The organism is Holdemania sp. 1001302B_160321_E10, from assembly GCF_015552275.1.
Classification (GTDB): domain Bacteria; phylum Bacillota_I; class Bacilli_A; order Erysipelotrichales; family Erysipelotrichaceae; genus Holdemania.
In genome coordinates this window covers 57,672-98,396 of record NZ_JADNEM010000016.1, presented here as the reverse complement: position 1 = coordinate 98,396, position 40,725 = coordinate 57,672, and the positions used below count along the sequence as shown (strand labels likewise).

Genomic DNA, 40,725 nt, shown 5'->3' with positions numbered 1-40,725 from the left:
TTATATCGGAGGGTATTTGTTTTTTTAACACTTTAAGCTCTGGCACCACGCGCATAGCACGTGGTATCCACTTCGTATGAAATAAGACTGGAATTCAATATCCAGTCTTATTCACTTCCTATTTCTTAGCACTTCCTATTTCTTAGGCAAATTCAGTAAATTGTCATCCATGACAGCATCTGGTTCAGATGCTACAAATTTTTCACCATTTTTACTCATCTTTGGAATTAAACGAGGATATGGCGAAATGTTTACAGCAATAGAATTCGGATTTGATTTCAGGTAATCATATAAACATTCTTTATCCAGCCAATGTTCATTAACGTATAATTGTGATATTTCATTGTGGTTACTTGAATGAGGATTATTAATTCCTATTCTAATGGCTTTAACATAATGCATCCTTCATTCCCCCTTTCTAGTAAAGAAAAGGTGACCAGCAAAATCCCAATCTTGATCTGACTCTCATTTAATGCTAAAATGAGTTTGTTAAATTTGATCTAACATTAAATGTTAGGAGATGAGGACGGGCCTCTGGCCTGTTCTTTTCTTTACACATCCATAATATGACATTATTTTCTTATTGTCAATAAAATAATTCGGTTGAAGTATTAATGTTGATCAAATTTTCTTGTTTTCTTTTTTTATTCTCTGTATAATAACACTATCAACAATTTAGTTGATGATTTTTAAATTGAGAAACATATTGTCTGTGTCTTCTCAGTGTGTCAAGCTAATAGCTTGGGGATTGAATCTGCATTTTCTTAGCTTGTCAAGTTTATTAGCTTGTGGATTGAAATGGTTGCAGATTCATGTTGGCATCATTATCAACGAATAATAGCCGCGATGGTAAGATTCACATTACTGTCGCGGCCATTATTTTTTAGAATTCAAAATACCGAACGGCGTTGTCGTAACAAATATCTCTGACCATTTTCTCCAGCTGCGTCCAATCCTGCGGCGCTTCCCCATTTTCAACCCAGGTTCCTAACTTATTGCAGAGAATCCGTCGGAAATATTCATGCCGTGGAAAAGACAGGAAGCTGCGCGAATCCGTCAGCATCCCGACAAACCGGGATAACAAGCCGACCTCCGCCAGCGTATCCAGCTGCTTTTCCATTCCGCGCTTCTGGTCGCAGAACCACCAAGCCGAACCGAGCTGGATCTTGCCAGGAAGGCTTCCATCCTGAAAATTCCCGGCGGCGGTGGCCAACACTTCATAATCCTTGGAGTTCAGACTGTACAGAATCAGCTTCGGTACGCCTGCGTTTTGTTCCATCGCGTCCAACAGCGAATTCAGCTGACCCGCGATCATCGGATCATCCGTGCTGTCATATCCGGTATCCGCCCCCAGTTTGGCAAACATTCGTGAATTGTTATTGCGCAGCGCGCCGATATGCAGCTGCATCGCCCATCCCCGCTTCACATATTCACTGGCTAAAAAAACAAGCACTGCGCCGCGGTATTGACGCAGCTGTGAGATCGTAAGGGGCTGGCCGGCTTTCTTCTGGTCCAGCAGTTTTTGAATCTGAGCCTCATCCGCCGGCGCATAAAAATCTCCGTTTAACGCATGATCGCTCAATTTACAACCCTGTTCGGCAAAATGATCCATACGTTTTTTCAACGCAGCCTTCAGCCCTTCCCAGCTGCCGCAGTCTTCGCCTGTCAGCTCAGCTAACTTTCCAAGATACTCCAGATAACCCTCTTTCTCAATGTTTAAAACAGGATCCGGACGGAAGGCCGGCAGCACCCGGATTTCAAAGTCAGCCTTCAACAATTTATGCCAGCGCAGATCATCCAGCGGATCATCCGTTGTACACAGCGTCTTAACATTCATTTTCCGAAGCAGGTTCCGCACCGAATATTCCGGCGTGTTCAGCATCGCGTTGGTTTGTTCCCAAATCTGATCGGCATTCTCCGAACAGATAATCGTATCCATGCCGAAATACCGTTTTAATTCCAGATGTGTCCAATGATACAACGGGTTGCCGATCAAATCCGGCATCACCGCGCACCAGGCGTCAAATTTTTCCCGGCCGCTGGCCTTACCTGTGATCTTATCCTCGCCGATGCCGTCAGCCCGCATCGCCCGCCATTTATAATGGTCTCGGCCCAGCCAGACTTCCGCAATATCCGGATAACAGCGGTCTTCGTAAATAACCTGCGGTTCCAGATGATTGTGATAGTCCAGGATCGGCATCGTCTCCGCCGCCTGATGATATAATCGTTTCGCCGTATCATTTTGAAGCAGAAAATCTTCGTCCATAAATTTTTTCATCTTCTCGCCCTTCCCTCTTTTCATCAGTATACCGCGTTTTGCGAATCCGCGGATTCTGAAATCATTAGATTTCCCATTTTTAAGTCTCTTTTTTTATAAGTCTGCCGTCTAATCGCCTTTATTATCCAGTTGTCTTTTATACAGCTGCGCATCTTCGCTTTCATAGCAGCAGAAAATGACATCGATCTCCTTTTCAGCCTGCAGCTCGCTTAACGTGTCCCGCACCGTGTCCACAGCGATTGAACAGGCCAGCGCTTTAGGGAAATGATAGATGCCTGTGCTGATGCACGGAAAAACAATCGTCAGCGAGGACAGCCTGTGTTCCTTTTGCAGCTGACGAGCCAGGCGCAGCGACTGCCGGTAACAGCTTGCCAACAAATCCACTTCCTGATGTCGGCCTCCGCTCCACACTGGACCGACAGTATGGATAATCCAGCGGCATGACAGATCATAAGCTTTTGTCACTTTCGCCTGACCGGTTTCACAGCCATGCAGAGTCCGGCATTCCGCCAACAGCTGCGGACCCGCTTTCTGGTGGATTGCCCCGTCGACGCCTCCGCCGCCCAACAATGAGCGGTTCGCAGCATTGACGATGATCTCGGCCGGCACTGAAGTGATATCCCCCTGAATAAAAGTAATCATATTCTTGCCCTCTTTTCATTGACAGCGATCTGCTTCTTTTCTATTCTATAACTAAGAAGAAGTGGAAAGCAAGGTGAATCCGGTATGAAACGAAGTCAGATCCAGCTGATCAGCGCGATGTTGATTTTCGGCAGTCTGGGATTGTTTGTCCGCCAGCTCACTCTGTCCTCAGCGCTTATCGCTTTTTTCCGTGCCGCGATCGGCGGTTGTTTTTTATTCCTGTATCAATGCCTTCGCCGCAAACCGCCGCACCTTCCGCAAAGCCGCAAATCCCGGATCGCCTTGTTGATATCCGGCATTTTATTAGGCTCCAACTGGGTCTTCCTGTTTGAAGCTTACCGGCTGACGACGGTCTCGATCGCCACTTTATGTTATTATCTGGCGCCGATTCTCGTTGCTTTGTTTGTGCTGTTTCGTTCCCATCGTTTTTCCGGAAAAGCCGCGCTGCTTTTAGTTCTGGGACTGACGGGTCTTTGTCTGTTGATCAATCCCGGTTCCGCTCTGGGAATCCATCCAGGACTGGGCATCGGGCTTGGCCTCATCGCCGCGCTCATGTATGCTGGGATTATTTTGATCAACCCCTATTTCAAAGAGGTCGACGGCCTGGACAGCTCCTGCCTTCAGCTTTTGATCGCGGCCGCGGTTTTATTCAGTTATCTTTTAACTCAGCCGATGTTGTGGAACGGCCTTAAAATATCGCTTTTGCAATGGGGTCTTCTATTATTGCTTGGCATCGTGCACACCGGATTGGCTTACGCCTTGTACTTTAGCGCGCTGCCGCGTTTAGACAGCACCACGGCCGCATTTTCCAGTTATCTGGATCCCGTCAGTGCGATTTTCTTTTCTGTTATCTTCCTTCACGAACAGCTTAACGCCATTCAGCTTGTTGGCGCGGTCTTGATTCTGGGAACCTCCTGGCGCTTAAGCCGGCTGGAGAAAGAAGCGGGACTGCCTGAAAAGACTTCTTCATAAAGAAAGATTTTTCAAAGATAATGTTTTGTTTTTTCAATTTGTTCTTTTCATTTTTTCTTTCCTGCGGTACACTTAAAAGCAAATAGAAAGAAGGCATCAGCCATGACCCAAACAATTACTTTGATCGAAGGCGACGGGATCGGCCCGGAAATCACCGCTCAGGTTGTCCGCGTCTTACAAGCGCTCCAGCTCCCCCTGACCTTTGACCGCCAAACGCTCGGACAGACCGCGCTGGAACAAACCGGCAGTCTGATTCCGGAAGCCACGCTGCAGTCGATCCGCAAAAATCACATTGCGCTTAAAGCGCCATGCACGACGCCGGTTGGTCAGGGCTTCCGCAGCGTCAACGTCCAGCTGCGCCTGGCGTTTGACCTGTACGCGAACATCCGGCCAGCCCGTTCACTGGAAGGTGTGAAAACCCGGTATGAGAATGTCGATCTGATTATCTTCCGGGAAAATACCGAAGATCTGTATATCGGCGAGGAACGGAAGATCGACGAGGATACGATAGAAGCGATCAAGCGGATCACCCGTCCCGCTTCACAGCGAATCATCCAGGCGGCATTTGAATACGCGGCAGCTCATCAGCGGAAGAAAGTTACATGCGTGCATAAAGCGAACATCTTAAAACAAAGCGACGGCCTGTTTCTGCGGATCTTCCGGGAGATCGCCGCGCAGTATCCGCAGATCGAAGCCACTGATCTGATTGTCGACAACGCGTGTATGCAGATGGTCATGCATCCGGAGCAATTTGACGTCATGGTCATGCCGAATTTATACGGTGATATCCTTTCTGATCTGTCCAGCGGTTTGATCGGCGGACTGGGGCTGCTTCCCGGTGTGAATCGGAATGAGGAAATCGCAATCTTTGAAGCCGTGCATGGCTCTGCCCCGGATATCGCGGGAAAGAACCTGGCGAATCCAACTGCCCTGCTTCAATCCGCCTGCATGATGCTGGACTATTTAGGTTATGGAGACGCGGCTCAGCGGATTCACAAGGCGTTGGTTTCCGTTTTGTGCGACACTCCGGTCCGCACGCGCGATTTAGGCGGAACCGCGACGACCACCGCGTTTACCGACGCTTTGATCGCTCGGCTTTAAGCTGTCCGAGAAATTCTGATCTCAGCTTGCTTTCATTACAGTCAATTAAAAAGAGAAATTCCGCTTTCGGCTTCCAACGCCAAACTGGAATTTCTCTTTTTTTCTGGTTAAAACTCATCCGGTTTCTGATCAAGATCGATCCGCCGCTGCACCCGGCACGGATTTCCATAGGCGATGACATTCGCCGGCATGGACTTCGTGACGACGCTGCCGGCTCCGATCACCGTATTATCCCCGATGGTCACCCCCGGACAAACGATCGCCCCGCCGCCAATCCAGACATTTCGGCCGATTGTGATCGGTTTTCCGAATTCCACATCTTGTTCGCGCAGCTTGGGATCCAGCGAATGACAGGCCGTCAGCAGCTGAACGTTCGGACCGATCAGCGTTTTATCGCCGATTATGATCGGACAGACGTCCAACAGTACGCAGCCATAGTTCAACATCACATCGTTTCCCAATGTAATATTAAAACCGTAATCGCAATAGAACGGCGGCTTTACCCAGAAGTTGCCCTCAGTCCGCAGCAGCTTCCGCAACAGGCGGCTGCGCAGATTCACTTCATGAAAGGTTTTCTTGTTATAGCGATGACAGAGCCGGGAAGCCCGGTCACGAAGCAGAATCAGCTGCGGATCCAGCGGATTATAGTTCATGCCGGCAATCATTTTTTCTTTTTCATTCATTCCGGTCTATTTTCTCCCAGCTCGCCCATCATTCTTTCCAGCAGAGTCAGCGCCTGAAGCGCGGCCCAGGAAGAATTCTGATGATATGCTTTTGAACCGCTTTGATGCGGCGTGTCGGAAATTGCGCGCAATGCTAAAAACGGAATCTGGTTGACATAACAAACATGGGCTGCCGCGGCGCTCTCCATATCGACGCAATCCGGATTGAATTTTTCAATTATTGATGAGCGTCCCGCCTGATCAATGAACTGATCTCCGCTGACGCTCCGGCCTGTCCGGATTTTTCCTTCTCCGTTTCCCTGACCGGCAGCGCGTTCTGCCAGATGAACCAAGTCCGGATCGCTGAGAAACCACAGGTCTTTCATATAGGGGTGATAATGAATCAAAACACCCGAATGATCAACATCGTGATAGGTGCATCGCTCGATAATGATCACGTCCCCGATCCTTAAGTTCGGATCCAACGCCCCCGCCGTTCCGATCATGATCACAACGGATACCTGCTTATCGATCAGCAGCTGAGTTGCTAAAGCTGCATTCACTTTACCGACGCCGCAGCGTACCGCAGTGATGGATTGTCCCTGCCATGTCCCCTCGATGAGTTTCAGCATCGCGGCTGCTTCTGTTTTCTCGATTCGCATCTGCGCGATCAACGGTTGAATTTCATCGTCGGCCTCCGCGATAATTCCGATTTTTTGTTTCATAGGTTTCTCCTTTGTCACGGGTAAACACAAAATTATGATCATTCGAAAGTTTGGCTTGATAACGATAACCACGCCGATTGAACGTTTTCAGCTGTTCTGGATTGTCCGCTCGGATTTCCGCTAAATAGCGGATCATTTCACCCCGTGCGATCTTTACATAAACACCCTTCTCCCGCAGCCCCATCCCGGTTTCTTCATAGAACCAGCATTTAATATACCGGACAGGCGAAGCCGCATATCGGCTGACGCTGCGGGCATGCTGAGCGCTGGCTAAGTCGATTAAAACAGAATCTGACTGAGCCAGGTGCTGATATAAACGATCGCCCCAAAATTCATAAAGACTGCGAAACGCGGGTGTTCTTAATGGAGAATCCATTTCCAGGCGATGCGGATGGATACCATCCAGCGGCCGCAGCAGACCGTAAAATCCGGAGAGAATCCGGACGTGGCGTTCCACGTAGTCCAGCTGCTCATCCGTAAATACATGCGGCGCCATCGTCTGGTACTGAATACCGTCATAGCTCAGAATCGCGGGTGTCCCTTCCTTATTCAGATCCAGGATTTGATACTGCTTTCTTGCTTCTTCGGCAATCTGCGGACTGCATTTCAATAGTCTGCGCAGTTGTTCCTGATTGAGCGCTTTGAGGGTTGGCAGCAATTTCCGACTGTCTTCAAGAAAGAAAGGCTGATGTCTGGGCGATATAAAAACTTCGTCTGTTTTAATGCGCTTTGCCGGCGCGATGATACACAACATCGTTTAGCCTCCTTTTTCTTTGTTCACACTTCCAGCGCAACTTTTTGGGATATCGCTTCTCTATTTTTAGTTTTTTTCCTAGATTCTCTGTTTCGATGATATATTTCAGAGATAGAAAACAGGTAAACATAGGGCCAGAAATTCAAAAGTATTCTTCTACTTTTCTTAGCCTTAATTCTGAAAGTTTAATTATTTGCACTCTGCACAAACAGGCGGAATCTCCGCCGACGGCCGCCGCTGGCTTAACGGCGCCGAGGTTTTACTGCTCGGCCGGGTTTTGACTAACAAACAAATTGTCTCCACGTGTGATGTCATCGGAAAGAGATCGACCGGTACGATCGAACGCACCTGATACCCCTCATGCGTCAGATGCCGTAAATCCCGTGCCTGCGTCGACGGATTACACGAGATATACACGATCCGATCCGGATTTAACCGGCATAACGACTTCAGGAAACGCTCATCCGCACCGGCCCGCGGCGGATCCATAAACACAACATCGTAAGCCTGCCCTTCCCGCGCTGCCTGTTCCATAAACAAACCGGCATCCGCCTCCACAAACCAGGCGTTGCGCAGATGGTTCATGCGCGCGTTTTCAATCGCGTTTTTGACCGATACCGGATTGACTTCCACGCCGACGACCTCCTTCGCCGCCTTCGCGGCGACCAGGCTGATCGTCCCGATCCCGCAATACGCGTCCAGCACCCGTTCCTTGCCGGTCAGATTGGCCAGCTCCATCGCTTTCCCATAGAGAACCTCGGTCTGAACTGAGTTAATCTGATAAAACGACTTCGCGGCGATCGAAAACTTCAGTCCGCAAAGCTCGTCCTGGATTTTTCCGGTCCCCACGAGCACTCGCTCCTGCGATCCCAGAACGACGCTGGTATTGCGGGAATTCACGTTCATGACGATGGTCGTAATTTCCGGATGCCGCTGGCGCAGCCGCTGAATCAGCTGCTTGCGGGCCGGGAAGATCGGCGAAGCGCAGACCAGGCACACCAGCACCTCGCGGCTCACATGCCCAACGCGAATCAAACAATGCCGGACCAACCCTGTCCGCTGATCCTCATCATACGGTTCGATCCGCAATTCCGTCATCAGCTCGCATACCGTGGCGAGAATTTTCTCCGCGATCGGATCCTGGATCCAGCATGACGAATACGGTACCAGCTGATGGCTGTCCTCCTCGTAAATCCCGGCGATGACTTTTCCTTTTTTACTGAGTGAAAACGTCGCGATCACCTTGTTGCGATAAGCCCACGGTTCTGCCATGCCCAAAACATCATGCACCCGGCCATACCGTCCTAAAAGCTGCTGGACCTTTTCCTTCTTCCAATCCAGCTGGGCAGGATAATCGACATGCTGAAGCTGGCATCCACCGCAGCGATCAAACACCCGGCAGCGCGGCTTCACCCGCAGCGGACTGTCCGTCAGCCGGACCGCGGATACGACTCGAATGCCCCTTCCCCGTGTATATTCCAACTCAACTTCCTCGCCCTGAAGCAGATTCTCGATCAAAACCTTTTCGTCCTTTATTTTAACAAGCCCTTTGCCGGAAGCATCAAGCTGAATGCACTTTGTCCGAACTGATAATATCGGATCCTTTTTCTTTTCTTTCATTTCTATCACCGTTACCATCATATCATAAAATAACCGCGGGCGGCAGTGCTTTGTTTCTGACCGCCGCATTGCGGGCATGGTATTTTCACAAAGAAAGTGCTATCATGAACTTAGAGATGAACTGATTCATCCCGGGCAAGAGAAAAGGAGGGTTTCGCATGAATCAAGAACAACTGAACCGAATGCATTCCGCCAAAGGCTTTATCGCCGCTCTGGACCAAAGTGGAGGAAGTACGCCGAAAGCTCTTCGGCTGTATGGAATCGAGGAAGATCAGTACAACGGCGAGGAAGCGATGTTCGATCTGATCCATCAGATGCGCTCACGAATCATCACCAGTCCGGCTTTCACCAGCGAGCATATCCTGGCAGCCATCCTGTTTGAAATGACGATGGACCGTCAGATTGAAGGCCAGTACACCGCCGACTATCTGTGGGAAAAGAAAGGCATTCTTCCGATTCTCAAGGTTGACAAAGGCCTGGCCCCGTTAGAGAACGACGTTCAGCTGATGAAGCCGATCGGCAATCTGAAGGAATTGCTGGAGAGAGCAGGTCAGCGGCATATCTTCGGCACAAAGATGCGCTCCGTGATCAAAGGTGCAAATCCGGACGGCATCCGCGCGATTGTCGATCAACAATTTGAAATCGGTCTTGAAATCGCAAAAGCCGGCTTCGTTCCGATTTTGGAGCCGGAAGTCGACATCACCCTGCCGGACAAGGAAAAATGCGAAATCCTGCTGAAAGCGGAAATTGAACGTCATCTGAAAACGTTGAAGGACAATGTTCGTTTGATGTTTAAGCTTTCGATTCCGACAGTTGATGGTTTCTACAGTGATCTGATGAACGATCCGCATGTCGTCCGTGTCGTCGCGTTATCCGGCGGCTACTCCCGCAAGGAAGCCAACGAAAAACTGGCGCGCAATCCAGGCTTAATCGCCAGCTTCTCCCGCGCGTTGACCGAAGGGCTTAAGGCGCAGCAGACTGACGATGAATTCAATGCGCTGCTGCAGGAATCGATCCAGACTATTTACAACGCATCCATCCGATAAGCAAACGAAGTTTAACCCGTACAAACAGGACGAACTTGGGATATTCCCTGATTTCGCCCTGTTTTTTCAATTCTTCCCGCCGTTCTTTGCCTCTGTTTGTTTTATTTTCTAACGACAGGCCGGTCATTTTGATATTTTTTTCCAGTCTTCGCGTTTATAATTAAACCATTACATCAAGGAGAAAACTATGCGATTAAAAGACAAAGTAGTATTGGTTACCGCTTCGACGCGGGGCATCGGCTTAGCGACGGTACAGGCATGCGCAAAGGAAGGCGCAATCGTTTACATGGCCGCGCGGAATTTGGAACGGGCCAGCCAGCGGACTGAGGAATTGAATGCGATGGGTTACCGCGTCCGCACCGTTTATAACGACGCGACCGATTTAGAATCCTACCGCACGATGATCGAAGAAGTCGTCAAGCTGGAGGGCCGGATCGACGTGCTGGTCAACAATTTCGGCACCTCCGATCCCAAGACAGATTTAGACATTGAACACACGCGCTGGGAGGATTTCCAGGCCACGGTCGATATCAATCTGGCCAGCGTTTTCGTCAGCAGCCAGGCGGTCATTCCGCACATGAAGAAACAAGGCGGCGGCAGTATCGTCAACATCAGCTCCATCGGCGGACTGACGCCGGATATCGCGCGGATTGGTTATGCCGTCAGCAAGGATGCGATCATCTATTTATCAAAAAATATCGCCGTGCAGACCGCCCGCAGCAACATCCGCGTCAACGTCGTCTGCCCGGGCCAGACCGCAACCGATGCGGTGATGAACAACATGTCCAAGGAATTCCAGGATTTCTTCCTGCGGCACACACCGATCCAGCGCATGGGTAAACCGGAGGAAATCGCGGCCGCCGTGGTTTATTTCGCCAGCGACGATGCGGCCTACACGACCGGTCAGGTCATGGCGGTGCATGGCGGATTCGGCTTGCCGACACCGGTCTATGCCGACATGATCGATTTGAGCGCTGACCGGAAACACTGATCCGAACATACAATAACAAAAAACGCTGAAGCCGTACAGGAGTAATCCTGTTCACCTCAGCGTTTTCTTTTCAATTCGAGTATGCGCTTAATTCATTAACACGGCTTCGGCATGGCCAGAATCTGTTCACGCAGCTGACGGTAGCGTTTCGTTGCTTCCGGGCGCATCTGCGCCTCGCGCACATCGCTGCCAAACGCACCGCGGCTGATCAGAATCAGCGGCGGGAACTGGATCCGTTTGAACACCGCGCCCTGCATCGTGCGCAGCACCCATTCCAGATCCTGAATAAAAGCTTCCGGCTCGTCCAGCCCATAATACCGAAGCCAGCGTCCGATCTCGCTGGTCTGCAGCCGCCCTTGCAAATAGTCGTTCATGATTTCCTCAACCCGGCCGCCCGGATACTCCGTCAGCTGGTTAATCAGCCAGTCGTGATAAAACCACTTCATCGGATCCCGCTGATCATCTTTCAGCTCGGCTGACGGTGGGAATTCCCAGATCAGGCGGTCACCGTCCATTTCCGGAAGCAGGTTGGCCGGAATAATCTCGCGGCCAAACGCCGCGTTAATTTGCTTCGCCAGGTCAAACAGCTGGACCTTCGTGCAGTCGGCAATCGGTGACAGCGCGCCGATCGCATCGCCATACAGCGTGCAGTACCCCAGCGCCGCTTCCACCTTATTGCCATTGTTGACGATCACGCCGCCTTCCATTGAAGCAAAGCTTGACAACAAATGGCCGCGCAGCCGGGCCTGTATATTTTCCAGCGCCAGCCCTTCCGCCTGCGGATAGCCATAATCCTGAAGCGTATCGACCGTCGCGTCGACGATCTTTTCAATGCTGCCCTCACGGATCAAAATCCCCAGGCGTTCCGCCAGTGCCTTCGCATTGTTTTTCGTCGTCAGGCTGTTATACCGGCTGGCCATATTGTAGCCGACAACCCGCTGAGCGCCCAGCGCGTAAACCAGAAGCGCCGAAGTGATGCTGCTGTCAAGCCCGCCGGACAAACCGACGATCCATTTCATCTTCGGTGAAAACATCTGCTTGTCAAACTCCCGGATCGCGCTGACCAACGCGCGCATCAGCTTGGTTTCCGGCTGGCGCGTAAGAACTTCGCGCTCATGCAGGCTAACGATCCGGCACTCCGGCTCAAACTGATCGTTCAGCGAAAGCTGGCGTTCGCCCTGTTCATCATAAATCGTGCTGTCGCCGTCAAACACCATTACATTTTTGCCGTTGTTCTGCATCCCGCAGGCATTGACATAAACCAGCGGCACAAAGGCTCCCTGCGCCGAAGCGGCATGCTGGCGCACCCGTTTATCCCGCGAGCGTTCTTTATTCAGCGTCCAGGGGGAGCAGGACAGATTTACGATCAGATCGACGTCCTGCTTTAAATAGGCGTCCGTCACATCCAGCGCATAATCCTCGCTCCACAGATCCTCGCAAATCTCAACGCCGATCCGCCAGGTCTGACCGTCTTTCTCAAACAGAAACGGCCGCAGCCCTTCCTCGATCGGCGTTTGATTCCGCATTGCGATTTCCATTCCGGACAGGAAATATCGGGAATCGTCGAACACCCGGTAATCCGGATTGAGATGCTTGATATACATCCCATCCAAACTGCTGTTTTCCCGTTTCACCCACTGACCGTCAGCACAGAAATAAGCGGCGTTGTAGCGCACCGGGCGTCCGTCACGCCCGCGCTGGGCCTGACCAATCGGCCGGGTTCCCAGATTGCCATAGAGGATTCCGATCCCCTGCGACAACGCCAGAAGCTCGTCGTTCAGACTTTCCAGATACGCGCACCAATCCTGATCCAGCCATTTGTCCTGCAGACAGTAGCCGCTCAGCGCCATCTCCGGAAAGACGATCAAATCTGCCCTCTCCGCTTTCGCCTGTGCGATCATTTCACGCATGGCCGCCAGATTTTCCGTCGGCTGCCCCTGTTTAACGTTGATTTGTCCTAACGCGATTTTCATGTTTCTGCCCCCGCTGCTTCTTTTTTAACAGATCGTTCCGCCGGTAATCTTCACATCTTCCTGATGCTCAATCATCGCTTCGATCGCCACGGTCAGACCCTTCACAATCGTATCCAGCTCCATCGACGGCATGCCTTTTTTTGTCGACGCCTGCGATGGCAGATACGGAATGTGAATGAAACCGGAGCGTTTGCCCGGAAATTCCGTCTCGATCAGATAACGCACGCCATAGGTCACATGGTTGCAGACAAACGTCCCGGCGCTGTTGGATACGGAAGCCGGAATCCCAGCTTCCTGCATCGCCTTGACCATCGCCTTGATCGGCAGCGTAACAAAATACGCGTCCGGGCCCTCCGGATAAATCGGTTCGTCCACCGGCTGATTGCCCGCGTTATCCGCGATCCGGCAGTCGTCGACATTAATACCGACTCGCTCCACTGTGATATCCGGCCGGCCGCCGGCCTGACCGATCGAAAGAATCATATCCGGGTCTTCCTTCCGGATTGCTTCCCGGATCACGGCCAGCGATTGATGAACAACCGTTGGGATTTCCAGCTTGACGATCTGCGCACCGCCGATAACCTCCGGCAGCCGTTTTACCGACTCAATGGCCGGATTGATTTTCTCACCGCCAAACGGATCAAAACCTGTCACTAATATTTTCATCACAACGTCCTCCTTTTTATTTATCCGCGGACCAGGGGAATCCGCTTGCGCCCTTTCCCCTGATCTTAATTTATTAAGCTTAGAAAGCCAATACGAGCATCAGCACGACGTGAACGACGATCATGATCAGCGCCATCGGCAGCTGCGCCTTGATCACCGTGTATTTGTTTTTCGTTTCGAGTACCGCCGCCGGCACGATATTGAAGTTCGCCGCCATCGGCGTCATCAGGGTGCCGCAGAAACCCGCCGTCATCCCCAGCGCGCCGACGATTGCCGGATCTCCGCCCTGCAGGATCACAAACGGAACACCAATCCCCACGGTGATGACGGAGAACGCCGCAAACGCGTTGCCCATGACCATCGTAAACAGAACCATCCCGGCAACATAAACGATCACGCCCAATACCACGCTGCCCTGCGGCACAACGTTCGCCATAATACTGGAAATCACCGCTCCGACGCCAGCCTCCGTAAAGACGGATCCCAACGCGCCTAACAGCTGCGGCAGCAGGCTCGCCGCGCCGACCGTCATCAATAACCGCGCCGTATCGTCACGCGTTTCCGCAAACTTCGGCCGGGTGATCGCCACGCCGATCAAGTACGCCAGGATCGAAGCCAGACCGATTGCCAGCGCTGACGGGAAGGTCACGCCGCCCTCGGCCACTTTAAACTTCAGCTGCGCTAAAATCACCGTGATCACCACTAAGATACCACCCGCGATGGCCCATTGTACCGCTTGCCGCTGGGCCCGTTTCTTTTCCTCCGACGGCAGCTTTCTCGCCAGGATTCCTTTCACAGCTGCCAAGATCACACACACAGCCGCGGGAATCATCCCCCATAACATCGGAAAAGAAATTACCGGCGTCTTCTCTGAAAATTTCAGCATTGACAAAGCCAGGGCGACAACGCCGATCGTGATCGCCGGCAGGAAAATCTTATTGCCCAGCTTGTCCGCCTGCGCCTTGCGGAACGACGCCTCCGACGGCACAAACTTGCCCATCTGCACCTGCTTGGTCGCCGTCAGGCAGCCCAGCACCAGAAGCAGCGCACCGGTCAGCGCATACGGAATATACGGGCCTAAAATAAAGATCAATCCGAGAATCGTCCAGAACACAAACGTGCCGATCCGGCATTTTTCATTCTGAAGACCGCGCCAGGCCGCGTTGAAGCTGACCAGACCGCACAGGCAGAACACAATCTCGCTGCCCCAGTTTAACAGTGTTTTTAAATCCATTACGCCTGCGCCTCCTTTTTCAGCTTGCGGTCCGCTAACAGAACCTGAATGATCGTAAAGATCGTCACAATGATGCCGACCGGAATCGACGCCTGCGCGATCGAACCGAGCGTGACCTCATAACCGGCCGCCGCCAGCGTCCCCTGGATCAACAGCACGCCGCTGTTGCCTAAAAAGATATTCTGACCGAAGAAGTTGCCGTAGTTTTCAACCGCGGCCGCCAAGCCCTTGATCCGCTCGCTCTGCTTTTCGTTCAGCGGTTTTTTAATCGACGTTTCGCCGGCCGCCTCGCTCATCGGCAGGATCAGCGGACGCACAAACTGCACGTGGCCGCCCAGCCGGATCGACATCGCCGAAGCCAGAATCCGCACGACCATATAAATGGATAAGACCTTGCCCGCCGTCGCATTTTTGATCTTACCGATCAATTCCGCCGCGCGCTCTTTCATGCCGTAGCGCTCAATCAGCGCGATCGCTGGAAAGCTGATCAAAAAGATCGACATCAGGCGGTTATCGACAAACGCCTTGCCCATGATCTCCAGAATCTGAATAAAGTTCAGGCCGGACACCAGACCGGTGACCAGACCGGAAATCAGGACGACCGCAATGACGTCCCATTTTAAGGCAAATCCGACTACGATGATCAGAATGCCGATAAGTTTCAAATATTCCATAACTGAGTTCCTTTCCCTTTTTGAGTATTCCCATTATACCAGATTTTCACCAGGGCTTGAATGGAAAATTTTCAAGCCCTGTTCCCTCGATTTCCGCGTCCCTCTTTTTACAGACTACCGGAAAATCTGCTGGACCAGAACCATATAGAACAACGTGCCGCAGCCGATGCTGAGCAGACTGTTGCGCTTCCAGCCATGAATAACGCCGGTCACCGCCAGCGCCAAAAGCTCCGGCAGGCCGTGGTTGGATCCCAGCCAGTCCGTAGAACGCAGGCCGTACACCACCAGCATCGCCATCATCGCTAACGGCAGCACCTGCCCCAGGTATGCGATGGTCTTCGGGATCGGCTGTCCTGGCCGGAACGCCGCAAACGGCAGCCAGCGCGTAAGAAACGTCACCCCCGCCATCAACAGAATCGCTAAAAACATTGACGAATTCATGCCTTCAGCCCCCTTCTTTCCAAAACCGGGCGCAAGCCGAGCAGACCTGCGGCAATCATCACCAACGCCGGCAAAATCATCCCGTCCGCACCGAACAGGATCAGCGCCGCGACTGCGCTGATCAAACCCACCAGCGTCGGAATCGGAGTGACCGCTGATTTCAGCTGATCCAGACAGGTGACAAAAAACAGCGCCGTCATCGCAAAATCAATCCCGGTCGTATCAAAGGGAATGACGGCCCCGGCAGCCGCGCCGATCAGCGTGCCGAGAATCCACCACAGCTGATCCAGAAGCGTAATCCAGAAATACAGCCGCTGCGGCTCCGCTTTGTTCTCCAGCTTCTTCTGACATAACAAACCATACGTTTCATCCGTCAGTCCGAAGATCAGATACAAGCGGCGCACTCCCTGTTCGCCGAACTCCCGCAAAAACGAAAAACCGTAAAACAGATGCCGCAGATTCACCGCCAGCGTCATCAGGATGACCTGCAGCGGACTGGCCGCCTGCGCGAGCAGCTGAATTCCGACAAACTGCATCGAACCGGCATACACCAGTACGCTCATCATCAGCGCCCAGCCCCAGCCGATCTGATGCTGCTGAGCGAGCAGCCCGAACGCGATGCCGACGACCAGATAGCCGGGAAACACCGCCAGCGAAGATGTCAGCGCCTCTTTTTTTGTTTGATCCATACCTTGCTTCCCCCTTATCAAACTCTTGCATTCCGTCGTCTCCCTCTCCTTATCCAGATTCCTGTCGGGGGATACGATAGAGAAAAGCGGAAGTTCCGCATTGTCCTTCCGCTTCCTGATTCATTGTTAGCTTCTATTCCCGCCCGGGCTTTCACCGCGCAGCCTTTTATGAGCGACCTGATTGACTGTCCTTAACGATTAGAACATCAGGATGGTATTCAGGATCATCATCAGACAGATGAAGCTGACCAGGCCGATCACCAAGATTTTCTGAAATGTTTTCTTGGGTTTCGTCATGACACCCTCCTATCCGTATCGCTAGTTTACCGCAAAGAGCGGGCTCTGTCAACTAATCCGCCAGTCCCCGGGCGCCGATATCGTGACGATAAAACAGCGCGTCGCAGTCGATTTTTGCGATCTCGGCATACGCCGCAGCCTGTGCTTCCTTCAGCGTCGGCTTCTGGGCGGCGACAAACAAGACGCGGCCCCCGGCAGTAACCAGTTGACCGTCCTTTTCCGCGGTTCCCATGTGGAACACCGTTGCGTTTACCGTTTCCAGATTCCGGATCGGCGTGCCTTTGGTCGAGCTTTCCGGATAGCCCTGGCTGGCCAGAACGACGCCCAGGACTGGTTCCGATGACCAATGCAGCGGCATTTCCTGATGCTTCAGCACCTGCGTGCAGATTTCATACAGGTCGTCCTGCAGCGCGATCATCAGCACTTCCGTTTCCGGATCGCCGAAGCGCACATTGTATTCGATCGTCTTCACCCCGCGTGCGGTTGCCATGCAGCCGGCGTAGAGAATTCCGGTGAACGGACAGCCTTCCGCCACCATCGCCGCAGCCATCGGCCGGACGATCTTGTCGATCGCTTCCCTCACGACTTCCCGGGATAAATGCGACACCGGCGTGTAAGCGCCCATGCCGCCGGTATTGAGGCCTTCGTCATGGTCGAAAGCCCGCTTGTGATCCTGTGCGATCTCCATCGGGATCACGGTCGTCCCGTTGACAAACGCCAGCTGCGAGAACTCCTCGCCTTCTAAGTATTCCTCAATGACCACCGAAGATCCAGCCTGATCGAACAGACCCCCGCACATCATTTCTTTCAGCGCGGCCTGGGCCTGTTCCTGCGTCTGGGCAATGATGACGCCCTTGCCCGCGGCCAGGCCATCCGCCTTTAAAACGACCGGAACCGGCTGCTTTTCTAAATACACTTTCGCTTCTTCATAATCGGAAAAGCTGGCATACGCCGCGGTCGGGATGTTGTATTTATGCATCATCGCTTTGGAAAACACCTTGCTGCCTTCCAGCCGGGCCGCCGCCTTGCTTGGCCCAAACACAGCCAGCCCCGCGGCCGCAAACGCGTCCTGAATTCCTTCGCAGAGCGGAACTTCCGGGCCGACGAACGTCAGGTCGATCGCCTTTTCTTTAACAAACGCGATCAGCTTGTCAAATTCCAGCACGCCGATGGCTACGCATTCGGCTACCGCCGCCATGCCGGGATTTCCCGGCGCCGCATAGACTTTTTCCACCTGCGGGCTCTGCGCGAATTTCCAGGCCAGCGCATGTTCGCGCCCGCCGCCGCCAATCACCAATACTTTTGCCATAGCTTCTTTATTCCTCCACCAGCGTTTTTAACGTTTCCGGATACAGGACATGCTCGATCGCATGCACCTGCGCTTCAATTTCTTCCTTGCTCCACTGCGGCTGCACCGCGAAGGCGCGCTGAGCGATGATCCGTCCCCCGTCCATCGACGCGTCGACATAATGGATCGTCACGCCCATCACCTTAACGCCGTATTCAATCGCCTGCCCGATCGCGTCCTTGCCTTTAAACGCCGGCAAGAGCGAGGGGTGGATATTCACAATCCGCTGATCATACGCTTCCAGCATCACCGGCGACAACAGCCGCATATACCCCGCCAGCGCGATCCACTCCACGCCGTGAGCCTGACAGCGGGCGATGATCTCACGTTCGTAATCCGGCTTGGACGGATAGTCCTTCGGATTAAACGCGAACACGTCAATGCCTCGTTTCTGCGCTTTTTCAATGACCGGCGCGCCTGGCTTATCGACGACGACCAACGTGATTTCCGCGTTCAGCTGACCGGCTTCGATCGCGTCGGCAATCGCTTCAAAGTTCGTGCCGGTGCCGGAAGCGAAGACGGCGATGCGCTTCATTGAATGTCAATCCCTTCTTGATCGGTCACCACACCGATGACCGTGGCCTTTTCACCCTGAGCTTTTAAGATTTCCAACGCCGCGTCTGCATCGGCCGGATCGACGACCAGAATCATGCCGATCCCCATGTTGAAGACGTTGTACATCTCTTTTTCTTCCATGCCGGAAAGCTGCTGCAGAACATGGAAGATCGGCAGCACTTCCCATGTGCCGCGATGAATCTCTATGCCTAAGCCCGGGTTCAGGCAGCGCGGCATGTTCTCGTAAAATCCGCCGCCGGTGATGTGCGCGACGCCGTGGACATCGACCTGCTTCAGCACCTCCAGCACCGGACGGACATAAATCCGTGTCGGCGTCAGCAGCGTATTTCCCAGGGAGTCCTGCAATTCGTCAAACTTCGTGTTCAAATCAAGGTGGTTATCTTTCAGAACGATCTTGCGGACTAACGAGAAGCCGTTAGAGTGCACGCCGCTGGAAGCCAGACCGATCACCACATCGCCCGCTTTGGTTTTCTCTCCGGTGATCATTTTGGGTTTTTCCACCGCGCCGACCGTAAAGCCCGCGATATCGTAATCGTCTTCATCATACATATCCGGCATCTCCGCCGTTTCCCCGCCGACTAACGCGCAGTTGGCCAGCACGCAGCCGTCGGCTACGCCCTTGACGATCTGCTCGATTTTCTCCGGATGGTTTTTACCCACCGCGATGTAATCAAGGAAGAATAACGGTTCGGCGCCCTGCGCGATGATGTCGTTGACGCACATCGCGACGACGTCCTGTCCGACCGTGTCGTGTTTATCCATCATAAAGGCCAGCTTCAGCTTGGTGCCGACGCCGTCGGTACCGCTGACCAGCACCGGTTCCTTCATGTTCAGCGCGCTTAAATCAAACATGCCGCCGAAGCTGCCGATGCCGCCCATCATGCCGAAGCGGCGGGTTTTCTCAATGTGTTTCTTAATCAGCCGTACCGATTCATACCCTGCTTCCAGGGATACCCCGGCCTTTTCGTACTGTGTGCTCATGCTTTTCCTCCCTTGCCCCGGATGTAATTTACCCCGTTGGCGAAAATATTCTGTTTCTTTTCTCCGTCAATATTTTTAAAGACATCCGTGAAGTAACGCTCGGAATGACCCATTTTTCCCAAAACCTTGCCATCCGGGGAAACCAGACCCTCGATCGCCCAGTCGGAACCATTGAGGTTGGCTGTCGGATCCATCGTCGGCGTGCCGGTTTCATCGCAATACTGGAACGCAACCTGGCCGTTGGCAAACAGCTGCTCGATCATCGCCTCATCCGCGACCAGCCGGCCCTCGCCGTGGCTCACCGGTATCGAATAGACTTCGCCGCATTCCAAGCCCTGCAGCCATGGGGAGCAGGTGCTGGCGACGCGGGTTCTGACGACGCTGGAGATATGCCGGTTGATGTGGTTGCGGGTCAGCGTCGGACTGGTTTCGTCCAGGGTGCGGATTTCGCCATACGGCAGCAGTCCGGATTTGATCAGCGCCTGGAAGCCGTTGCAGATGCCTAAGATCAGACCATCGCGGTCCAGCAGGCGGGTTACCGCCGCTTTGATCTTTTCATTCTGCAGGATGTTGACGATAAACTTCGCCGAACCGTCCGGCTCGTCGCCGGCGGAGAAGCCGCCCGGAATCGCCAGGATGTGACTGTTGTCCAGCAGCGCGGCCATCTGATCAATGGAATCGAAGATCGCCTGTTCGTTCTGATTGCGGAACACGAAGATCGTAACCTTCGCGCCTTCTTCCTCAAACGCCCGGCGGGTGTCGTATTCGCAGTTGCTGCCCGGGAAAACCGGAATCAGGACGCGGACCTCCACGCTGGACTGACGGCAAAGGTAATCTTGCTTACGCTTTTGATCGCGGATCGGCAGCGTCTGTGCTTCGCCCTTGCTGTAAACCGGATAGAGCGAACCGAGCGTTCCCATCCAGGCGGCCAGCACTTCGTCCTGGCTCAGTTTCAGTTCATTGATGCGGTATTGCGGCTCGGCCTTCACTTCGCCGATCACCGCCGCGTGCTCATCCGCAAACTGCGGCGTAACTTCCGCGACGATCAATCCCGGCTGCAGCTGCAGAAGCTCCTGACCGCCCTCGATGGCAAAGCCCAGGCGGTTGCCGAAGCTCATCTTGAACAAGGCTGCCAGCGCGCCACCTTCTTCCCCGACATAGGCGGAAACGATCGTGCCCTGACGGATCCCTTCGCTGACCGCCTTAAACATCGTCTTATAGCTGGACAACTCCGGCAGTCCCTCCTCGCTGATCTGTGGTTTGAAAACAACCAGACGGTTGCCCGGAGTTTTCAGCTGCGGAGTAATGATATTGTTTGTCTTCGCGTCGCTGCAGGCAAAGGAAATCAACGTCGGCACGACGTGCTTGTCGTTAAACGTGCCGGACATGCTGTCCTTGCCGCCGATCGCGGCCTTCTGGAAATAGTCCTGCACCTGCATCGCGCCCAGCAGCGCTTCAGTCACCTTACCCCAGCGCTGCGGATCCTGATTCAGCCGTTCAAAATATTCCTGGAAAGAGAAATGGATTCGTTCCCAATCGCCGCCGCAGGCCACCGTTTTGGCCATGGATTCCAGCACGCTGTCCATCGCTCCGACATAGGTCGAGTATTCCATGATTCGCGGATTGAAGCCATAGGTCAGCACGCTGCAGGTCGTCGTCTTGCCGTCCAGAACCGGCAGCTTCTGAACAGACGCCTGAGCCGGCGTCAGCTGCGTCTTGCCGCCGTAAGGCATTAAGACCGTCGTCGAGCCGATCGACGCGTCAAACATTTCGCCCAAGCCCTTCTGACAGCAGACGTTCGGTTCCGCCATCGTCGCCAGGATTGCCTCTTTGGTTAACGGCTTATCACAGCCAAATGGATTGGCGCCTTCCAGCGTGGCAATCTCCACGTTGGCTTCCTGACGCACGCCGCTGGTGTCGATAAACCGGCGTGCCAGATCGACGACCGTCTGATCGTTCATTTTCATGACTAAGCGGGCGGTATCGGTGACTTCCGCCACACGGTAAGCTTCGAGATTTTCTTCCGCGGCCAGCTGAATGAACTTCGCTTCATCCGCCGCCCGGACGACAACGGCCATCCGTTCCTGACTTTCGCTGATCGCAATTTCCGTTGCGTTTAAGCCGGCATATTTCGTGCGGACCTGATCGAGATGGATTTCCAATCCGTCAGCCAGTTCGCCGATCGCAACACAGACGCCGCCGGCGCCGAAGTCGTTGCATTTCTTGATCAGACGGGTGCACTGCGGATTGCGGAACAGCCGCTGGATCTTGCGTTCTTCCGGAGCGTTGCCCTTCTGGACTTCGCTGGCGCAGACTTCCAAGGATTTTAAATTGTGTTCCTTCGAGGACCCGGTCGCGCCGCCGATGCCGTCGCGGCCGGTCTTGCCGCCTAACAGAATAACGACGTCGCCTGCTTCCGGAGACTGGCGCACGACGTTTTCCGCCTTCGCCGCCCCGACGACCGCGCCGACTTCCATGTGCTTGGCGACATAGCTCGGATGGATGATTTCGCGGACATGCGTCGTCGGCAGACCGATCTGGTTGCCGTATGAAGAATTGCCGTGCGTCGCTTTCTTGGAGATCACTTTCTGCGGCAGCTTGCCCGGAATCGTGTCTTCCAGTTTCTCTAAAATATTGCCGCAGCCGCTGACGCGCATCGCCTGATAGACGTAGCTGCGTCCGCTTAACGGATCGCGGATTGCCCCGCCGATGCAGGTGGAAGCACCGCCGAACGGTTCGATCTCGGTCGGATGGTTATGCGTTTCATTCTTGAACATCAGCAGCCATTTTTCAGTCTGACCGTCGTGATCGACGTCGATAAAAACGCTGCAGGCATTAATTTCCTCGCTGACCTCAACCTCCGGCGATTTTCCCTGACGGCGCAGGTCGCGCGCGTTGATCGTCGCCATGTCCATTAACGTCTGCGGCTTCTCATCCCGGTTGCACCCGTGCCGCAGCTGCAGATAACGGTCATAGGCCTGCTGGATCTGCTCGCCAAAGCGGTCGGTTGTGATCGTCACGTTCTTTAAGCAGGTTTCAAACGTCGTATGCCGGCAATGATCGGACCAATAGGTATCGAGCACGCGGATTTCCGTTTCCGTCGGATTGCGCTTTTCTTCTTCGCGGAAATAGCGCTGAACCAAAGCCAGATCAGCTTCGCTCATCGCTAAGCCGTGTTCTTTCACAAACGCCTGAATCTGTGCGGCGTCCATCTCAATGAAATGCGGGAATTGTTCCAACGGCTTGACGTCGACATTCTGATCGACCGCCAGGCGGGACAGATCCTTGACACGGGATTCGATCGGGTTGATGACGTAGGCTTCGATTTTCTTCAGCATTTCGCCGTCGACCTCCCCTTCCAGCATCATCAGCTTTCCGGTCGTAATCCGGCAGGCGGAAGCGGGATTGAGCAGCTTGACGCACTGCATCGCGCTGTCGGCGCGCTGATCATATTGACCCGGCAGAGTTTCCCAGACGATGACCGTCTTGCCCTGACAATCCAGTGTTTCGTAAAGCGTGTCGGTCATGACCTCGGTAAAGACGGTTTTCTTAGCCTTTTCATAATCTTCGCTGTCAATATCGAAGATATCGTAAATATTGAACAGCCGCAGACCTTCGGCGCTCAGCTGCAGATTTTCCTTTAATTCGTTATACAGATCCTGGGCCTCCGTGCGGAAGCGGTCTTTCTTTTCTACAAAGATACGCTTGTTTATCAAACTCATGGTCTTCTCCATTTCTAGAATTTCATATTTTCTAAGACGTTTTTCTTCATGTCCGCTTTGTGCGCTTCGATCTTCTTGTGCATTTCCGGATCAAACGCCCCCAGCATCGTCGCCGCCAGCACAGCCGCGTTTTTGCATCCGGCCTTGCCGATCGCAACAGTCGCTACCGGAACCCCGGCCGGCATCTGAACGATGGAAAGCAGGCTGTCCAGACCATCGAGCGTGCTGGTCTTCATCGGGATGCCGATTACCGGCAGTGTCGAGCAGCCGGCGATCACACCCGCCAGGTGCGCCGCGCCTCCGGCAGCCGCGATGATCACCTTTAACCCGCGGTCATACGCTGTTTTTGCGTATTCGATCGTTTCATCCGGTGTGCGGTGCGCGCTCAGCACAATCTTTTCATACGGAATACCGAAGGATTCCAGTGTTTCACAGGTGAATGAAACGTTTCCCTCATAATCGCTCATTGAACCCATGACGATCCCAACTACTGCTTTTTCTTCCATTTTCATACTCCTCCTTGAATTTAGAAATAGAAAAAGACATCAGAGAACCTCCAATGTCTACAAAACAAAAACAAAAAAGCCTTCGTTTTGTAGTCTTGCCGTTTACGGCAGCAAGGTAGAAACTTGTGAGCCTTATTCCCACGATTATACAAAATCACCAAGACGTCAAAAAGAAAACACAGGTGCAAAACACCCATGCTTAATTTTGATTTTTATGAAAAGTATCCTCCATGGAAATGCTCATCGTTGTCATTGCTCACCAGTCACCTTTCACGCGGATATAATACCATAAACACGCAGGCAAAAAAAGGCTTTTTCTTCGGTTTTGTTGAGATTTTACCTAAAATTGAGGCAAGCTTCGGGGCGCTGCTGCCTCAGCGTCGGCAAAGCTGGCGTTGATCTTTCCCTTTTCCAGCGTCATCGAAAGAAACGTACTGTGGTTGGAGGCTACCGCGATGCTGCCGGCGGAGACGGCTTTGTCTGCCGCAGGGTAAGCTGTCTTATAATATTTCGCTGTCTTATAATATAAGGATGAAAATATCGAAGCCGGAAAGCTCAGACGACAGAGCCGCAATACCAACAGAAAAAAGAAGCAAGAGCCTTAACGCTCCAGCTTCATCCGGCGATATTTCTTGCCGATCACCGCTTTTAAGCGATTGGCAACCTCGTCCTTCTGTTCTTTCTTAAAGTCAAACGTCAGCTGCGTCAAAGAGGTTTTGCCCTTCTTGTCCACTTCCTTGACCGTCATCACGACCTTGCATTTATTCTTGACTTCCTTGACGTCATACTCGGTGATCGCGTCAAACGGCACCGCGCTGCCCATATACATGAAACCATCGCTGCCCAAACCATCGCTGATCAGCGCGAACATGATGATGACCACCGCCATTAAGACCGAGCGCAGCACCGTCATCGGACTGAAGTCCAGCGCCAGAAACGGCAGAAAGCAAAGTGAAGCGGCGATCAGGATCATTATCCGCGACGCCGTCCAGAAGCAGCAGTAAATCTGAATCGCTTTCTTCTGCCGCAGCAGAATCCGGATCAGCCAGACGCAGGCGCCGGCAAAAAACAGGAGTAAAATAAGATTAAAAATTTCCATAGGGTTCCTTCCTTGTGTTGTAATTGAATTGAATGGCCGTGGCTTTATTAAAGCAGCTCGATTCCGTTATCGTGGCACAGCTTGCGCATGATCGGCGGCCACAGCGAAGCCTGGACTTCGCCGATGTGCGCCTTATGCAAAAGAAGCATACAGATCCGACTCTGACCGATGCCGCCGCCCATCGTTAACGGCAGATCCCCCGCCAATAACGCGCGGTGAAACGGCAGCACCGAGCGTTCGGGACAGCCGGCCTTGTTCAACTGATCGATCATGCTGGCCTCATCGACACGGATGCCCATTGATGAGATTTCCATCGCCCGATTCAAAACGGCGTCCCAGATCAGCAAGTCGCCGTTGAGCTGCCAGTCGTCATAGTCCGGCGCCCGCCCGTCATGCGGCTGACCGTTGCTCAGCAGTCCGCCGATCTGTTCAATAAAGACCGTGCCGTATTCTTTCGTGACCGCGTCTTCCCGCTGCTTCGCCGTCAACGACGGATAGCGGTCCAACAGTTCCTGCGCGGTAATAAACTTGACTTTTTCTTCAATGATCGGCGTGATCTGCGGCACATTGGCGCACAGCACTTCGTCGGTTTCCTTTAAGCTGCGCACGATCAGGCGGACGGTTTCTTCCAGCTGCTCCAGCGTCCGCTGAGGGCGCAGGATGATTTTTTCCCAATCCCACTGATCGACGTAAATTGAGTGCAGATTGTCCAGATCTTCGTCGCGGCGGATCGCGTTCATATCAGTATATAAGCCCTCGCCGGGACCAAAGTCATATTGTTTTAACGCCAGCCGTTTCCACTTCGCCAGCGAATGAACGATTTCCGCTTCGGTCTGCGTTTCCTTGACGTCAAAGTGAACCGGGCGCTCCACGCCGTTGAGGTTGTCGTTAAGACCGCTGGCGGCTTCAACAAACAGCGGGGCGCTGACGCGGATCAGGCGCAGGTTGTCCGCCAGCTTGCGTTCAAAGGTATCCTTGACGAGCTTGATCGCCATCTGGGTTTCTTTCTGGTTAAGCAGCGAGCGGTAATGCTCAGGCAGTATGCAGTGTTCGATCGACATGGTATCCCCCATTTCAAAACTGTCTTTTATTATACCAGCATCCTCGTCATAACAAAAGTAAAAGACAGGAATTTCTCCTGCCCTTAATCAATCTTTTGAACGATTTCCAGCGAAACGCTGACGCGCGTCGGCTGACCGCAAAGCTCCAGTTCCAGCACAGCTCTCCGCTTATGCCGGTCGATCTTCACGATCTGCGACTCGAAGCCTTGCAGCGGGCCTTCGGTAATGATGACCTGATTGCCCTGAATCAGACCGGTGGAGTGTTCCAGCACCTTATTTTTGCCCAGCAGCCGCTCAAGATAGTCCTTCTCCTCGCTGCGCAGCGCCGGGGTTCCTTCTTTATCGAATTTTAGCAGCTTGACGATTCCCGTTTTCTGCATCCGCAGTTCTTTAATCTGTTCATCCATCGCCGCCTGTTCCAGCTCGCTTTCAATGAACAGATAGCCGGGGAACATAATCTTTTCGACGAGTTCGGAGATTCCCTGTTTTCTGAAGACGACCTTCATCTTCGGAATGAAGGCATGCAGTCCCTGGCTGAGAAAAAAATCGCGGATTTTTTCTTCCATGCCGCCGCGGACAAACAGTACATACCAGTTCATTCGATCTCCCCTTTCGACAAGAATCGTTTAAAGGATACAAAGTTCACCCGGAAATGTCAAGAAACAAACGGGATTGTTTCTACTTTCACATAGCGTTACTGAAAGGAAGTGACTTCGTTTCCACTTTTCAAGGGTCGATTCTCAGCCAGTCTGACAAACTTCTGTCGCCTTCTTTATGCGGATGGATTGTCATAAAAAAGCGGCCGAAATCGACCGCCTGAAAAATATTGAATTAGTAACCGAGATCTTCGTTGATCAACAAGACATGAATGCGTCCTGGTACATGGCTGCGCTGCAGCGTAACCGCGGCGGAACAAATCCGGGTCGGTAATTGGCAATCGGCGCAATACCCGATCTTTGTGCACGGATTATCCTTATTTAAACGAACACAGTTGGCCGGAGCCGCAAGGGTCTTTACACGATCCTGAGCTGCCTGCAGATCCTTGACGATCTTGTTGGCGCCGGCGATGACCAACACGTGTTCCGGCCCATAAATCATGGCCGCAACGCGGTTTCCATTACCATCCACATTGTATAATTCACCGGTCATCGTAACGGCGTTGGTGCTGGTCAGAAAATAATCGCAGGACAGCGCCGCGTGATAAATCTCGTGCGGATGATCGCTGTGATAACGATCCAGATATTGTATGTCCTGATTGTTTTCCAGAAAATCAAGAATGCCGGTTTCAAATAACGTCATGGACCCGCCGACGCTGACCGATACCTGATCTTTCAGCAGTCCCTTCAAATATTCAAGGCATTCTTTTTGTGTCGGAAACAGATCGACTTGAAACTGATGGTCTTCGAGCTTTTTCTTCGCCTGCAGCATCTGCGTCCACCGCAGCGTTTGCGTATGCTTATCCATTTTCACTCCACCCTTTCCCGCAATGATTCTTTCAGCACTTCTATTTTAGCATCGCTGAGGCCGATCTGTCTTAAATATTTTTCAGCCGATCCATACGTTTTCCGCAAATGGTCCAATGTACGGATCATATTGGATTTCGGCGATCCTAAAACGGCGTCTGGATCCTGAATTCCCATCTTTTTCAGCATTGCCAGCTGATCCTTCAAATGCGGATTCAGATACAAAGCGGTTGCCGCGTAATCCTCGACGATCAGGTCTTCCTCTACCCCGGCCAAGTCCAGCAGCAGCATTGCCGTAACGCCTGTGCGATCCTTTCCTGCGGTGCAATGGAACAGAATACACCCTGCGGTGTCCGCCATCGCTTCAAATACTCTTTTTATCGTATTCTGACTGTGATCCAGTAAGCCGATATAAACCTGACCCATATCGGAGGGAAAACCCGATGCGCTCATCCCGGAATTCACCTGGTCCAACAGCGGAAAGCTCAGATGCTCTACGCCCAGTTTCGGATCCGGCGCTTGTTCCTGTTCAAACTCAGAGCGTAAATCAATGACTAACGATAGTCCTTTTTTCTTTAAAACTTGCCAATCTTCCAGTGTTAAACCGCATAAAGAATCGCTGCGAAGAAAACGATTTCTTTTTGTCTGCCCACCATCCTTAAGCGGATAGCCCCCTAACTCGCGGGTGTTGTGCGTCCCTTGCAGGATTGGTTTATTTACCATATTGCCATCCCTTTCTGTTTCCAGAGAATATTGTAACGTAATTTTAGAAATAATGCTATGGCCTAGCCCTTCTGCAATTCCTTGATTCGTGATGAAAATCAGGTTGTTAAAAAAGGAACTCCGCGGAGTTCCTTAACTTATTGCTTAGAAATGTTTTACGCGGTCTTCGTACTTCGCGTAGATCGCATCGTTGTTGAAGCCATCGACGTTCTGGCTCTGGAAAACAGGCAGTTCGCAGCCTTCTGCCGCCAGGATCTTTAACGCTTCGTTTACGATTGTATCCAGAACGAAGATGCTGGAAATCGTGCTGCCCGGGCCTGTCGCTACGCCGCCGACATTCATCAGCGCGTCGCCGTCAGGTACGCAGTTGTCCAGAATGCAGTCAACACATTCGAACAGACGCTTGCCGCTTGGATGACGGCTGGTCGTGTTCTGCGACTGATGCAGGTTCGTCAGCGCGATCGTGTAGACGCCTTCCTTCTGGCAGCGCATGGCCATTTCAACCGGAACCGCGTTACGGCCAGAGTTGGAAATGATGATCATGATGTCGTTTTTGTCAATCTTGTACTGATCAAAAATAACGTCAGCCAGGCCGGAAACCTTTTCCATCGCACCGCTGCGGCGAGCGCCGAAGTTCGTCAGTGCATCTGGATCCAGAATGGCGTTGACATTGCCCAGTCCGCCAGCACGGCAGAACAGCTCGATGCCGATCATGTGCGAATGACCTGTACCAAAGACATGGATGATGTGATTGTTCTTGATGTTGTCGGCGAACTTGACAGCCAGCTCCTGGATTTTTTCCTTGTTGGTATCATCCACTTTGTGCAGCAGTTCTTCGACCTTGTTCATGTATTCAAAATTGTACATTTTTAGTACCTCCCTTTTCCTTTATTAAATACGGCCCGCGTATTTCTGTCTTAATTCTGCGTTATGCCTGCGGTTTTCTTCGCTGTCTTCGCTCAGCAGCAGCGGCAGCTCCACGCCTCTCTCGCTTAACAGACGGCAGGTTTCCGTCGTAATCGACTGCGCGATAAACGCGCCGGTGATCGAAGAAATCGAACAGATCTTTTCGATCTTGCCTGTTTCAATCAACGCGTCGCCCTGCGGCCCGCAGTTGTCGATGACCACGTCGCCCATCTCATAAAGCTTCTTGCCGCTTGGATGACGGCTGGCTTCCGCACTGGTATGCTGCCAGCTGGTCACGACGATGACCTTATGACCTTCCTGCTTTGCCTTGATCGCAAAGTCAATGACAACGCCGTTAATCCCGGAGTTGGATATAATAATAAAGCTGTCCTGCGGACGGATGTCGTATAAATCATACAGCCGGTCCGCAATATCCGCACGACGTTCAAAAATGTTGTCCGGATCCTTAAATTCCGCTAACGAAACCTTGCCATGCAGAACGAAATCGCTGGTCACAATAGTATGAAACGGCACTAACGAACCCGGCCGGCCGGCCAGTTCCATCCCGAAGCCCACGGAATGGCCGGAACCAAAGACATGCACGACGCCGCCTTGAGCGATCGTTTCAGCGCAAACCTCGGAAGCCTTGCGGATGTTGTCCATTTCCTTGCCTTCCAGAACATCGACAACCTTCAGCATTTCTTCATAGAATAAATCCATATTAATTTCTCTCATGAGCGCACCTCCTAGGAATTCCAGCGTCCCAGATATACGTCTGAGATTTCGCGGTTATGGACATCGGCACCCTTGACATTGGCGCTCAGCAGAACCGGGCAGTCATGGCCCAGTCCGGTCAGATAACGATACGTTTCAGCACACAGCATCTGCGCGATCACGTTGCCGGTGACCGTCGAGACCTGGTTGATCTTCTGACCGTTTTCCAGCGTGACCACCATGTCTGGGCTCGGCGCACAATTATCCAGAATCAAATCGGCATAATCAGTCAGTTTTTTGCCGGACGGATGACGTGAAACCGAAGTCTCCGCTTCTGCCTTGGAGGTCACAACAATCAGCTTGCGGCCTTTTTCTTTTACTTTCTTTGCGAATTCGACGATGACGCCGTTGTTGGCTGGATTGGAAATCAGGATGAACATGTCATGATCGTCAATATTGTACATGTTCCACAATTTATCCGCTAAATCCGTGCGGTCGTTGAAATCAGGCTGGTTCGCTTCTTCCGGGGAAACGACGCCGCGCAGCAGCAAATCCTCCATTTTGATCTGGTGGAACGGCATCAACCCGCCGGCACGATACCCCAGTTCCATGGAAAACGCCAGTCCATGTCCCAATCCGAACAACTGGACAAGACCGTTTTCCAGCATGCAGTCGCCCATCATTTTCGCCGCTTCGTAAACCGCTTCTCTCTGAGTGTTTTTAACCTCTTGAAGAGCGTGCTTGGCGGCTGAGAAAAACTCTTTTGCTTCAGCCATACTGAAACCTCCCTTTCACGCAGAATCACTCCCGCGAATGACCCTTTACGCTGACTTTATGATAGCTATTTTCGCTTTCAGTGTCAACCGCTTTCACGATGTTTTTGAATAATTTAATCAAATTGTCATATTGCTTAAAGAATAAATAATTTGCATGCGCCGGCGATCAAAATAAAAGAAGAACCGTGTCTTTCGGTTCCTCTATTCCATGTGTCGTTTTATGATTAAAGAAATGATCGACGCCGCCAGCTTCGGGTCTTCGTTGCAGACGATGAACTTGTACTGATCGACCAGCTCCATCTCCCGGCTCGCCTTGCTCAAGCGCTGCTGCACGATCTCCTCCGGCTCGGTTCCCCGCCCGCGGATCCGCTTTTCCAGCTCATCCATGCTCGGCGGGATAATGAAAATCGTCAGCGCGTCCGGACATTTCTCCATGACCTGCTGACAGCCCTGCACCTCGATTTCCAACAGCACGTTCTTCCCCTCGGCGCGCAGCTTTTCGACGTTTTTCAGCGGCGTGCCGTAATAATTCCCGACAAATTCCGCATATTCCAGCAGCTCGCCCTCGCGGATCGCCTGTTCAAAGGCCGGCCGGTCGACAAAGTTATAATTTACGCCTTCGACTTCCCCCGGACGCATTTTGCGGGTCGTCATGGAAACCGAATACGCCAGGTTTAATTCCGGATCATTCACGAACTCCTTCAGAATCGTCCCCTTCCCGACTCCGCTCGGTCCGCTCAGCACGATCAGCAACCCCTTTTTCATGCTTCCTTCCTCCTTTTGTCCTGGTTTAATAATACAAAGCTTCCCCAGGATTGTCAACGAATTCCACGGCCGGTCCGGTTTGGGATTTTATCAGAATCATGGTATAATAGGAACACATTTTGGAAAGGTTGATCACCATGGCTTTAGACGGACTCCTGCTGCATGCACTGTGCCGGCAGTTTCAGGAAATACTTCCCTGCAAAATCAATAAAATCCATCAGATCTCCAATACGGAGCTGTTGTTTCACCTGCGCACCCAGCGCGAGAAAAAGAATTTACTGATTTCCTGTCATTCGCAATACAACCGCATCAATCTCACCGACCGCGCCTATCCGACCCCGGAGGAGCCGTCGCATTTCGTCATGCTTCTGCGCAAGCATTTGGAGGGCGGCTTAATTCTCTCTGTCCAACAGGGCGGGCTGGATCGCTGGCTTGTGATGGAGGTTTCGCTGCGTAATGAAATCGGCGATAAGGTCTTCCGCAAGCTGTACGTCGAATTGATGGGCAAATATGCCAACGTCATCCTCGTCGATGAAAACAACCGGATTCTCGATGCGCTCAAGCGGATTCCGCCGTTTGAAAACACCAAGCGCACGATTCAGCCGGGCGCGCAGTTCACGCTGCCGGAACAGCCGGTGAAACAGGATCCATTTACAGCGCAGACCGTCGATCCGCAACAGCCGCTGCACCAGCAGTTTGACGGCTTCTCTCCGCTGCTTGGGCGGGAGGTCGAAACGCGGATGCGCCGGGGCGAAACGTTCCCGGCGATCATGAAGCAGATCGAAAGCAGCGATTCGCTGTTCATCACCAACACGCCCAAGGAAACACAGTTTCATCTGATTCCGCTGACCCAGTATGAACAGCCGGCCAAGGAATATCCGCTGATGGAGGGCATGGACGTCCTGTATTATCATAAGGAAGAAAAAGACCGCATCCGGCAGATGACCGGCGATCTGTTCAAGTTTGTCCGCAAGCAGCTCAAGCATTACCGCCAGAAGCTGCCGAAGCTGCTCGACGCGATGCAGGAAGCGCTGGATTGCGAAAAGTGGCGTGAATATGGCGATCTGTTATACGCGTATGGGCAAAATATTCCCAAAGGCACGCCGTCGGCAACCTTGACCACCTTCGATCAGAGCGGGCAGGTCAAAATCGATCTGGACGTCCGCTTCGACGGACGCGGCAATGCGAAAAAGTGTTTTCAGAAATACAACAAAGGAAAAAAGGGTCAGGAGCATTTATTGGAACAAATCGACCTGTGCGAGAAAGAGATCGAGTATTTCGAGGGTCTTGAGCAGCAGCTGGAACTGGCCAATTTTGAAGATGCCCGCGAAATCCGCGAGGAGCTGGCGGCGTTAGGCTACATGAAGCCGATCCAGTCGAAAATCCGCCGCAACCGCAAAAAGGCGAAGGCCCTGCCGGCGATCACGGCGATCCCTCTGGCAAACGGCGTCACGTTATATTTCGGCAAGAATAACCTTCAGAACGAAGCGCTGACGTTCAAGCTGGCGCGCAAAAACGACCTGTGGTTCCATGCCAAGGATTTCCATGGTTCGCATGTCGTGCTGGATTGCGAACAGCCTGACGAGGAAACGCTGCGGCTGGCCGCGATGGTGGCAGCCTATTACTCCAAAGGCCGCTATTCCAGCAGCGTCCCGGTCAACTATTGCCCAATCCGCAATCTCAAGCGGGTTCCCGGCGCGAAACCGGGCTTCGTCTCGCTGACCAGTTACAAAACGATCTATATCGATCCGGAAGAAGCCGTGATAGACGATCTGTTGAAAGAAGGCGCATGAAAACGACGCGTTACTGCTTAACCCTGCCCTATCTGGAGGTTGTTAAGAAGTTAAAATATGAGCTGCGCTGGGGCTGCATCCGCGGCACGCTGTTAAGTCAGGCCGAGGTCAGTCCTCAGGTGACGGTGCTGCTTTTACAGGTTGAAAATCAACCGGAAAACACCATGCTGATCATTGATCATCTGCGTACTGAAACGCAGCTGCGGATCATCGAGCCAAAGGATCAGGGATGGGATCAGATTTTGGGCAAGCTGTTTCTGTCCTTCCGGCTTCCGCCTAAAAAGGACATTCTGTAACTTGACTGCGACACGCATTGTTTGGCCGGGGATCTCGCTGATCAAAAAGAAGACTTCTCAGAGGTTTCACTCTGCCGAAGTCTTCTTTTTCAATTCTGGTTTTTCAATTTGTCTTTTAAACGTTCAGATCTCTTTTCCTTCGTTTCAGGATCAAACGTCTTCCTGCTTCCCGTTTTTCCAGATCATCAGCGCTTCTTTTCGCCAAACTGGTATCAATTATTTTCCCGCCAAATGCTTTGCCGCAACATAGGCCATGACACAGCCCTGCGAAATGCAGGCTCCCCCTGCCCAATAACCGGCAACACCGGTGGAACAGGTGCCCGCGGCATATAAGCCTTCGATCACGTTGTTGTCCTGATCCAGCACCTGCGCGTTGCCGTCGGTCAACAAACCGCCGCGCGTTCCGCAGGTTCCCGGCACATACCGGCAGCAATAGAACGGCGCCTTTTCAATTTTCCCCAAGGTTGCCGTCAGCGTCGTAAACTGAGAGAAATCGGCCTCCGGCAGCGCTACATAAGTATTCGACTGCAGCGTCCGCAGTGCGTTTTCACTTTCGCCGCGGTGCCATTGCGGATCAACCCCGGCGTCCACATACCCGTTAAACGCTTCGACTTGCTTTAACAACCCTTCTTTGTCGATGCCCATACCTTCAGCCAGAGCTTCCAGAGTGTCATAGCGGGTGATGTAGTCCGGCAGCGCGTCGATCGTTGCCCCGCCCGGCAGTTTAAACTGCGATGTATAATCCGCATCGCAAATGAAGTATCCCGGAATATTCGCATACTTCAGCGTTCCTGTGTCGTAAGCGCTGAAGGCCCGGCTGAACACATCATATTCGCGGCTTTCATCCGCAAAACGTTCGCCTCTGGCATTCACGCAAATGGCATGCGGAAATTTCAGATAACACGCCCAATCCGCCAGCGCGGACGTCGCCATAATTCCGTAGTTGCGGTCGTCGCCTTCGTTCCACACCGGGTTGTCGTAAACAAACGGCACGCCCAGATAACGGTCCATCAGCGCCAGCTGCGCGCCCAATCGAGCGCCCATCTTCTGACCGTCGCCGGTGTTGTTAGGACTGGAACAGGAACGATACAACGGGAAGGACAGATGATTCCGGCGCATCGCTTCATTGTAGTCAAATCCGCCGGTGCCTAAAATTACACCCTTGTTCGCTTTGATCCGCAGCGTTTTTTCGCCCTGCCGCGCCACCAGACCGATGACCTTGTGGTTCTCATCGGCGATCAGCTCCTCTGCCGCAGTGCCCATCATCAGCTGAATTTGATCATGCGTTTCAACATATTCCCGATATTGCTTCCATTGCGCGCCGGCCATCATCATCTGGTTATCCGCGTCCAACGGAAATGCCGAACCGCGTCCGACGACGATGCTGTCAGGGTAGCGGTCGTAATAATCATTATGCGCGCCGGAATGGATAAACCGCGACCACCCCAGTGTCTGTTTTGTCCAGTCGCAATATTCTTGAGCATGATCAACAAATGATTCCATTACCGCCCGGCTCATCCGATCCTCGCCGACAGCCTGCATGTAGGACAGACATTTCTCCCGGCTGTCGCCGTTGTTTTCTTCCTTAAAATCATTCAGGAATCCCGGCAGCGCATAACCGCCCCCGGAGGTAGTCGAAGTGCCGCCGAAGATATTTTCATCCTTCTCCAATACGGTAATCGACGCAATCCCCATTTCACAAGCCGCAATCGCGGCGGTAATCACCGTGCCCGTTCCGACAACAATGATGTCCGTTTCCTGATCCCAGCTCAGTTCTTGATTCTGAGGGGCAGCGGCGGGCGTCGTGCCGCAGCCGCTGATGAGCGATAAGCCGGCTAATCCGACGGCACCGGCCGCAGCGCCTTTGATGAACTCTCTGCGTGAATATTCTTTCATTTCTTTCTCTCCTTTTTGATAATATTTTATCAAGTTCGCAAAAAAAGAAACAGAAGCAAAAACAACCAGTGTCTGTCATCCGAATTTATCAGTTCATAAATTTTGTTTCAGGTAGCGGATCAGTTCCCGGGCTACCTCGTCATATTGGCGTTTCCGCATCGTCGCGGAGGACGTCCGCAGAAAATAAGGGAAGGTAAAACCATCGGAAAAAGGCGGATATCCCGCATCTGATTGATCAGCGTATTCTGCCCATGGCAGGCCATAACCCCGCGGTTAATCGCCAACAGCGAATACAGGTAGAGCGGATCTTCCGAGCAGATCTGGCGCTGCTCAGGCTCAAACGGCATCCATTTCTGACCGGTATATTCCAGCGCCCCATAGCCCAGCGTCGTCGTCAGAATCGTCTGGGTGTGAAAATCCTGCGCGGTAACGACGGTCTTCTGCGCTAAAGGATTGGCTTTATGCACGGCAAGCATCAGCGGATATTCCGCGACTTGTTCGCTGGTAAAGTTCAGATTGGCCTCGCTGGGCATGGTTGTCAGACAGAAATGCAGCTCGCCCTGTTTGAGCAGCGCGTTGCTTTGCTTTCCGCTCAGAAACAAAATCTCTGCCTGAACTTCGGGATGTTCCTGAATCCAGTTTTCAAAAATGGCGACTTCCCGCTGATCCGCCCAGCTGACGATCCCCAGTTTGATCGGCAGCCGGTACTGACTGGAAAACTCCCTCATTTCCTTTTCAATTTGGTTGAATTCATCAAACTGACGGGCGATCCGATCGTAAAAAAGCCGTCCCTCATTCGTCAATTCGACGCCGTTCTTTCCCCTTTCTAAAAGACTGAAACCCAGTTCGTTTTCCAGCTGCGTCAGCGCAGCGCTGATCGTCTGCCGGGTGATGAACAAGGCTTGCGACGCCTTGACGATACTGCCATATTCAACGGCGCTGACAAAATATTTCAACTGCTGGATTTCCATGTTTCCGCCCTCCATCTGTCAGTTTTTTTAACATTATGCGCAAAATCATCAGACACATCCAACCAGCTGATGATTTCCCCGATCCTTAAGACTGATTTTCTTTCCCCTTGCGATTCAAATTAAATCCTTAAAAAAACTTTACCCAATTTCTTGAACCGGGTCAAGTCCGGATTCAGAAAGTCCTATTTTCCGCACAAAAAAACGAACTTCTGCCGGCTTGAGCCAGAGGCAAAGTCCGTTGTTTTCTTTCTTCTTCTCGTTATAAGATTTCCAACAGCTGATCCAGCGCGTCGATCTGCCAGGTCGGCTGTTGCTTTAACGTCAGCGGCAGATGCTTCTGATTGAACCAACAAGTATCCAATCCCGCCGCCTGACCGCCGGCGATATCCGAGCTTAGCGAGTCGCCGATCACCAGAATCTGCCGCGGATCTTTTTCCGCGATGGTTCGCAGCACCGGCGCAAAGAATTCCGCCTGCGGCTTCTGCACACCTAGCTCATCCGAAATGAACAGATGTGTAAAATACTTCGCCATGTCCGCGCCCGCTAACCGCTGCCGCTGGGTCGGACCGTCGCCGTTAGTGATGACGTCCATTTCCACTTTTCCCTGCAGTGCTTCCATGATTTCACGCGCGCCCGCAAGCAGATCGTAGCCCTGCATCAGCAGTTTGCGGTAAGCCCGGGAAGCCGCCAGACCGTCGGCGGCAACGCCCAGTTCGTCAAACGTCCGCTGAAAGCGGGTATCCTCGATCACCTGCTTGCCGATCAGCCCCTGCTCGTAATCCGACCACAGCTGATGATTAATCCGCAGATAACACGCCACATTTTCCTCGCTGGCGTCTACGCCGAATTCCTCCAGGATCCGCCGCAGCGACCGCTCCTGATTTTTTTCAAAATCATACAGCGTGCCGTCCAGATCCCACAACAATGTACTGTACCGCATTATTTCAGCCGTCCCTCGTTCGCCAGCCGGCGCAGCTGCTTGACCTCAAACGGTTTCATCAGCCGATATTCGCCAGGATTCAAGCCGCGGACCGTGATCGGACCCAACGAGCGCCGATGCAGCCGGCGCACCTCGTAGCCAAAGACTTCCAGCATCCGCTTGATCTGCCGGTTGCGGCCTTCCTGAATCGTCAATTCAAACATCGTCTGTTCATGTGCGAAATCCTTGTTCGTCACCCACAGCTTCGCCGGCAGCGTCTTGATTCCATCGTCCAGTACGACGCCCTGTTCCAGCTGTTTGATTTCTTCCGTTTTCAAAATCCCGTTGATCGTCACCTCGTACACCTTGGCGATATGATAGCGGGGATGAATAATTTCATTCGCGAATTCTCCGTCGTTCGTCATGATCAGCACGCCGGTTGTGTCGTAGTCCAGCCGGCCGACCGGGAACACCCGCTGCGGCACATCCGTCATCAAATCCACAACCGTCCGCCGGTCATGCTCGTCATTGAGCGTACACAGCACCTTCTTCGGCTTGTTCATGACATAATAGACTTTATCTTCACGCGCGATGGCTTTGCCGTCAACTTCGATCAAAGCCCCTTTGCGCGGTTTTACACCCAGCTCCGTTACGACCTGTCCGTCGACCTTGACGCGTCCCTGCAGAATCCATTCTTCCGCCTTGCGCCGGGAGGTCAGACCGCTGGCCGCAATAATTTTTTGTAATCGATCCATCGTTTATCTCCATCCTTTGCCTTCTTATTTTACCAGACAAGACCGGGAAAGAACAGAGAAATCGGCGTTAAACAAGGAATTGCAGCGTCAGCCAGATACCTACACCGATGCCGATCACATCCGCAAACAAACCGATCGGCAGCGAATTTTTGATTTTCTTCACACCGACCGAAGAGAAGTAGAGCGTGATGACATAGAGCGTCGTATCCGTCGAGCCCTGAATGACGCTTGCCATTTTGCCGGCCAGCGAATCCGGTCCCAGCGTTTTCAAGATATCGACGAGAATCGCCAGCGACGCGCTGCCGGAGATCGGACGGAAGAAGGCCAGCGCGAAGATATCCGAAGGAATCGCAGGAAACACGTTGCCCAGCTGTCGGGCCATCACGGTAAACAGCCCGCTTTCCCGCAGCAGCGACACCGCAAACATCATCGCCAGCAAGCTCGGAAACAGCGTGACAAACAACGATAGTCCCTCTTTCGCGCCACTGACAAACGCGTCGTAGGCATTGAACTTCCGCAGCAGGGCGAACGCGAAGATCAAAAGGATTAAGATCGGCAGAATATACAGGCTACTTTCCACGGTAATTCACCCACCGATCCAGCGCCAGGCCGCCGATCGACGCACAGCTGGTCGCAATGATCGCCAGCGGCATGAAATCGGTCGGATTCAGCGCGCCGAACTGCGCGCGCAGCGAAACGATCGTCGTTGACAAGATGGTCACGCCGGCGGTGTTCAGCACTAAAAACGTGACCATTGCACGGCTGGCGGTTTTCTTTTCCGGATTGTGCCGCTGCATGCACTCCATCGCCTTAAGGCCGCTGGGCGTTGCGGCCGAGCCCAGTCCGAATACATTGATTGTAATGTTGGCGGCAATGTAGCCCAGCGCTTCCGGATCGTCGCGCAGATCCGGAAACAGAAACCGCAGCAATGGAGACAACAGCTTTTGCAGCATATTCAGCAGGCCGACCTCCCGCGCGATATTGAGAATTCCGCTCCAGAAACAGGTCGCCGCCACCAACGGCAGCGCCAGCTCGAGCGTCTCGCGGCCGACGTTGACGATTACCTGATTCACAGAACTGACTGATCCGGTCAACAGACCATACGTCAGTGAAGCCAGAATCAACAGGATCCAGATCAGATTCATACGCACCACCTCCAGAAACAGAACTTCCGCGGCGGCTTAACGGCCGGGAGTGTCTTGACCACCGTGTGCGAAGGATCGGTCCAGCACAGCGTCAGCTCATTTTTACTTTTATCGAGCGTCATTGTGTACTGTCCCTGTCCCGCTTCTTCCTTTTTAACGACGACTTCAAACGGCTGGTCCAGCTGAGCGATATAGCCTTCCTGTTCGATCGAACCGGCCGGCTGCAGCGTGATCAGCTCGCACATTTCCATCGCTTTCCGATACTTTTGTTCGTGAAACGTCCAGCGGTCCGGCACGGCCAGCGTCACGACGATGTATTCCAGCTCGCCGTTCTGCGCTGCGGTGACCAGCGTTTCCCCGGCCTTGTTGGTGAAACCGGTCTTGCCGCCGGTACAGAATTCAAAATTACTCAGCAGCTTGTTGGAATTTTTCCAGCGTGAGCCCCATTCGCTTGTGTAAAACTGCGTCGCAACGATCTCCCGAAACTGCGGCAGCGTCATCGCGTACTGCATCAAAAGCGCCATATCATACGCCGTGGAATAATTGCCTTCCTCCTCAACGTCCATGCCGTTGGGGTTATGGAATTCTGTATCCTTCATCCCCAGCGCCGCCGCTTTTTCATTCATCATCTGAATGAATTTTTCAACCGATCCGCCCCCGACCCGGTGGGCGATCGCAACCGCCGCATCGTTGCCGCTCTTTAACATCATGCCGTAAAGCAGCGAACGCATCGAAACCTGCTGCCCTTTCTGAATCCAGATCATACTGCCTGTCACATTCGTCACTTCGTCGCCGATAATCCACTGGTCGATGTAATCCCCGTTTTCCAGCGCGACCACCGCGGTCATGATTTTTGAGATCGAGGCGATCGAGCGAACTTCGTGTTCATTTTCAGCTTCCAGAACATTGCCGTCGTTGCCGCTGATCACAATATACGAACCATCCGCGTGCAGCGGCGTCCAGAACAACGTCAGCGTCAGAAAAAATACCGCAATCTTTTTCATACAGCGCCTCCTGTTTGACAGTGTATGTTCCAGCCCGCCGATCAAGAATCAGGTCTTTTTCACAGGGTTAACAGTATTCGATTGCCATTCTTTTTCAAAATCCGGACTGAATTTGCTAAACGTTTGCGCCAAAGCCATTCCGGCAGGATTTGCGAACGGATTCTCCTCGCCGGTTTCCCGAATCAAAAAAAACATCGTTCAGGCAGTTTCTTTTTGAAGCCGCCGCGCTTTTCCTGTCCGTGGTCTTAATAAAAAAAAAGATTCGTTTTTCAGTTAAACTCGTCGGATTGTTCCAAATTCATTGCCAGCGCCTCACACCAGTTTGACCACCCGCGGCGCTTCCAGACGGTCAAAGCCAGGTGAATATGGCTTGAGGGCCAGGATCGGCATGCCTCTCATGGGCGTCGATATACGTGCGCCACACGATGCCTTCCTTTCGTGTGATCTCACGATAAACCCTGACACGCTGTGAGAGTCAAGTAAAAAATAAAATTCCTCTTGTTCGTGAGCCAGGAGGAACTTCAATTTCATTGCGGACCGG

At 52.6% G+C, this 40,725-nt stretch carries 41 protein-coding genes and 1 riboswitch; of the genes, 7 read left to right on the top strand and 34 right to left on the bottom strand.

Translation table 11 applies throughout. From position 1 onward, the window contains the following. Nucleotides 1-135 precede the first annotated feature (135 nt). From I2D94_RS11040 to I2D94_RS11030, 3 genes are all read right to left on the bottom strand, one after another. Nucleotides 136-402, bottom strand: a complete 267-nt coding sequence (locus I2D94_RS11040; protein WP_195396929.1) for a DUF3892 domain-containing protein — start codon at nt 400-402, stop codon at nt 136-138. Nucleotides 403-883: 481 nt separating this feature from the next. Next, entirely contained in the window at nt 884-2,278 is a 1,395-nt protein-coding gene (uxaC, locus tag I2D94_RS11035) for a glucuronate isomerase (protein ID WP_195396928.1), read from the bottom strand. Between the two features lie 108 nt (nt 2,279-2,386). Then, the gene (locus I2D94_RS11030) at nt 2,387-2,920 is read right to left on the bottom strand and encodes an O-acetyl-ADP-ribose deacetylase (protein ID WP_195396926.1); all 534 of its coding nucleotides are present in this window, start codon (nt 2,918-2,920) and stop codon (nt 2,387-2,389) included. A gap of 84 nt (nt 2,921-3,004) precedes the next feature. Between I2D94_RS11030 and I2D94_RS11025 the strand changes: the two genes are divergently transcribed. Both I2D94_RS11025 and I2D94_RS11020 read left to right on the top strand, forming a co-directional pair. Then, a complete protein-coding gene (locus I2D94_RS11025; protein WP_072683333.1) occupies nt 3,005-3,892 on the top strand; it encodes a DMT family transporter in 888 nt (295 codons plus the stop codon). Nucleotides 3,893-3,994: 102 nt separating this feature from the next. Next, nucleotides 3,995-4,993 (top strand): isocitrate/isopropylmalate dehydrogenase family protein, encoded by a 999-nt coding sequence (locus tag I2D94_RS11020; protein WP_072683334.1) that lies wholly within the window; start codon nt 3,995-3,997, stop codon nt 4,991-4,993. A 107-nt stretch (nt 4,994-5,100) separates the two neighbouring features. Here I2D94_RS11020 and I2D94_RS11015 read toward each other — a convergent pair whose 3' ends face one another. From I2D94_RS11015 to rlmD, 4 genes are all read right to left on the bottom strand, one after another. Then, entirely contained in the window at nt 5,101-5,676 is a 576-nt protein-coding gene (locus I2D94_RS11015) for a sugar O-acetyltransferase (RefSeq protein ID WP_072683335.1), read from the bottom strand. Then, a complete protein-coding gene (locus I2D94_RS11010; protein ID WP_072683336.1) occupies nt 5,673-6,380 on the bottom strand; it encodes a 5'-methylthioadenosine/adenosylhomocysteine nucleosidase in 708 nt (235 codons plus the stop codon). Before I2D94_RS11010 ends, I2D94_RS11015 begins: the two co-directional genes overlap by 4 nt. Then, nucleotides 6,340-7,134, bottom strand: coding sequence for a peroxide stress protein YaaA (gene yaaA, locus I2D94_RS11005; protein WP_072683337.1), 795 nt, complete (start codon nt 7,132-7,134; stop codon nt 6,340-6,342). The genes I2D94_RS11010 and yaaA overlap by 41 nt, the downstream gene beginning before the upstream one ends. A 189-nt stretch (nt 7,135-7,323) precedes the next feature. Next, entirely contained in the window at nt 7,324-8,754 is a 1,431-nt protein-coding gene (rlmD, locus tag I2D94_RS11000) for a 23S rRNA (uracil(1939)-C(5))-methyltransferase RlmD (RefSeq protein WP_229056854.1), read from the bottom strand. A 158-nt stretch (nt 8,755-8,912) separates the two neighbouring features. Between rlmD and I2D94_RS10995 the strand changes: the two genes are divergently transcribed. Further along, a complete protein-coding gene (locus tag I2D94_RS10995) occupies nt 8,913-9,800 on the top strand; it encodes a fructose bisphosphate aldolase (protein ID WP_195396925.1) in 888 nt (295 codons plus the stop codon). 187 nt (nt 9,801-9,987) lie between these two features. Next, nucleotides 9,988-10,791 carry an SDR family NAD(P)-dependent oxidoreductase gene (locus I2D94_RS10990; RefSeq protein ID WP_195396924.1) on the top strand — a complete coding sequence of 268 codons (804 nt, stop codon included), beginning with the start codon at nt 9,988-9,990 and terminating at the stop codon, nt 10,789-10,791. 95 nt (nt 10,792-10,886) lie between these two features. On the opposite strand, the gene nadE is transcribed toward I2D94_RS10990, so the two are convergent. From nadE to purE, 11 genes are all read right to left on the bottom strand, one after another. Then, nucleotides 10,887-12,764, bottom strand: a complete 1,878-nt coding sequence (gene nadE, locus I2D94_RS10985) for an NAD(+) synthase (RefSeq protein WP_195396923.1) — start codon at nt 12,762-12,764, stop codon at nt 10,887-10,889. 24 nt (nt 12,765-12,788) lie between these two features. Beyond that, nucleotides 12,789-13,430, bottom strand: coding sequence for a pyroglutamyl-peptidase I (gene pcp, locus I2D94_RS10980; protein ID WP_195396922.1), 642 nt, complete (start codon nt 13,428-13,430; stop codon nt 12,789-12,791). Between the two features lie 79 nt (nt 13,431-13,509). Further along, nucleotides 13,510-14,664: a DUF979 domain-containing protein gene (locus I2D94_RS10975; protein ID WP_195396920.1), complete on the bottom strand. Its 1,155-nt coding sequence runs from the start codon at nt 14,662-14,664 to the stop codon at nt 13,510-13,512. Next, the gene (locus I2D94_RS10970) at nt 14,664-15,338 is read right to left on the bottom strand and encodes a DUF969 domain-containing protein (RefSeq protein ID WP_072683343.1); all 675 of its coding nucleotides are present in this window, start codon (nt 15,336-15,338) and stop codon (nt 14,664-14,666) included. Before I2D94_RS10970 ends, I2D94_RS10975 begins: the two co-directional genes overlap by 1 nt. Nucleotides 15,339-15,452: 114 nt before the next feature. After that, nucleotides 15,453-15,779, bottom strand: coding sequence for a branched-chain amino acid transporter permease (locus tag I2D94_RS10965; protein WP_072683344.1), 327 nt, complete (start codon nt 15,777-15,779; stop codon nt 15,453-15,455). Further along, nucleotides 15,776-16,468 carry an AzlC family ABC transporter permease gene (locus tag I2D94_RS10960; RefSeq protein ID WP_195396919.1) on the bottom strand — a complete coding sequence of 231 codons (693 nt, stop codon included), beginning with the start codon at nt 16,466-16,468 and terminating at the stop codon, nt 15,776-15,778. Before I2D94_RS10960 ends, I2D94_RS10965 begins: the two co-directional genes overlap by 4 nt. A gap of 349 nt (nt 16,469-16,817) precedes the next feature. After that, complete coding sequence (gene purD, locus I2D94_RS10955) at nt 16,818-18,074, bottom strand: phosphoribosylamine--glycine ligase (RefSeq protein WP_195396918.1); 1,257 nt, start codon at nt 18,072-18,074, stop codon at nt 16,818-16,820. Between the two features lie 7 nt (nt 18,075-18,081). Continuing rightward, nucleotides 18,082-18,648 carry a phosphoribosylglycinamide formyltransferase gene (gene purN / locus I2D94_RS10950; RefSeq protein WP_006060427.1) on the bottom strand — a complete coding sequence of 189 codons (567 nt, stop codon included), beginning with the start codon at nt 18,646-18,648 and terminating at the stop codon, nt 18,082-18,084. Next, a complete protein-coding gene (gene purM / locus I2D94_RS10945; protein WP_195396917.1) occupies nt 18,645-19,670 on the bottom strand; it encodes a phosphoribosylformylglycinamidine cyclo-ligase in 1,026 nt (341 codons plus the stop codon). Before purM ends, purN begins: the two co-directional genes overlap by 4 nt. Further along, complete coding sequence (locus tag I2D94_RS10940; RefSeq protein ID WP_229056853.1) at nt 19,667-23,392, bottom strand: phosphoribosylformylglycinamidine synthase; 3,726 nt, start codon at nt 23,390-23,392, stop codon at nt 19,667-19,669. Before I2D94_RS10940 ends, purM begins: the two co-directional genes overlap by 4 nt. A gap of 14 nt (nt 23,393-23,406) precedes the next feature. Beyond that, a complete protein-coding gene (gene purE / locus I2D94_RS10935; RefSeq protein ID WP_006060424.1) occupies nt 23,407-23,904 on the bottom strand; it encodes a 5-(carboxyamino)imidazole ribonucleotide mutase in 498 nt (165 codons plus the stop codon). A 64-nt stretch (nt 23,905-23,968) separates the two neighbouring features. Further along, nucleotides 23,969-24,070, bottom strand: a riboswitch (purine riboswitch). Between the two features lie 23 nt (nt 24,071-24,093). On the opposite strand from purE, the gene I2D94_RS10930 reads away from it, so the two are divergent. After that, on the top strand, nt 24,094-24,297 hold the full coding sequence (locus I2D94_RS10930; RefSeq protein WP_139248538.1) for a hypothetical protein: 204 nt from the start codon (nt 24,094-24,096) through the stop codon (nt 24,295-24,297). A gap of 202 nt (nt 24,298-24,499) precedes the next feature. On the opposite strand, the gene I2D94_RS10925 is transcribed toward I2D94_RS10930, so the two are convergent. The 9 genes from I2D94_RS10925 to gmk form a co-directional block, all read right to left on the bottom strand. After that, the gene (locus tag I2D94_RS10925) at nt 24,500-24,997 is read right to left on the bottom strand and encodes a hypothetical protein (RefSeq protein ID WP_195396916.1); all 498 of its coding nucleotides are present in this window, start codon (nt 24,995-24,997) and stop codon (nt 24,500-24,502) included. A 47-nt stretch (nt 24,998-25,044) separates the two neighbouring features. Next, the gene (gene asnA, locus I2D94_RS10920) at nt 25,045-26,058 is read right to left on the bottom strand and encodes an aspartate--ammonia ligase (RefSeq protein WP_072683351.1); all 1,014 of its coding nucleotides are present in this window, start codon (nt 26,056-26,058) and stop codon (nt 25,045-25,047) included. Nucleotides 26,059-26,141: 83 nt separating this feature from the next. Next, complete coding sequence (gene loaP, locus I2D94_RS10915; RefSeq protein ID WP_195396914.1) at nt 26,142-26,657, bottom strand: antiterminator LoaP; 516 nt, start codon at nt 26,655-26,657, stop codon at nt 26,142-26,144. A 232-nt stretch (nt 26,658-26,889) separates the two neighbouring features. Next, nucleotides 26,890-27,522, bottom strand: a complete 633-nt coding sequence (locus I2D94_RS10910; protein ID WP_072683353.1) for a lactate utilization protein — start codon at nt 27,520-27,522, stop codon at nt 26,890-26,892. 2 nt (nt 27,523-27,524) lie between these two features. Further along, nucleotides 27,525-28,244, bottom strand: a complete 720-nt coding sequence (locus I2D94_RS10905; RefSeq protein ID WP_195396913.1) for a tyrosine-protein phosphatase — start codon at nt 28,242-28,244, stop codon at nt 27,525-27,527. A 144-nt stretch (nt 28,245-28,388) separates the two neighbouring features. After that, nucleotides 28,389-29,111, bottom strand: a complete 723-nt coding sequence (locus I2D94_RS10900) for a sugar isomerase domain-containing protein (protein WP_072683355.1) — start codon at nt 29,109-29,111, stop codon at nt 28,389-28,391. A 24-nt stretch (nt 29,112-29,135) separates the two neighbouring features. Beyond that, nucleotides 29,136-29,885 carry a sugar isomerase domain-containing protein gene (locus I2D94_RS10895; RefSeq protein ID WP_195396912.1) on the bottom strand — a complete coding sequence of 250 codons (750 nt, stop codon included), beginning with the start codon at nt 29,883-29,885 and terminating at the stop codon, nt 29,136-29,138. Nucleotides 29,886-29,896: 11 nt separating this feature from the next. Next, complete coding sequence (locus tag I2D94_RS10890) at nt 29,897-30,640, bottom strand: sugar isomerase domain-containing protein (RefSeq protein WP_072683356.1); 744 nt, start codon at nt 30,638-30,640, stop codon at nt 29,897-29,899. A 201-nt stretch (nt 30,641-30,841) separates the two neighbouring features. After that, on the bottom strand, nt 30,842-31,405 hold the full coding sequence (gene gmk, locus I2D94_RS10885; RefSeq protein WP_072683357.1) for a guanylate kinase: 564 nt from the start codon (nt 31,403-31,405) through the stop codon (nt 30,842-30,844). A 137-nt stretch (nt 31,406-31,542) separates the two neighbouring features. Between gmk and I2D94_RS10880 the strand changes: the two genes are divergently transcribed. Both I2D94_RS10880 and I2D94_RS10875 read left to right on the top strand, forming a co-directional pair. Further along, nucleotides 31,543-33,198 (top strand): NFACT family protein, encoded by a 1,656-nt coding sequence (locus tag I2D94_RS10880; RefSeq protein ID WP_195396911.1) that lies wholly within the window; start codon nt 31,543-31,545, stop codon nt 33,196-33,198. Further along, nucleotides 33,195-33,494, top strand: coding sequence for a hypothetical protein (locus tag I2D94_RS10875; RefSeq protein WP_195396910.1), 300 nt, complete (start codon nt 33,195-33,197; stop codon nt 33,492-33,494). The genes I2D94_RS10880 and I2D94_RS10875 overlap by 4 nt, the downstream gene beginning before the upstream one ends. A 216-nt stretch (nt 33,495-33,710) precedes the next feature. Here I2D94_RS10875 and I2D94_RS10870 read toward each other — a convergent pair whose 3' ends face one another. The 7 genes from I2D94_RS10870 to I2D94_RS10840 form a co-directional block, all read right to left on the bottom strand. After that, on the bottom strand, nt 33,711-35,390 hold the full coding sequence (locus I2D94_RS10870; RefSeq protein WP_195396908.1) for an FAD-binding protein: 1,680 nt from the start codon (nt 35,388-35,390) through the stop codon (nt 33,711-33,713). 131 nt (nt 35,391-35,521) lie between these two features. Beyond that, nucleotides 35,522-36,361 carry a LysR family transcriptional regulator gene (locus I2D94_RS10865; protein WP_195396907.1) on the bottom strand — a complete coding sequence of 280 codons (840 nt, stop codon included), beginning with the start codon at nt 36,359-36,361 and terminating at the stop codon, nt 35,522-35,524. 259 nt (nt 36,362-36,620) lie between these two features. After that, complete coding sequence (locus I2D94_RS10860) at nt 36,621-37,301, bottom strand: YjjG family noncanonical pyrimidine nucleotidase (RefSeq protein ID WP_195396906.1); 681 nt, start codon at nt 37,299-37,301, stop codon at nt 36,621-36,623. Beyond that, nucleotides 37,301-38,035: a pseudouridine synthase gene (locus I2D94_RS10855; RefSeq protein WP_072683363.1), complete on the bottom strand. Its 735-nt coding sequence runs from the start codon at nt 38,033-38,035 to the stop codon at nt 37,301-37,303. Before I2D94_RS10855 ends, I2D94_RS10860 begins: the two co-directional genes overlap by 1 nt. Before the next feature lie 67 nt (nt 38,036-38,102). Next, entirely contained in the window at nt 38,103-38,615 is a 513-nt protein-coding gene (locus I2D94_RS10850; RefSeq protein WP_072683364.1) for a nucleoside recognition domain-containing protein, read from the bottom strand. Beyond that, entirely contained in the window at nt 38,605-39,180 is a 576-nt protein-coding gene (locus I2D94_RS10845) for a nucleoside recognition domain-containing protein (RefSeq protein WP_195396904.1), read from the bottom strand. Before I2D94_RS10845 ends, I2D94_RS10850 begins: the two co-directional genes overlap by 11 nt. Next, nucleotides 39,177-40,184, bottom strand: a complete 1,008-nt coding sequence (locus tag I2D94_RS10840) for a D-alanyl-D-alanine carboxypeptidase family protein (protein WP_072683366.1) — start codon at nt 40,182-40,184, stop codon at nt 39,177-39,179. Before I2D94_RS10840 ends, I2D94_RS10845 begins: the two co-directional genes overlap by 4 nt. Nucleotides 40,185-40,725 lie beyond the last annotated feature (541 nt).

What these genes read in the sequence shown, in the direction of transcription:
- purE (WP_006060424.1), bottom strand. Translation starts at nt 23,904, where the DNA reads ATGAAAATGGAAGAAAAAGCAGTAGTTGGGATCGTCATGGGTTCAATG.
- I2D94_RS10960 (WP_195396919.1), bottom strand. Translation starts at nt 16,468, where the DNA reads ATGGATCAAACAAAAAAAGAGGCGCTGACATCTTCGCTGGCGGTGTTT.
- gmk (WP_072683357.1), bottom strand. Translation starts at nt 31,405, where the DNA reads ATGAAAAAGGGGTTGCTGATCGTGCTGAGCGGACCGAGCGGAGTCGGG.
- I2D94_RS10840 (WP_072683366.1), bottom strand. Translation starts at nt 40,184, where the DNA reads ATGAAAAAGATTGCGGTATTTTTTCTGACGCTGACGTTGTTCTGGACG.
- I2D94_RS10880 (WP_195396911.1), top strand. Translation starts at nt 31,543, where the DNA reads ATGGCTTTAGACGGACTCCTGCTGCATGCACTGTGCCGGCAGTTTCAG.
- asnA (WP_072683351.1), bottom strand. Translation starts at nt 26,058, where the DNA reads ATGTCGATCGAACACTGCATACTGCCTGAGCATTACCGCTCGCTGCTT.
- I2D94_RS10900 (WP_072683355.1), bottom strand. Translation starts at nt 29,111, where the DNA reads ATGTACAATTTTGAATACATGAACAAGGTCGAAGAACTGCTGCACAAA.
- I2D94_RS10895 (WP_195396912.1), bottom strand. Translation starts at nt 29,885, where the DNA reads ATGAGAGAAATTAATATGGATTTATTCTATGAAGAAATGCTGAAGGTT.
- I2D94_RS10925 (WP_195396916.1), bottom strand. Translation starts at nt 24,997, where the DNA reads ATGGAAATTTTTAATCTTATTTTACTCCTGTTTTTTGCCGGCGCCTGC.
- I2D94_RS10965 (WP_072683344.1), bottom strand. Translation starts at nt 15,779, where the DNA reads ATGAATTCGTCAATGTTTTTAGCGATTCTGTTGATGGCGGGGGTGACG.
- I2D94_RS10975 (WP_195396920.1), bottom strand. Translation starts at nt 14,664, where the DNA reads ATGGATTTAAAAACACTGTTAAACTGGGGCAGCGAGATTGTGTTCTGC.
- purM (WP_195396917.1), bottom strand. Translation starts at nt 19,670, where the DNA reads ATGAGCACACAGTACGAAAAGGCCGGGGTATCCCTGGAAGCAGGGTAT.
- I2D94_RS11015 (WP_072683335.1), bottom strand. Translation starts at nt 5,676, where the DNA reads ATGAATGAAAAAGAAAAAATGATTGCCGGCATGAACTATAATCCGCTG.
- I2D94_RS10905 (WP_195396913.1), bottom strand. Translation starts at nt 28,244, where the DNA reads ATGGTAAATAAACCAATCCTGCAAGGGACGCACAACACCCGCGAGTTA.
- I2D94_RS10970 (WP_072683343.1), bottom strand. Translation starts at nt 15,338, where the DNA reads ATGGAATATTTGAAACTTATCGGCATTCTGATCATCGTAGTCGGATTT.
- rlmD (WP_229056854.1), bottom strand. Translation starts at nt 8,754, where the DNA reads ATGAAAGAAAAGAAAAAGGATCCGATATTATCAGTTCGGACAAAGTGC.
- loaP (WP_195396914.1), bottom strand. Translation starts at nt 26,657, where the DNA reads ATGAACTGGTATGTACTGTTTGTCCGCGGCGGCATGGAAGAAAAAATC.
- I2D94_RS10865 (WP_195396907.1), bottom strand. Translation starts at nt 36,361, where the DNA reads ATGGAAATCCAGCAGTTGAAATATTTTGTCAGCGCCGTTGAATATGGC.
- I2D94_RS10855 (WP_072683363.1), bottom strand. Translation starts at nt 38,035, where the DNA reads ATGGATCGATTACAAAAAATTATTGCGGCCAGCGGTCTGACCTCCCGG.
- purD (WP_195396918.1), bottom strand. Translation starts at nt 18,074, where the DNA reads ATGGCAAAAGTATTGGTGATTGGCGGCGGCGGGCGCGAACATGCGCTG.
- pcp (WP_195396922.1), bottom strand. Translation starts at nt 13,430, where the DNA reads ATGAAAATATTAGTGACAGGTTTTGATCCGTTTGGCGGTGAGAAAATC.
- I2D94_RS10845 (WP_195396904.1), bottom strand. Translation starts at nt 39,180, where the DNA reads ATGAATCTGATCTGGATCCTGTTGATTCTGGCTTCACTGACGTATGGT.
- nadE (WP_195396923.1), bottom strand. Translation starts at nt 12,764, where the DNA reads ATGAAAATCGCGTTAGGACAAATCAACGTTAAACAGGGGCAGCCGACG.
- purN (WP_006060427.1), bottom strand. Translation starts at nt 18,648, where the DNA reads ATGAAGCGCATCGCCGTCTTCGCTTCCGGCACCGGCACGAACTTTGAA.
- I2D94_RS10870 (WP_195396908.1), bottom strand. Translation starts at nt 35,390, where the DNA reads ATGAAAGAATATTCACGCAGAGAGTTCATCAAAGGCGCTGCGGCCGGT.
- I2D94_RS11025 (WP_072683333.1), top strand. Translation starts at nt 3,005, where the DNA reads ATGAAACGAAGTCAGATCCAGCTGATCAGCGCGATGTTGATTTTCGGC.
- I2D94_RS11010 (WP_072683336.1), bottom strand. Translation starts at nt 6,380, where the DNA reads ATGAAACAAAAAATCGGAATTATCGCGGAGGCCGACGATGAAATTCAA.
- I2D94_RS10875 (WP_195396910.1), top strand. Translation starts at nt 33,195, where the DNA reads ATGAAAACGACGCGTTACTGCTTAACCCTGCCCTATCTGGAGGTTGTT.
- yaaA (WP_072683337.1), bottom strand. Translation starts at nt 7,134, where the DNA reads ATGTTGTGTATCATCGCGCCGGCAAAGCGCATTAAAACAGACGAAGTT.
- I2D94_RS10890 (WP_072683356.1), bottom strand. Translation starts at nt 30,640, where the DNA reads ATGGCTGAAGCAAAAGAGTTTTTCTCAGCCGCCAAGCACGCTCTTCAA.
- uxaC (WP_195396928.1), bottom strand. Translation starts at nt 2,278, where the DNA reads ATGAAAAAATTTATGGACGAAGATTTTCTGCTTCAAAATGATACGGCG.
- I2D94_RS10990 (WP_195396924.1), top strand. Translation starts at nt 9,988, where the DNA reads ATGCGATTAAAAGACAAAGTAGTATTGGTTACCGCTTCGACGCGGGGC.
- I2D94_RS10930 (WP_139248538.1), top strand. Translation starts at nt 24,094, where the DNA reads ATGCTTAATTTTGATTTTTATGAAAAGTATCCTCCATGGAAATGCTCA.
- I2D94_RS11040 (WP_195396929.1), bottom strand. Translation starts at nt 402, where the DNA reads ATGCATTATGTTAAAGCCATTAGAATAGGAATTAATAATCCTCATTCA.
- I2D94_RS11020 (WP_072683334.1), top strand. Translation starts at nt 3,995, where the DNA reads ATGACCCAAACAATTACTTTGATCGAAGGCGACGGGATCGGCCCGGAA.
- I2D94_RS10910 (WP_072683353.1), bottom strand. Translation starts at nt 27,522, where the DNA reads ATGGATAAGCATACGCAAACGCTGCGGTGGACGCAGATGCTGCAGGCG.
- I2D94_RS10940 (WP_229056853.1), bottom strand. Translation starts at nt 23,392, where the DNA reads ATGAGTTTGATAAACAAGCGTATCTTTGTAGAAAAGAAAGACCGCTTC.
- I2D94_RS11030 (WP_195396926.1), bottom strand. Translation starts at nt 2,920, where the DNA reads ATGATTACTTTTATTCAGGGGGATATCACTTCAGTGCCGGCCGAGATC.
- I2D94_RS10860 (WP_195396906.1), bottom strand. Translation starts at nt 37,301, where the DNA reads ATGCGGTACAGTACATTGTTGTGGGATCTGGACGGCACGCTGTATGAT.
- I2D94_RS10995 (WP_195396925.1), top strand. Translation starts at nt 8,913, where the DNA reads ATGAATCAAGAACAACTGAACCGAATGCATTCCGCCAAAGGCTTTATC.